The 55218-nt window shown below is 65.1% G+C and carries 55 protein-coding genes (2 of these 55 running past the window's edge); 28 read left to right on the forward strand and 27 right to left on the reverse strand.

The features are described from left to right. A protein-coding gene (carB, locus tag C8N34_RS02395; RefSeq protein WP_108127295.1) for a carbamoyl-phosphate synthase large subunit crosses the window boundary here: on the forward strand, positions 1 to 952 show its 3' end. It extends 2375 nt beyond the left edge of the window; 952 of the gene's 3327 nt are visible here — the last part of the coding sequence; its start codon lies beyond the left edge, outside the window; its stop codon occupies positions 950 to 952. 45 nt (positions 953 to 997) lie between these two features. On the opposite strand, the gene C8N34_RS02400 is transcribed toward carB, so the two are convergent. The 5 genes from C8N34_RS02400 to proS form a co-directional block, all read right to left on the reverse strand. After that, positions 998 to 1420, reverse strand: a complete 423-nt coding sequence (locus C8N34_RS02400; RefSeq protein ID WP_108127468.1) for a c-type cytochrome — start codon at positions 1418 to 1420, stop codon at positions 998 to 1000. Positions 1421 to 1490: 70 nt separating this feature from the next. After that, on the reverse strand, positions 1491 to 2165 hold the full coding sequence (locus C8N34_RS02405) for an ABC transporter ATP-binding protein (RefSeq protein ID WP_108127297.1): 675 nt from the start codon (positions 2163 to 2165) through the stop codon (positions 1491 to 1493). Then, a complete protein-coding gene (locus tag C8N34_RS02410; protein ID WP_108127299.1) occupies positions 2158 to 3444 on the reverse strand; it encodes a lipoprotein-releasing ABC transporter permease subunit in 1287 nt (428 codons plus the stop codon). The genes C8N34_RS02405 and C8N34_RS02410 overlap by 8 nt, the downstream gene beginning before the upstream one ends. Positions 3445 to 3574: 130 nt before the next feature. Further along, positions 3575 to 4498, reverse strand: a complete 924-nt coding sequence (locus C8N34_RS02415; RefSeq protein ID WP_108127301.1) for a hypothetical protein — start codon at positions 4496 to 4498, stop codon at positions 3575 to 3577. Positions 4499 to 4713: 215 nt separating this feature from the next. After that, a complete protein-coding gene (gene proS, locus C8N34_RS02420; RefSeq protein ID WP_108127303.1) occupies positions 4714 to 6051 on the reverse strand; it encodes a proline--tRNA ligase in 1338 nt (445 codons plus the stop codon). 163 nt (positions 6052 to 6214) lie between these two features. On the opposite strand from proS, the gene C8N34_RS02425 reads away from it, so the two are divergent. Beyond that, positions 6215 to 7027, forward strand: coding sequence for an NYN domain-containing protein (locus tag C8N34_RS02425; RefSeq protein ID WP_108127305.1), 813 nt, complete (start codon positions 6215 to 6217; stop codon positions 7025 to 7027). Between the two features lie 3 nt (positions 7028 to 7030). Here the strand turns inward: C8N34_RS02425 and C8N34_RS02430 are convergent, their stop codons facing one another. Continuing rightward, positions 7031 to 7327, reverse strand: a complete 297-nt coding sequence (locus C8N34_RS02430; RefSeq protein ID WP_054301144.1) for an alkylphosphonate utilization protein — start codon at positions 7325 to 7327, stop codon at positions 7031 to 7033. A gap of 142 nt (positions 7328 to 7469) precedes the next feature. Here C8N34_RS02430 and C8N34_RS02435 point away from each other — a divergent pair, with 142 nt between their 5' ends. From C8N34_RS02435 to C8N34_RS02475, 9 genes are all read left to right on the forward strand, one after another. Next, entirely contained in the window at positions 7470 to 8552 is a 1083-nt protein-coding gene (locus C8N34_RS02435; protein WP_108127307.1) for an AI-2E family transporter, read from the forward strand. Further along, positions 8549 to 9214 carry an AAA family ATPase gene (locus C8N34_RS02440; RefSeq protein ID WP_108127309.1) on the forward strand — a complete coding sequence of 222 codons (666 nt, stop codon included), beginning with the start codon at positions 8549 to 8551 and terminating at the stop codon, positions 9212 to 9214. The genes C8N34_RS02435 and C8N34_RS02440 overlap by 4 nt, the downstream gene beginning before the upstream one ends. A 54-nt stretch (positions 9215 to 9268) precedes the next feature. Continuing rightward, a complete protein-coding gene (locus C8N34_RS02445) occupies positions 9269 to 11455 on the forward strand; it encodes an RNA degradosome polyphosphate kinase (RefSeq protein WP_108127311.1) in 2187 nt (728 codons plus the stop codon). 72 nt (positions 11456 to 11527) lie between these two features. Beyond that, positions 11528 to 13075, forward strand: coding sequence for a Ppx/GppA family phosphatase (locus tag C8N34_RS02450; protein ID WP_229825265.1), 1548 nt, complete (start codon positions 11528 to 11530; stop codon positions 13073 to 13075). Positions 13076 to 13077: 2 nt separating this feature from the next. Beyond that, positions 13078 to 13689: a VOC family protein gene (locus C8N34_RS02455; protein ID WP_108127313.1), complete on the forward strand. Its 612-nt coding sequence runs from the start codon at positions 13078 to 13080 to the stop codon at positions 13687 to 13689. Beyond that, entirely contained in the window at positions 13686 to 14174 is a 489-nt protein-coding gene (locus C8N34_RS02460; protein ID WP_108127315.1) for a GNAT family N-acetyltransferase, read from the forward strand. Before C8N34_RS02455 ends, C8N34_RS02460 begins: the two co-directional genes overlap by 4 nt. A 31-nt stretch (positions 14175 to 14205) precedes the next feature. Further along, positions 14206 to 14901, forward strand: coding sequence for a molecular chaperone DjiA (locus tag C8N34_RS02465; protein ID WP_054301171.1), 696 nt, complete (start codon positions 14206 to 14208; stop codon positions 14899 to 14901). After that, positions 14898 to 15911 (forward strand): endonuclease/exonuclease/phosphatase family protein, encoded by a 1014-nt coding sequence (locus C8N34_RS02470; protein WP_108127317.1) that lies wholly within the window; start codon positions 14898 to 14900, stop codon positions 15909 to 15911. Before C8N34_RS02465 ends, C8N34_RS02470 begins: the two co-directional genes overlap by 4 nt. Before the next feature lie 30 nt (positions 15912 to 15941). Beyond that, positions 15942 to 16271, forward strand: a complete 330-nt coding sequence (locus C8N34_RS02475) for an AAA+ family ATPase (RefSeq protein ID WP_108127319.1) — start codon at positions 15942 to 15944, stop codon at positions 16269 to 16271. 98 nt (positions 16272 to 16369) lie between these two features. Here C8N34_RS02475 and scpA read toward each other — a convergent pair whose 3' ends face one another. The 9 genes from scpA to C8N34_RS02515 all read right to left on the reverse strand — a co-directional run bounded on the left by scpA (position 16370) and on the right by C8N34_RS02515 (position 26171). Continuing rightward, the gene (scpA, locus tag C8N34_RS02480; protein WP_054304504.1) at positions 16370 to 18499 is read right to left on the reverse strand and encodes a methylmalonyl-CoA mutase; all 2130 of its coding nucleotides are present in this window, start codon (positions 18497 to 18499) and stop codon (positions 16370 to 16372) included. Positions 18500 to 18598: 99 nt separating this feature from the next. Continuing rightward, on the reverse strand, positions 18599 to 19822 hold the full coding sequence (locus C8N34_RS02485; RefSeq protein WP_108127321.1) for a Y-family DNA polymerase: 1224 nt from the start codon (positions 19820 to 19822) through the stop codon (positions 18599 to 18601). Between the two features lie 98 nt (positions 19823 to 19920). After that, positions 19921 to 21924, reverse strand: a complete 2004-nt coding sequence (locus C8N34_RS02490; RefSeq protein WP_054304506.1) for an acetyl-CoA carboxylase biotin carboxylase subunit — start codon at positions 21922 to 21924, stop codon at positions 19921 to 19923. A 125-nt stretch (positions 21925 to 22049) separates the two neighbouring features. Beyond that, a complete protein-coding gene (locus C8N34_RS02495; RefSeq protein ID WP_054304507.1) occupies positions 22050 to 22307 on the reverse strand; it encodes a hypothetical protein in 258 nt (85 codons plus the stop codon). A gap of 337 nt (positions 22308 to 22644) precedes the next feature. After that, entirely contained in the window at positions 22645 to 23040 is a 396-nt protein-coding gene (locus C8N34_RS02500) for a hypothetical protein (RefSeq protein WP_054304508.1), read from the reverse strand. A gap of 63 nt (positions 23041 to 23103) precedes the next feature. After that, on the reverse strand, positions 23104 to 23244 hold the full coding sequence (locus C8N34_RS26150; protein ID WP_170120522.1) for a hypothetical protein: 141 nt from the start codon (positions 23242 to 23244) through the stop codon (positions 23104 to 23106). Positions 23245 to 23455: 211 nt separating this feature from the next. Continuing rightward, entirely contained in the window at positions 23456 to 23863 is a 408-nt protein-coding gene (locus tag C8N34_RS02505) for a DUF6497 family protein (RefSeq protein WP_242013753.1), read from the reverse strand. Beyond that, on the reverse strand, positions 23850 to 24620 hold the full coding sequence (locus C8N34_RS02510) for a class I SAM-dependent methyltransferase (protein ID WP_054304509.1): 771 nt from the start codon (positions 24618 to 24620) through the stop codon (positions 23850 to 23852). Before C8N34_RS02510 ends, C8N34_RS02505 begins: the two co-directional genes overlap by 14 nt. A gap of 18 nt (positions 24621 to 24638) precedes the next feature. After that, positions 24639 to 26171, reverse strand: a complete 1533-nt coding sequence (locus tag C8N34_RS02515) for an acyl-CoA carboxylase subunit beta (protein WP_108127323.1) — start codon at positions 26169 to 26171, stop codon at positions 24639 to 24641. Between the two features lie 233 nt (positions 26172 to 26404). Here C8N34_RS02515 and C8N34_RS02520 point away from each other — a divergent pair, with 233 nt between their 5' ends. From C8N34_RS02520 to C8N34_RS02530, 3 genes are all read left to right on the forward strand, one after another. Next, positions 26405 to 26755 carry a DMT family protein gene (locus tag C8N34_RS02520; RefSeq protein WP_108127325.1) on the forward strand — a complete coding sequence of 117 codons (351 nt, stop codon included), beginning with the start codon at positions 26405 to 26407 and terminating at the stop codon, positions 26753 to 26755. 71 nt (positions 26756 to 26826) lie between these two features. Continuing rightward, positions 26827 to 28044 carry a multidrug effflux MFS transporter gene (locus C8N34_RS02525; RefSeq protein WP_054304512.1) on the forward strand — a complete coding sequence of 406 codons (1218 nt, stop codon included), beginning with the start codon at positions 26827 to 26829 and terminating at the stop codon, positions 28042 to 28044. Between the two features lie 67 nt (positions 28045 to 28111). Further along, the gene (locus tag C8N34_RS02530; RefSeq protein WP_108127327.1) at positions 28112 to 29509 is read left to right on the forward strand and encodes a helix-turn-helix domain-containing protein; all 1398 of its coding nucleotides are present in this window, start codon (positions 28112 to 28114) and stop codon (positions 29507 to 29509) included. Positions 29510 to 29563: 54 nt separating this feature from the next. Here the strand turns inward: C8N34_RS02530 and C8N34_RS02535 are convergent, their stop codons facing one another. From C8N34_RS02535 to betI, 4 genes are all read right to left on the reverse strand, one after another. Next, the gene (locus C8N34_RS02535; protein WP_054304514.1) at positions 29564 to 29800 is read right to left on the reverse strand and encodes an HP1242/YdcH family protein; all 237 of its coding nucleotides are present in this window, start codon (positions 29798 to 29800) and stop codon (positions 29564 to 29566) included. 97 nt (positions 29801 to 29897) lie between these two features. Further along, on the reverse strand, positions 29898 to 31550 hold the full coding sequence (gene betA, locus C8N34_RS02540; RefSeq protein WP_108127329.1) for a choline dehydrogenase: 1653 nt from the start codon (positions 31548 to 31550) through the stop codon (positions 29898 to 29900). A gap of 7 nt (positions 31551 to 31557) precedes the next feature. Next, a complete protein-coding gene (gene betB, locus C8N34_RS02545; RefSeq protein WP_108127474.1) occupies positions 31558 to 33012 on the reverse strand; it encodes a betaine-aldehyde dehydrogenase in 1455 nt (484 codons plus the stop codon). A 15-nt stretch (positions 33013 to 33027) separates the two neighbouring features. After that, a complete protein-coding gene (gene betI / locus C8N34_RS02550) occupies positions 33028 to 33594 on the reverse strand; it encodes a choline-binding transcriptional repressor BetI (RefSeq protein WP_054304517.1) in 567 nt (188 codons plus the stop codon). A gap of 116 nt (positions 33595 to 33710) precedes the next feature. On the opposite strand from betI, the gene C8N34_RS02555 reads away from it, so the two are divergent. The 3 genes from C8N34_RS02555 to choV all read left to right on the forward strand — a co-directional run bounded on the left by C8N34_RS02555 (position 33711) and on the right by choV (position 36585). Continuing rightward, positions 33711 to 34646 carry a choline ABC transporter substrate-binding protein gene (locus C8N34_RS02555; protein WP_108127331.1) on the forward strand — a complete coding sequence of 312 codons (936 nt, stop codon included), beginning with the start codon at positions 33711 to 33713 and terminating at the stop codon, positions 34644 to 34646. An 80-nt stretch (positions 34647 to 34726) separates the two neighbouring features. After that, positions 34727 to 35563 carry a choline ABC transporter permease subunit gene (gene choW / locus C8N34_RS02560; RefSeq protein ID WP_054304519.1) on the forward strand — a complete coding sequence of 279 codons (837 nt, stop codon included), beginning with the start codon at positions 34727 to 34729 and terminating at the stop codon, positions 35561 to 35563. Continuing rightward, positions 35560 to 36585 (forward strand): choline ABC transporter ATP-binding protein, encoded by a 1026-nt coding sequence (gene choV, locus C8N34_RS02565; protein WP_108127333.1) that lies wholly within the window; start codon positions 35560 to 35562, stop codon positions 36583 to 36585. The genes choW and choV overlap by 4 nt, the downstream gene beginning before the upstream one ends. Before the next feature lie 48 nt (positions 36586 to 36633). Here the strand turns inward: choV and topA are convergent, their stop codons facing one another. Continuing rightward, positions 36634 to 39354 carry a type I DNA topoisomerase gene (topA, locus tag C8N34_RS02570; RefSeq protein WP_108127335.1) on the reverse strand — a complete coding sequence of 907 codons (2721 nt, stop codon included), beginning with the start codon at positions 39352 to 39354 and terminating at the stop codon, positions 36634 to 36636. Between the two features lie 161 nt (positions 39355 to 39515). On the opposite strand from topA, the gene C8N34_RS02575 reads away from it, so the two are divergent. Further along, positions 39516 to 39944: a hypothetical protein gene (locus C8N34_RS02575; RefSeq protein WP_170120524.1), complete on the forward strand. Its 429-nt coding sequence runs from the start codon at positions 39516 to 39518 to the stop codon at positions 39942 to 39944. 7 nt (positions 39945 to 39951) lie between these two features. Here the strand turns inward: C8N34_RS02575 and dprA are convergent, their stop codons facing one another. Further along, positions 39952 to 41103: a DNA-processing protein DprA gene (gene dprA, locus C8N34_RS02580; protein ID WP_108127339.1), complete on the reverse strand. Its 1152-nt coding sequence runs from the start codon at positions 41101 to 41103 to the stop codon at positions 39952 to 39954. A gap of 106 nt (positions 41104 to 41209) precedes the next feature. Between dprA and C8N34_RS02585 the strand changes: the two genes are divergently transcribed. After that, positions 41210 to 42232, forward strand: coding sequence for a GlxA family transcriptional regulator (locus C8N34_RS02585; RefSeq protein WP_054304524.1), 1023 nt, complete (start codon positions 41210 to 41212; stop codon positions 42230 to 42232). A 6-nt stretch (positions 42233 to 42238) separates the two neighbouring features. Here the strand turns inward: C8N34_RS02585 and C8N34_RS02590 are convergent, their stop codons facing one another. Then, the gene (locus tag C8N34_RS02590; RefSeq protein WP_108127341.1) at positions 42239 to 43216 is read right to left on the reverse strand and encodes a formylglycine-generating enzyme family protein; all 978 of its coding nucleotides are present in this window, start codon (positions 43214 to 43216) and stop codon (positions 42239 to 42241) included. A 147-nt stretch (positions 43217 to 43363) separates the two neighbouring features. Here C8N34_RS02590 and C8N34_RS02595 point away from each other — a divergent pair, with 147 nt between their 5' ends. From C8N34_RS02595 to C8N34_RS02610, 4 genes are all read left to right on the forward strand, one after another. Then, positions 43364 to 44641, forward strand: coding sequence for a 4-aminobutyrate--2-oxoglutarate transaminase (locus C8N34_RS02595; protein WP_054304526.1), 1278 nt, complete (start codon positions 43364 to 43366; stop codon positions 44639 to 44641). A gap of 143 nt (positions 44642 to 44784) precedes the next feature. Further along, a complete protein-coding gene (locus tag C8N34_RS02600; RefSeq protein ID WP_108127343.1) occupies positions 44785 to 45504 on the forward strand; it encodes an energy-coupling factor ABC transporter ATP-binding protein in 720 nt (239 codons plus the stop codon). Next, positions 45479 to 46075 (forward strand): CbiQ family ECF transporter T component, encoded by a 597-nt coding sequence (locus tag C8N34_RS02605; RefSeq protein WP_108127345.1) that lies wholly within the window; start codon positions 45479 to 45481, stop codon positions 46073 to 46075. Before C8N34_RS02600 ends, C8N34_RS02605 begins: the two co-directional genes overlap by 26 nt. 13 nt (positions 46076 to 46088) lie before the next feature. Then, on the forward strand, positions 46089 to 46631 hold the full coding sequence (locus C8N34_RS02610; protein ID WP_054304529.1) for a biotin transporter BioY: 543 nt from the start codon (positions 46089 to 46091) through the stop codon (positions 46629 to 46631). Between the two features lie 146 nt (positions 46632 to 46777). On the opposite strand, the gene C8N34_RS02615 is transcribed toward C8N34_RS02610, so the two are convergent. Genes C8N34_RS02615 through aroQ form a run of 3 tightly spaced genes read right to left on the reverse strand, consistent with a single transcriptional unit; the run spans position 46778 to position 49456 of the window. Continuing rightward, the gene (locus C8N34_RS02615; protein ID WP_108127347.1) at positions 46778 to 47863 is read right to left on the reverse strand and encodes a thiolase family protein; all 1086 of its coding nucleotides are present in this window, start codon (positions 47861 to 47863) and stop codon (positions 46778 to 46780) included. After that, the gene (locus tag C8N34_RS02620) at positions 47856 to 49010 is read right to left on the reverse strand and encodes an AMP-binding protein (RefSeq protein WP_108127349.1); all 1155 of its coding nucleotides are present in this window, start codon (positions 49008 to 49010) and stop codon (positions 47856 to 47858) included. The genes C8N34_RS02615 and C8N34_RS02620 overlap by 8 nt, the downstream gene beginning before the upstream one ends. A 5-nt stretch (positions 49011 to 49015) precedes the next feature. After that, positions 49016 to 49456 carry a type II 3-dehydroquinate dehydratase gene (aroQ, locus tag C8N34_RS02625; RefSeq protein WP_108127351.1) on the reverse strand — a complete coding sequence of 147 codons (441 nt, stop codon included), beginning with the start codon at positions 49454 to 49456 and terminating at the stop codon, positions 49016 to 49018. Positions 49457 to 49566: 110 nt separating this feature from the next. Here aroQ and C8N34_RS02630 point away from each other — a divergent pair, with 110 nt between their 5' ends. The 3 genes from C8N34_RS02630 to msrQ are packed head-to-tail and all read left to right on the forward strand — an operon-like array spanning position 49567 to position 52034. Next, the gene (locus tag C8N34_RS02630) at positions 49567 to 50451 is read left to right on the forward strand and encodes an asparaginase domain-containing protein (protein ID WP_108127353.1); all 885 of its coding nucleotides are present in this window, start codon (positions 49567 to 49569) and stop codon (positions 50449 to 50451) included. Between the two features lie 60 nt (positions 50452 to 50511). Further along, positions 50512 to 51420: a protein-methionine-sulfoxide reductase catalytic subunit MsrP gene (gene msrP, locus C8N34_RS02635; RefSeq protein WP_054304534.1), complete on the forward strand. Its 909-nt coding sequence runs from the start codon at positions 50512 to 50514 to the stop codon at positions 51418 to 51420. After that, positions 51420 to 52034, forward strand: coding sequence for a protein-methionine-sulfoxide reductase heme-binding subunit MsrQ (msrQ, locus tag C8N34_RS02640; protein ID WP_108127355.1), 615 nt, complete (start codon positions 51420 to 51422; stop codon positions 52032 to 52034). Before msrP ends, msrQ begins: the two co-directional genes overlap by 1 nt. Before the next feature lie 52 nt (positions 52035 to 52086). Here msrQ and metF read toward each other — a convergent pair whose 3' ends face one another. After that, positions 52087 to 52953 (reverse strand): methylenetetrahydrofolate reductase [NAD(P)H], encoded by an 867-nt coding sequence (gene metF, locus C8N34_RS02645; protein WP_054304630.1) that lies wholly within the window; start codon positions 52951 to 52953, stop codon positions 52087 to 52089. Positions 52954 to 53044: 91 nt separating this feature from the next. Here metF and C8N34_RS02650 point away from each other — a divergent pair, with 91 nt between their 5' ends. Both C8N34_RS02650 and C8N34_RS02655 read left to right on the forward strand, forming a co-directional pair. Further along, a complete protein-coding gene (locus tag C8N34_RS02650) occupies positions 53045 to 53947 on the forward strand; it encodes a LysR family transcriptional regulator (protein ID WP_054304536.1) in 903 nt (300 codons plus the stop codon). A 73-nt stretch (positions 53948 to 54020) separates the two neighbouring features. Then, positions 54021 to 54962 carry a calcium-binding protein gene (locus C8N34_RS02655; RefSeq protein WP_108127357.1) on the forward strand — a complete coding sequence of 314 codons (942 nt, stop codon included), beginning with the start codon at positions 54021 to 54023 and terminating at the stop codon, positions 54960 to 54962. 3 nt (positions 54963 to 54965) lie between these two features. Here the strand turns inward: C8N34_RS02655 and ppk2 are convergent, their stop codons facing one another. Then, a protein-coding gene (gene ppk2, locus C8N34_RS02660; RefSeq protein WP_054304538.1) for a polyphosphate kinase 2 crosses the window boundary here: on the reverse strand, positions 54966 to 55218 show its 3' end. 665 nt of this gene lie beyond the right edge of the window; 253 of the gene's 918 nt are visible here — the last part of the coding sequence; its start codon lies beyond the right edge, outside the window — the gene reads right to left on this strand; it ends in the stop codon at positions 54966 to 54968.

Here is a 55218-nt window from a genome sequence, read left to right on the forward strand (position 1 = left end):
TGTCGCGGGCATCATGGAACATATCGAGGAAGCGGGCGTCCATTCGGGCGACTCGGCTTGCTGCCTGCCGCCGCACAGCCTGTCCGACGACACGGTGGCCGAGCTGAAGCGCCAGACGGTGCTGATGGCCCGTGCGCTGCATGTCGTCGGCCTGATGAACGTGCAATTCGCCATCAAGGACGGCGTGATCTATGTGCTGGAAGTGAACCCGCGCGCCAGCCGCACCGTGCCCTTCGTCGCCAAGGCCACTGACAGTGCCATCGCCTCTATCGCCGCGCGGCTGATGGCAGGCGAGCCGCTGTCGAACTTCCCCGAACGCGCCCCTTATGACGCGGGCGTCGGCCCTGATTCGGTGCTGCCGCTGGCCGATCCGAACACGCTGGCCAACCCGATCACGCCATGGTTCAGCGTCAAGGAAGCCGTGCTGCCCTTCGCCCGCTTCCCCGGCGTCGACCCGCTTCTGGGGCCGGAAATGCGCTCCACCGGCGAGGTCATGGGCTGGGACCGCACCTTTGCGCTGGCCTTCCTCAAGGCCCAGATGGGTGCGGGGATGAACCTGCCGGAAAGCGGCCGGGTTTTCCTCAGCGTCAAGGATGCCGACAAGTCCGAAGCGCTGGCCGGAGCCGCGCACGACCTGATCGCCATGGGGTTCGAGATCGTGGCGACGCGCGGCACCGCAAGCTGGCTGTCGGCGCAGGGCGTGGCGGCGACTTTGGTCAACAAGGTCTACGAAGGCCGTCCGAACATCGTGGACAGCCTCAAGAACAATGAAATCACCGTGGTGATGAACACGACCGAAGGCGCGCAGGCCATCGCCGACAGCCGTGACATCCGCCGCGTCGCGCTGATGGACAAGATCCCCTATTTCACCACCGCCGCCGCATCCATCGCCGCCGTCGCCGCGATGAAGGCCCGCGCGGAAGGTTACGGGGTCCGCACGCTTCAGGGCTGATCCCCTGCCCCATGACGCAAACGGCGCCCCGAGGGGCGCCGTTTTTCATTTGGCCTGCATGTCGCGGACATATTCGCCCAGTTGTACAAGCCGCAGCGGCGTGGGCGTGGCAATACCGTCGCCGCTGTCGAACAGCACCATCTTCTCGCCTTCCAGCAGGGGTGCGAATTGCGGCATGACCACACCATCGGGTGTGCGGGCATAGCCCCAGATCTTGCTCATCACCCGCGCCATCGGGAACTTGCCGCGGTTCTTCGCGGAAATACGGGTCAGATCAGCCGGGCGCTTGTCCAGCGTATCGGCCATCGGCCCGTCGCCCTTGCCGGCATCGCCATGGCAAGCCGCGCAATAGGTGGCAAAATCCTCGGCCCCGGTCGGCACTTTCTTCGCCAGCGGCAGACAGGCCGCCAGAGCCAGCGGCAAGAGGGCACCCCCGAGGGCAAGGCGCAGCGGCGTAAGATGGAACATGGCAGTCTCCGAGGTATTTTCCCTCACGAAACCATGCCCGGTCACAGGGCGCAAGCGCCAGATCATGCGCTCAGGCGACGCGCCCCTGTTCCAGCCGGACAACGCGGTCCATCCGCGCGGCGAGTTCCATGTTATGCGTGGCAATCAGCGCCGACAGGCCCGTCGCCCGCACCACCGCCATCAGCGCGCCAAACACCTGATCCGAGGTGCCGGGGTCCAGGTTTCCGGTCGGCTCGTCCGCCAGCAAAAGCTTCGGCGCATTGGCCAGCGCGCGACAGAAGGCGACGCGCTGCTGCTCGCCGCCCGAAAGCTCGGCCGGGCGGTGGCCCGCGCGGTGATCGACGCCGACGCTGGCCAGCAGATCCATCGCGCGCGCCTGCGCCGCCCGCGCGGCCAAGCCGTTCGCCAGTTGCGGCAGCACCACATTTTCCAGCGCGGTAAATTCCGGCAGCAGATGGTGGAACTGATAGATGAACCCCACATCCGCCCGCCGCGCCGCCGTGCGGGCACGATCCGGCAGACCCGTCATCTCGCGCCCGGCGAGATCTACGCGGCCCTCGTCCGGCGTATCCAGAAGCCCCGCGATATGCAGCAGCGTCGATTTCCCCGCCCCCGAGGGCGCCACCAGCGCCACGACCTCGCCCCGCCCCACGCTGAGGCTCGCCCCGTTCAGCACCGTCACGGCCGAGGGTTTGCCCCGGTTGTAGGTCTTGGAAATGGCCTCCAGCCGCAGCACCTCATTCATAGCGCAGCGCCTCCACCGGGTTCATCCGAGCCGCCCGCCGCGCCGGAAAGATCGTGACGATGAACGACAACCCGAGGCTCAGCGCCACGGCCGAGGCCACATCGCCCGCCTGCAACCGCGCCGGCAGGTAATAGATGCCGCGCACCGCCGGATCCCAGACCCCGCCGCCCGAGACATAGTTCACAAAGGAAAAGATCGGGTCGATGTAGATGGCAAACAGACAGCCCAGAACCACCCCGGCCAGCGTCCCCACCAGCCCCGTCGAGGCGCCGCAGATGAAGAACACCCGCAGGATCGCGCCTTCCGTCAGCCCCATGGTGCGCAGAATGCCGATGTCGCGGCCCTTGTTCTTCACCAGCATGATCAGCCCCGAGATGATGTTCATCGCCGCGATCAGCACAAGGATCGACAGGATGATGAACATCACATTGTCCTCGATATCCAGCGCGCGCAGGAAGGATCCCGCACTGTCCCGCCAGGTCCAGAGCAGCGTGCGCTCGCCCCCCGCCTGCAACAGCGGCAGTTCATATTTCTCGATATGATCGGGGTCAGCCACCATGACCTCGATCTCATCCGCCCGCCCCTCGCGGTTGAAATATTCCTGCGCCTCGGTGAAGGGCAGGTAAACACGGGTCCGGTCGATATCATAGCGCCCGGCGGTGAAGATATAGACCACCTCATAGGCATTGACCCGCGGCGAAGTGCCGAAGGCGGTCTTCACCCCGTCGGGCGAGATCAGCCGCAGCCGGTCACCGATCCCCACCCCAAGTTCGCGCGCAAGGCCTGATCCGATGGCGATGCCCTCGTCGAAACGCGCGATGTCCCCCTCGTGTTCGGCCCCGTCACCGACACGCGGAATGCTGCGCAGGTCGTCCAGCCGGATGCCAAAGACCTCGGCCCCCATGTTCACGCCATTGGCGGTGGCCATGACCTGCCCCTTGACCAGCGGCGCCGCCCGCACCACCCCCGGCACGGCCGCCAGCCGTTCGGCCCGCGCGTCATAATCGCTGAACCCGCGCAGGGACCGGCCGTTGTCATCGACCTCAGCACTGGCATAAACCGTCACATGCGCATTGGCGCCAAGAATCGTATCAACGAATTCCGCCCGGAACCCGGCCCGCACCGCCAGTGTGGCGATCAGTGCGAAGACCGCCAGCGCAATGCCGATCAGGCTGATCCAGGTCATCACGCTGACGCCGCCCTCGCTGCGTCTTGCACGCAGATAGCGCCAGGCGATCATCCATTCGAACGGGGCAAAAGGCGGGGTGCGTGTGCTCATGATGCCGGGTTGTTCCGCCCTTTGCCACAAAGGTCAAGCGCCGCCTGCATCACTTCACCGTTGTCCTCTGCTTCTTGCGCAAATACTCGCGGGGGTCCGGGGGCGGCAGCCCCCGGGGGGACCATCCCGCTCAGCCCAGCCGCATCAGCTTGAAGACCGAAAGCTGGTTGCGCAGGACCCCGGCATGAACGCAAGCCCAGCCGTCATCCGAATAGTTGCGCATGTCGCGCTGGAAGGCATAGACCGCCTCAATGTAGTCCTTGCGCTTCGCATCATGCGGCGCCACCGCATTCGGCACCACCAGCACCGAACGCCGCGCGATCCGGGTGAACTCGCCCACCACCTTCATCCAGTCACGCGGATGGCAATAATGCTCGATCGCGTCGAAACAGATCACGCTGTCGAGGCTCTTGTCCGCAAAGGGATAGGGTCCGCTGCCCGCATCGAACAGCCGCACATCAAGACCAAGGCTTTCGGTGATCGGCCGATAGGGCCAGTCGCGCACCACGCCCGAGCCGTCATGCAGGCCATGGTCGTCCCGCGCGGAGGTCAGATCACTGCCGTTGAAATCCCGATACCGGCTGTCCAGCGCCGCCCCGCCGACGAAATTGGCAAAATCATTGCCGATGACCCGGTGCCCCTTCCGGCGCAGGATTTCCAGCGTCGCACCATGGGCGGTGGACATTTCCAGCACCTCACGCGGCGCGCAGCCCTCGGCCATCAGTTCGGGCATATGTTGCAGCAGCAGCGCCCAGCAACGCCGTATATTCTTGAAATGGATTACATATTTCCGCTGAATACAGCGGCTGACATGCTCCAGCCCCTCGGGCGTCAGGTCATAGGGCACCGCAAGATCGGCGGGGGGCAGATCACCGAAGGCGGCGATGATCTCGTCATTCGACGGATGCCGACGGGCCTCGCGGGTCAGGAACTGTTCAAAGAACGTGTCACGCAAGGCGGCCATCTTGCGCCGATATCCGTCGTGGCCCTTCCGGTGGTCCGCCGGCCGCGCCCGCTCGTTCTCGATCAATTCGGCATGGTTCAGTTTCAGCATCGCCCCTACCCGCACTGCTTCCCCGCCCCGGGGAGATTACCGTTTGTGTTCTGCCCGCTGTCTTGCCTGCAAACAAGCTGGAACGGTTGCTCCAAGGGGCGGAAAGTGCCCTGTGACCTGACAGCGCCCCCAAGACCCGCCCCCGCGCACGGGACCGGGCAAGAAAAACCGGCAGGAGGCCCTGCCGGTTCGTTGTCCTGCCATCTGCTGGTCGGTCAGATCCCGGCGTAGATCTGCGCGATACGGTCCACAGCGGCTTCGGCGCTCATTTCCTCGCTTTCGCCGGTGCGGCGCGAGGTCAGTTCGACCACGCCACTTGCCAGACCGCGCGGGCCGACGGTGATGCGCCACGGCAGGCCGATCAGATCCATCGTGGCGAATTTGGCCCCCGCGCGTTCGTCGCGGTCATCGTACAGCGGGTCGAGGCCCCTGGACTTGATCGCCTTGTAAAGCCCTTCGCAGGCTGCATCGGTGGCGCTGTCACCCTGTTTCAGGTTCACGATACCGCAGTGGAACGGGGTCACGCCTTCCGGCCAGATGATGCCCTTGTCATCGTGGCTGGCCTCGATGATCGCGCCCAGCAGGCGCGAGACACCGATCCCATGGCTGCCCATCTCGACCGGCACGCGGTTGCCGTCGGCGGTGACGACGGTGGCGCCCATCGGTTCGGAATATTTGGTGCCGAAGTAGAAGATCTGCCCGACCTCGATACCGCGCCCGACCTTGCGATGCGCCTCGGGAACAGCGTTGAACGCTGCCTCGTCATGGGTTTCATCCGTGCGCGCGTAAAGCGAGGTGAATTCCTCGCAGATACCCAGAACCTCGGCCCGGTTATCAAAATCGACCTCGCGGTCGCCCAGCTTCAGCGCGGTCACGCGGTCGTCGTAGAACACTTCCGACTCGCCGGTGGAGGCCAGAACGAGGAATTCATGGGTATTGTCGCCGCCGATCGGGCCGGAGGCGGCGCGCATCGGAATCGCGGTCAGGCCCATGCGTTCATATGTGCGCAGGTAGCTGACCATGTGGCGGTTGTAGGCGTGCAGCGCGTCCTCTTTGGTGAGGTCGAAGTTGTAGCCGTCCTTCATCAGGAACTCGCGGCCCCGCATCACACCGAAGCGCGGGCGCACCTCGTCACGGAACTTCCACTGGATGTGGTAAAGCGTCAGCGGTAGATCCTTGTAGCTGTTCACATGGCTGCGGAAGATGTCGGTGATCATCTCCTCGTTGGTCGGACCATAGAGCATGTCGCGTTCGTGGCGGTCCTTGATGCGAAGCATCTCGGCACCGTAATCGTCATAGCGGCCGCTTTCGCGCCACAGGTCGGCCGGTTGCAGCGTCGGCATCAGCAGCGGGATGTGCCCGGCGCGGATCTGTTCCTCATGCACGATCTGCTCGATGCGTTTCAGCACCTTGAAGCCCATCGGCAGCCAGGAATAAATCCCCGCCGCCTGTTGCTTGATCATGCCGGCACGCAGCATGTAGCGGTGTGAGACGATCTGCGCCTCGGCGGGGTTTTCCTTCAGGACGGGCAGGAAGTAGCGCGACAGACGCATGGGGTGGCCTCTTGGCAAAAGCTTTCGGCGGTTTTCCTAGCGGGTTCGCGGCCTGCGGGCAAGTTCCGCGCCACAGAAGCCCCGGGGTCAGGCCCCTTGCCCGCAGGATGTGGGCGTGCGACCAAGGCATATTGCAACCCTGAATTGCCAAGGCCCGTTTCAGATGACCTATTTTGATACAGCCCTGCTGGCCCTGTTGCTGCTGACCCTGCTGGGGCTCGGCGCCGCACTCTGGCCAGGCCGCCGCGCCGCGCCCCGACCGGACCCCAGGGCCCGCGCCGCGTTGCGCCAGAAGGCCGAGACGCTGGCCCTGCGTGGCCGCATCCTTGCCATCACGCCCGAGACCAGCCTGCCCGACTTGACCCTGACCCCGCTGGGCGAGGTCTGGCTCAGCCGTCCGAAGGGGGTTTCCGCCGAAGGGGCGCTGGCCGTGAAGGCGGCGGCGCGCTTTCCGCTGGCGCGCGCGCTGACCGGGTTGCGGCAGCGCCCGAAAGGCGGGCGCGTCGAATGGTCTGCTACCGCCTGTGCCGCCAGCCCGCGCCATGGCACCGAACAGCCCCGCACGCCACGCCCGCAGGCAACAGTGCTGGTCGACGGCTCCAACGTGGTGATGTGGGAAAAGAACTCGGGCCTGACGGACAAGGCGCAGCTTGCCACGCTGCAATCCGTGATCGACCTGCTGATGGCGGAAGGGCGCGCGGTCAAGGTCATCTTCGATGCCAATATCGCCTATACGCTGTTCGGGCGCGGCATGTCGGTGGAAGAGCTGACCCGCCGCATCGCCCGCCCCGCCGCCGACATCGAGATGACCGCCAAGGGCCAGATCGCCGACGCATGGCTGATCGACAGCGCCTTCACCACCGGCGCCACCATCGTCAGCAACGATCTTTACCGCGACCATCCCCGCGCGCGGTTTCTGTCCATGCGGCGCGGGTTTTCGCACGGCGGCGTGGCAGAGCTGTTGCCGCCGCGCTGATCCTCAGCCGCGCTTGCGCACGAATTCGGTGCGCAGCACCAGACCCTTGATCGTGTCGTGGCGGCAGTCAATTTCCTCGGGGTTGTCAGTCAGCCGGATCGAGCGGATGACGGTGCCCTGTTTCAGCGTGGTGCCGGCGCCCTTGACCTTGAGGTCTTTCACCAGAACCACCTGATCGCCGTCGGCCAGCACATTGCCCGCCGCATCCTTCACCACGACCGCCGCTTCGGCCCGCACCTCGGAGGCCGGACGCCATTCACCGCTGGCTTCATCATAGACATATTCGTCGTCGTCGCTCATTCCGCTCTCCTGCGCCGGACATGGGGCAGCCCTCGCATGAAATTGCCTGTCGTTACAAGGCCAAGGCAGGCTTTGCGCGGCCGCCCCTTGAAACCTGCGCCCCGATGCGCAATCTGAAGGAAAGGTAGTCTGGCGGGGTCCGATGTCGCTTCCGGTGCGCGAACAGGTGAAATACTGGGGCCTTGCCGCATTGCTGTTCGTAGCAGTGCTGTGGTTTCTGGGGGCGGTGATCCTGCCCTTCCTCGTTGGCGGGGCCATCGCCTATTTCATGGACCCTCTGGCCGACCGGCTGGAACGCGCGGGCCTCAGCCGGGCCGCCGCGACGGGTGTTATCTCCATAGCGGCCCTGCTGCTGACGGTGCTGCTGTTCCTTGCCGTGCTGCCCGTGCTGTTCAACCAGCTGACCGCGCTGGTGAACGAGGCGCCGGTGATGTTCCGGCGGCTGCAAGCTTTCATGCTGGAACGCTTTCCCGATCTTCAGGACCAAACCTCGACCATGCGTCAGACGCTGGAGAATATCGGCAAGCTGATCCAGTCGAAGGGGGGCGAGCTGGCGCAGTCGCTGATCGGTTCGGCCATGGGGGTCATCAACGCGGTGGTCTTCATCGTCGTCGTGCCGGTGGTCGCCTTTTACATGCTGCTGGACTGGGACCGCATGGTAGCCCGCGTCGATGAGATCCTGCCGCGCGATCATGCCCCGACCGTGCGCCATCTCGCACGCGAGATCGACCGGGTTCTGGCCGCCTTCGTGCGCGGGCAAATCTCGGTCTGCCTGATTCTCGGCACCTTCTACGCCGTGGCGCTGATGCTGGCGGGGCTGAATTACGGGATCGTCGTCGGTGCGATTGCCGGGGCCATAACCTTCATCCCTTACGTCGGCGCCATCATCGGCGGCGCACTGGCCATGGGTCTGGCCCTGTTCCAGTTCTGGGGCGACTGGCTGCAGATCGGCATCGTCGCCGGGATCTTCGCGCTGGGGCAGTTTCTGGAAGGCAATGTCATCACGCCGAAACTGGTGGGCAATTCGGTCGGGCTGCATCCGGTGTGGCTTCTGTTCGCGCTGTCGGCCTTCGGCTCGGTTTTCGGCTTCGTCGGGATGCTGGTGGCGGTGCCGGTGGCGGCGGCACTGGGGGTTCTGGCGCGCTTTGCCATAGACCAGTACAAGCAGAGCCGCCTTTACCTCGGCCTTGGCCCCACAGCACGACGCGACGACAATACCCCGTGACCGCCCAGCTTGCCTTCGATCTGCCCGCGCGCGCCTCGCTGCGCCGCGAGGATTTCTTTGCCTCGCCCGCCAATGCCATGGCGCTGGCGACGCTGGAAGCCGGGGGCTGGCCGCTGGACAAGCTTTTGCTGATCGGCCCTCCCGGATCGGGCAAGACCCATCTGGCGCATATCTGGGCGGCACGGGCAGGCGCGACACTGCTGGAGGCGGCCGCGCTGGGACAGACCGATGTGGACGCCCGCGCCACCGGCCCCGTGGTACTGGAGGATGCCGCAACAGTGGCAGGCGATGCGCGCGCCGAAACCGCGCTCTTTCACCTGCACAACCGGCTGGCCGAACGCCGCCTGCCCTTCCTGATGACCGCCGCAACCCCACCGCGCGACTGGGGCATCCGCCTGCCCGACCTGCTGAGCCGGATGCAGGGCACCGCCCTGACCCGGATCGAGCCACCCGATGATGCGCTGCTGTCTGCGGTGCTGGTCAAGCAGTTCAGCGACCGCCAGATCGCCGTGCCGCCCGCGCTGATCCCCTGGCTCGTCGCGCGCATGGGGCGCAGTCTGGCCGAAGCGCGCAACCTTGTGGCCGATCTGGACGCACTGGCACTGGCGCGCGGCGTGCCGATCAGCCGCACCCTTGCAGCCGAGGTGCTGGACAGCGCCTGAACCTGCACCGATATTGGGCGTAACCCCATGCCCGCCAAGACATAAAGCAAGCAGATGACACAGGCAGATTTTCTCAAGTCCCCTTTTGAAACCCCGGTCGAGCTTTGCGAGGCCGAAACCACTGGCCCGCGCCGTTTTTTCAATCGCGAACTCAGCTGGCTCGCCTTCAACTGGCGCGTGCTGGAGGAAGCGGCAAATCCGCTGGTGCCGCTGCTGGAACGGCTGCGCTTCCTGTCGATCTCGGCCACCAACCTTGATGAATTCTATACCGTCCGCGTGGCCGGTCTGCGCGCCATGGTGCGCAACGGCACCCCCACCCTGTCGGAAGACGGCCGCACCCCGACTGAACAGTTGCGGCTGATCAATGACGATGCGCGGCGTCTGATGAAGATGCAGCAGATCACCTACAAGAAACTGAAGCGCGAGATGGAAGCGGCGGGGATCGAGATTCTGACCCGCTCCAAACTGACGGCGCGCGATCACAAGCTGCTGGAGGATCATTTCCTCCACAAGGTATTTCCGGTGTTGTCGCCCTTGGCTATCGACCCGGCGCACCCCTTCCCCTTCATTCCGAACACCGGCTTCTGCCTTGCACTGCAACTGGAACGCGCGACCGACCGGCGGGCCTTGCAGGCGCTGCTGCCGATCCCGCAACAGGTGGCGCGTTTCGTTTCGCTGCCGGGGCGCGAGGGCGAAAGCCGATTCCTGCCGCTGGAGGAACTGCTGCTGCTGCATCTCGACATGCTGTTCCCCGGCTATGTCGACCGCGGCCATTGCGCCTTCCGGGTGCTGCGCGACAGTGATCTGGAGGTGGAGGACGAGGCCGAGGATCTGGTACGCAGCTTCGAGACCGCGCTGAAACGCCGCCGCCGGGGCGAGGTGATCCGCATGAAGATCAGTGCCGGAGCCCCCCCGGAACTGAAATCGCTGATCATGGACGAACTCCACGTCATTCCCGATGAGGTGGTGGAGGTGCGCGGCCTGCTGGGCGTGGCCGATCTGAAGGAACTGGTGCTGTCCTCGCGCCCCGACCTGCTGTGGCCCTCTTTCACGCCGCGCGTGCCGGAACGGGTGCAGGATCACGAGGGCGACATGTTTGCCGCGATCCGGCAGAAGGACATGCTGCTGCATCACCCTTACGAAACCTTCGACATGGTGATCCGTTTTCTGGAACAGGCGGCGCGGGATCCCAATGTTCTGGCGATCAAGCAGACGCTTTACCGCACCAGTTGGGACAGCCCGATCGTATCGGCCCTGTGCGAGGCGGCGGAGGCCGGGAAATCGGTCACCGCGCTGGTCGAGTTGAAAGCCCGCTTCGACGAGGCGGCGAACATCCGGCAGTCGCGCCGTCTGGAGCGCGCGGGCGCGCATGTGGTCTACGGATTCATGCATCTGAAAACCCATGCGAAAATCAGCACCGTCGTGCGGCGTGAGGGAGAAAATCTGGTGACCTATACCCATTACGGCACCGGCAATTATCACCCGATCACCGCCCGGATCTATACCGACCTTTCGTTCTTCACCTGTGATGCGGCCTTGGGGCGTGATGCAACCAAGGTGTTCAATTACCTGTCGGGCTATGTGCAGCCGCAGGGGCTGGAAAACATCGCCATCGCACCGATGACTCTGAAACCCCGCCTGCTGGAGATGATCCGCGCCGAGGCCGAACATGCCAGCGCAGGCCGACCGGCCGAAATCTGGATCAAGCTCAACAGCCTGATCGAACCCGAGGTCATCGACGCGCTTTATGCCGCAAGTCAGGCCGGGGTGCGGATCAGCCTCGTCGTGCGCGGCATCTGCGGCCTGCGCCCCGGCGTGAAGGGCCTGTCGGAAAACATCCGCGTCAAATCGGTGGTCGGCCGCTTCCTTGAACACAGCCGGATCGTCTGTTTCGGCAATGGCGGCAGCCTGCCCTCGAAACAGGCGCGGGTGTTCCTGTCCTCGGCCGACTGGATGGGCCGCAATCTCAGCCGTCGGGTCGAGACGCTGGTCGAGACCACGAACCCCACGGTGAAAAATCAGATCATGGGGCAGATCATGGCCGCCAATCTGGCGGATGAGGCGCAAAGCTGGGTGCTGCATGGCGATGGCCACTATAGCCGGCAATTGACTACGGCCGATGATAACCTGTTCAGTTGTCACAAATTCTTCATGGAAAACCCGTCTCTGTCCGGGCGGGGCACCGCCGGGGCCAAGGATGTGCCGCGGCTGGCCCGGCCCCGCGACGAAACGCCCGCCTGAGCGGCGTGGCAAGCCTTGACCTGACCGCCGCCTTGGCGGCAAGGTCTGGCGCAGACCGAGGAAGGGACGCCCATGGCAGCAGACGCCAAAACCGCCGACATGGCCGAAGACGGCCGACTGTTTGACCGCCCGCTGTTCAACGATCCATCGGCGCGGGCGGTCAGTCGGGTCGGGGTGGTCGATGTCGGATCGAACTCGGTCCGGATGGTGGTGTTTGACGGGGCCGCCCGCAGCCCCGCCTATTTCTACAATGAAAAGGTGATGGCGGGCCTGGGCAAGGCGCTGGCCGAAACCGGCAAGCTGAACCCCGAGGGCGCCAAGCGTGCCCTTGCCGCGCTGAAACGCTTTGCCCTTCTCGCCGAAGGCATGAAGATCGCCCCCCTGACCGTGGTGGCCACCGCCGCCATGCGCGAGGCCGAGGACGGTCCCGCCTTCCGCGAGTTGGTGGAGCGCGAGACCGGCCTGCATATCCATGTCATCGACGGGTCGGAAGAGGCGCGGCTGTCGGCGCAGGGCGTGCTTCTGGGCTGGCCCGGCGCCCAGGGGATCGTCTGCGACATCGGCGGCAACTCGATGGAACTGGCGCGGATCGGTGGCGGCACGGTCGGCAAACGCATGACCTCGCCCCTTGGCCCGTTCCGCCTGCAACAGGTGGAGGGCGGGCCGAAGAAGCGGCGCGAGCATATCCAGAAAGTCCTGCGCCGCATGCAGGGCGAGTTGGACAGCAAGAACGAACGCATCTATCTGGTCGGCGGATCATGGCGGGTCATCGCGCGGCTGGACATGGAACGCCGCAACTACCCGCTGACCGTGCTGCACGAATATCGCATGACCCCTGCCTCGGTCATCGACACGCTGGACTGGATCGCGGCGTCCGACCTCAATCTGCTGCGCGCCCATACTGGCACCAGCGCCGAGCGGATGGAACTGCTGCCGCTGGCCTGCGAGGTTCTGCGCGAACTGGTCACGGTGTTCCGGCCCTCGGAGATCGACATTTCCTCTTACGGCATCCGTGAGGGGCTGCTGTATGAACAGATGCCCGCGCGCCTGCGCGCCCGCGACCCGCTGATCGAGGCCGCCCGCGCCGCAGAGGCGACTCAGGCCCGCATCCCCGGCTTCGGCAAGAAGCTTTACAATTTCATCCTGCCGATCTTCCGCGAAGCCAGCGACGAACGGCAGCGCCTGATCAAGGCCGCCTGTCTGCTGCATGACACCACATGGCGCGCGCATCCTGACTACCGGGCGGAAGCCTGTTTCGACAATGCCACCCGCGCCAACCTGGGCGGGCTGGATCATCCGGGCCGGGTGTTTCTGGGGCTCGCGCTGCTCCACCGCTACAAGAACAGCCGTACCGGCAGCCGGATGGAGCCGCTGTTCCGCCTGCTGACCGACGAGGAGATCATCGAGGCCGAGGTTCTGGGCAAAGCGATGCGCTTTGGCGCCATGTTCTCGACCGACCGCCCGGAAGAAGCCGGCAGCCTGCACTGGTCGCCGCGCAAGAAGGTGCTGGAACTGAAGCTGACTGAACGCGGTGTCGGCCTGATGGGCGAGGTGGCGCAGGCGCGCTTCAACGCGCTGGTGGTGGCGCTGAAAGCCAAACCCAAGATCACGCTGGCGTAAACATGCTGACCTTCGATCACATCGCCCTCGCGGCAGAGACGCTGGAAGCGGGCGTGGCCCATGTCGAGGCTGCGCTGGGGGTGCCACTCGCCGGTGGGGGGCAGCATCCGCTGATGGCGACGCATAACCGGCTGCTCGGGCTGGGGGATCTGTATTTCGAGGCTATCGCCATCGACCCCGCTGCACCGGCGCCCGCCTTCCCGCGCTGGTTCGACCTCGACCGTTTCGCAGGCCGCCCGCGCCTGACCAACTGGATCTGCCGCACCGATGATCTGGAGGCTGCACTGGCCGCCTGCCCGCCCGGCACCGGCATGCCCGTCGCACTGGCGCGCGGCGATCTGCGCTGGCGCATGGCCGTGCCGGAAACCGGCATCCTGCCCTTCACCAATGCCTTTCCTGCGCTGATCGAATGGCAGGGCAGCCTGCATCCGGTGCAACGCCTGCCCGACAGCGGCCTTCGCTTGCGCCGGCTTGAAATCGCCAGCCCCGACGCACCGGCCCTGACAGCGACCCTGGCTCCGCTGATCAACGACCCGCGCGTAGTTATCGTGCCAGGCGAACCGGCGATGCGCGCCAGCTTCGACACCCCCTCTGGCCTGCGCGTGCTGGAATGATCCGTCCGACCTGCGCGGCCGATCTGGAGCCGATCCGCGCCTTCTGGAACCCGCTGATCCGCGACACGGCCGTCACCTTCTCTTCCGAGGAGAAGACCGAGACCGCGATGCGCGACTATCACGCCGCCCGCATCGCCGCCGGTCACGGCTTCTTTACCGCACTGGCCGAGGGCCGCCCCGTTGGCTTTGCCACCTACGGCCAGTTCCGGGGCGGCAACGGTTACGCCCGCAGCATGGAACATACCGTCATCCTGTCGGATACCGCACGCGGCCACGGTCTTGGTCGCGCCCTGATGCAGGAAGTGGAAGATCACGCCCGCGCCGCCGGTCATCATATCATGGTGGCAGGCGTTTCCAGCGGCAATCCGGCGGGGCGCGATTTCCACGCGGCACTCGGCTACCGCCTTGTCGGCACCGTGTCCGAGGCAGGCTGGAAATTCGGCCGCTACTGGGATCTGTGGCTCATGCAAAAAATCTTGACCTGACAGCTTGGGTTTTCACCGCTATCCTGCCGCCATGTCGATCTGGACCCGGATATACGAGGCAATAGCCGCACTGGCGCAGGGCGAGGGCCTTGGCACCGTCTTCGACCGCCTGCGCCACCCGCCCGAAGCCTGCCCCGAACGTACGGTGGCCTTCACCATCGCGGTGATCGCGCTTGGCGCCAAGATGGCCAAGGCCGATGGCGAGGTGACACGCAACGAGGTCGCGGCCTTCCGGCAGGTCTTTCACGTCCCGCCGGGGGAAGAGCCGCATGCCGCGCGGGTGTTCAACCTCGCCCGGCAGGATGTCGCCGGATATGACATCTACGCCCGCAAGATCGCCGCCATGTTCGAGGGTGATCGCAAGGTGCTGGTGGATCTGATGGAAGGGTTGTTCCACATCTCGGTCGCTGACGGCCACTATCACCCGCGCGAAGATGAATTTCTTGCCGATGTCGCCCGTATCTTCGGTCTGGGCGAGGCCTGTTTCCGCGCCATCCGCGCCCGCTATGTACCCGAGGCACCGCGCGACCCCTATGACGTACTGGGCCTGCCCGCCAATGCCACGCTGGACGAGGCGCGCAGCGCGTGGAAAACCGCCGTGCGCGACAGCCACCCCGACCGCCTGATGGCCCGTGGTGTTCCGGAAGAGGCGGTAAAGATGGCCGAACGCCGCCTGATTGCCGTCAACGCCGCATGGGAGGAAATCGCGGCGCGCGAGGCGGCATGAGCCATCCGCGCCGACCCTTCCGCCTGGCGACCTATAATGTCGAATGGTTCAATGCGCTGTTCGATGATACCGGCCGCCCGCTGGAAGACAGTGAACCCGCGCACCGCTATGGCGTGACGCGGGGCGACCAGCTGGCCGCGCTGGGGATCGTGTTCTCCGCACTGGATGCCGACGGCATCATGGTGATCGAGGCGCCCGATACCAACGGCCACCGCAGTTCCACCCGCGCGCTGGAACGCTTTGCCGCGCTCTACGGGCTGCGCGCCCGACGTGCCGTCACCGGCTTCAAATCCGAGACGGAACAGGAAATCAGCTTCCTCTTCGATCCCGACCGCCTGACCGCACGCCACGATCCGCAAGGCAACCCCACCTTCGATGGCACCTTTCGCCGTGATCTGGATGGCGACGGCGTGGCCGAACCGATCCGCCCCTCGAAGCCACCGCTGGAACTTGCCGTCACCGTCGGGCGGCACAGACTGCGGCTGATCGGCGTGCATGTGAAATCCAAGGCCCCGCATGGCGCCCGCCATCTGGACGAGGCGCGCCGCATCGCCATTGAAAACCGCCGCAAGCAATTGGCCGAATGTATCTGGCTGCGCGAAAGAGTCGACGAACATCTGGATCGCCACGACGATCTGATCGTGCTGGGCGATTTCAACGATGGCCCCGGTCTTGACGAATATGAAAAGCTCTTCGGCACCTCCGGCGTCGAGGTGGTGATGGGCGTGGGCTGCCCGCGCGACCGGCAAATGCGCGACCTGCATGCGCAGATGGCGGTGGAAAGCCGGCTGCATCCCACGACCGCGCGGTTCTACAGCACTGAACACGAACGCTATTTCGAGGCGCTGCTGGATTTCATCATGGTCTCGCCCGGCCTCACCGCACGCCAGCCCCACTGGCGAATCTGGCATCCGCTGAACGATCCGAAATGCTGGGCGGTGCCGGAATTGCGCGACGCGCTGCTGACCGCCTCCGATCATTTTCCGGTCACGCTCGACCTGCCTCTTTGAGCCTTGGCCGCACTGCCCTATATTCAGGGCATGACCCGTTGGCTCGCCCCCCTGTTCCTCGTCCTCGCGCTTGGCCCTGCCCAGGCCCAGGAGACGGAAGAAACCGACCCCGGCCTGATGAAGCGCGGGGCCGAGCTGTTTCTGCGTGGCCTGATGAACGAGATCGGACCCGAACTGAACCAGATGCAGGACAGCCTGCGCGACCTGCAACCCGAATTGCAGAAGCTGGTCGAGCTGATGGGCGATTTCCGCAATTACGAAATGCCGGAAAAGCTGCCGAACGGCGACATCCTCATCCGCCGCAAACCCGACCTGCCCAAGCCCCCGACCCTGCCCGAAGGCCCCGAAATCGAACTCTGAGCCTGAAACGGCCCCGATTTCATCTTGGCCCAAATATCCTCGGGGGGTGAATTGGCCGCAAGGCCAAGAGGGGGGCAGACAGCCCCCCTCCTCTCGTATCAGCCGCGCGCTTCGCCGATCAGCTTCAGGATATCGCGCGCCGCGTTGGGGATGTTGGTGCCAGGGCCAAAGATCGCCTTCACGCCGCTCTTGTACAGGAAATCATAGTCCTGCTGCGGAATGACGCCACCGCAGATCACGATGATGTCGCCCGCACCCTTGGCCTTCAGCGCCTCGACCAGCTTCGGTGCCAGCGTCTTGTGGCCCGCCGCCTGGCTGGAGATGCCGACGATATGCACGTCATTGTCCACGGCATCCTGCGCCGCCTCTTCCGGGGTCTGGAACAGCGGCCCCACATCAACGTCAAAGCCGATATCGGCAAAGGCGGTGGCAATGACCTTGGCGCCCCGGTCGTGACCGTCCTGCCCCATCTTCACCACCAGCATGCGCGGGCGGCGGCCCTCGGCCTCGGCGAAGGCGTCAACATCCTTCTGGATCTGGGCAAAGCCGTCGTCGCCCTCATAGGCGGCACCGTAGACCCCGGCGAGGGTTTTCACTTCCGCGCGGTGGCGGCCGAACACTTTTTCCATGGCGTCGCTGATCTCCCCTACCGATGCACGGGCGCGGGCGGCCTCGACCGCGGCTTCCAGAAGGTTGCCGCCCTCGGCGGCGCGGCGGCCAAGCTCGGCCAGCGCGGCCTGTGCCTTCGCCTCGTCCCGCGCAGCGCGGGTGGCTTTCAGCCGTGCGATCTGCGCCTCGCGCACCGCGATATTGTCGATGTCGAGAATGTCGATCGGCTCTTCCTTGTCCTTGCGGTACTTGTTGACGCCGACGATGACCTCTTCGCCCCGGTCGATCATGGCCTGACGCCGCGCCGCCGATTCCTCGATGCGCAGCTTGGGCATGCCCGAAGCCACGGCCTTGGTCATGCCGCCCATCGCCTCGACTTCCTCGATCAGCGCCCAGGCTTTTTCCGCCAGTTCCGCCGTCAGGCTTTCGACATAGTAAGATCCCGCCAGCGGATCGACGACATGGGTGATGCCGGTTTCCTCCTGCAGGATCAGCTGGGTATTCCGCGCGATGCGGGCAGAAAATTCGGTCGGCAGGGCAATCGCCTCGTCCAGCGCATTGGTATGGAGCGACTGTGTCCCCCCCAGCGCCGCCGCCATCGCCTCATAGGCGGTGCGGATGACGTTATTGTAGGGGTCTTGCTCCTGCAAGGACACGCCCGAGGTCTGACAATGGGTGCGCAGCATCAGGCTACCCGATTTCTTCGGCTCGAATTCCGCCATGATGCGGTGCCACAGCAGACGCGCGGCGCGCAGCTTCGCGGCCTCCATGAAGAAATTCATGCCGATGGCAAAGAAGAACGACAGCCGCCCGGCGAAATCATCGACATTCATGCCGCGCGCCAGCGCCGCGCGCACATATTCGCGCCCGTCGGCCAGCGTATAGGCCAGTTCCTGCACGAGGTTCGCGCCCGCCTCCTGCATGTGATAGCCGGAGATCGAGATGGAGTTGAACTTCGGCATCTCTTTCGACGTGTATTCGATGATGTCGGCGATGATCCGCATCGAGGGTTCGGGCGGATAGACATAGGTGTTCCGAACCATGAACTCTTTCAGGATATCGTTCTGGATCGTGCCCGACAGCAGGCTGCGGTCCACGCCCTGTTCCTCGCCCGTCACGATGAAATTGGCGAGGATCGGGATGACCGCGCCGTTCATCGTCATGGAAACGCTGATCTTTTCCAGCGGGATGCCATTGAACAGGATCTTCATGTCCTCGACCGAGTCGATGGCCACGCCCGCCTTGCCCACATCGCCCACCACGCGCGGGTGATCGCTGTCATAGCCGCGATGGGTGGCGAGGTCGAAGGCGACCGAGACGCCCTGCTGCCCGGCGGCCAGCGCCTTGCGGTAGAAGGCATTCGATTCCTCGGCGGTAGAGAAGCCCGCATATTGCCGGATCGTCCAGGGACGTCCCGCATACATCGTCGCCCGCACGCCGCGGGTGAAGGGGGCGCTGCCCGGCAGCGTGCCCATATGCGGCAGGTTTGCCGTGTCTTCCGCCGTGTAAAGCGGCTTGACGGTAATTCCTTCCAGCGTCTGCCAGTTCAGGCTGTCCGGGCTTTTGCCCTTGAGTTCCTTCTCGGCGACCTTGCGCCAGGTTTCGATCGGGTCAGTCATGGCTCTCGTCCTTGGCTTCTGCCGGATGGGCACCGGCACAGGGAGTTGCGGCGCGTGCGAACGCACCGATGCAAAATGGCTGCCGGTCAGGGCCAGCGCCTATTCCAGAAAATCCTCGGCGGTGGGGATGCGCCCGAAGGCGATCTTGGCGCCGGTATAGGGCACATGATGCGGCGGCAGCTGGCCATAGCGCACGGTATCCTGCCCGAAGCGCTGGTTCAGACGATCCACCACCGCGCAAAGCGCGCGCCGGTCCTGCGCCGGGGCGAACAGATCCGCCGAAACCCCGGCATCCGGCACCAGACCACCCAGCGTGACCGAAACCGACAGCGGCCGGTGTGGTGGCAGCGCCGTCCAGTAGCGGCCCAGCACCTCCAGCAGGAAAAAAGTATCCTGCGTCGCGCGGATGTCGCCGCCATGGCCGATATAGCCCGCCTCGGCGCATTTCACGCTCAGATGCAGGCTGCGGGCATGGAAGCCTTCGCGCCTCAGCCGCGCCGCAGCCTTCACCAGCAGGCGCCGCGCCACCAGACGCGCGCCCTCGGGCGTCTTGTTGCCCGCGGTCAGCACCTGGCCATGGCCGATCATGCCGCGATGGGTTTCCGGCCAGACCACGGTTTCGCCGCGCAATTCGCGCAGAAACCGTTCGCCCGCCACATTGCCCCAGATCGCCCGTGCGCGCTTCGGGTCCAGATGGTAAAGTGCAGGCACATCCGTGATCCCCGCCGCCTCCAGCCGCGCCTTCATCCGCCAGGACACGCCCGGCAGATCGTCCAGCGCCAGATGCGCCAGCCGGTCGGGCAGCACATGCGGCAACAGCCAGTGCAACCCGCCCGGCTTTTCCAGCCCGGCGGCCAGTTTCGCCAGCAATCGCGTCGGCGCCAACCCGACAGAGCAGCGCAGCGCCGGGCTGACCCGATCCAGCACCGCCTGTTGCAGATCGTGCCCGATCTGCATGGCCCGCGACAGTTCCTGCTGCGAGCCGGTCAGAAGGCACGAACATTCGTCGATCGACCAGACCCGATGGATCGGCAGCACAGTTTCCACGGCTTGCAGGATGGCATGGTGATAGCGCACGCAGACATCGTGCTTCACCGGGCGAAAGACGATGCCGGGGCAAAGCCTGCGCGCCTCGTCCTGCCGTGTGCCCATGCCGACGCCCCGGCGCTTGGCGTCGATGCTGGCCGCGATACAGGCCGCGCCCGGCGCATCCGTCGTCAGAACACCCACCGGGCGCCCCATCAGCGCCGGTTCCTCGGCCTGCGCGACCGAGGCGTAGAAACTGTTCATGTCGAAGAACAGGGTGGAAACGCGCAGCGTCATGGCAGGACGACCCGGACAGGAGTTGACGCCCCATTATAGAACAAAATGGGAACTCAATTCCAGCCCGAAGCCGGTATGCCATGACGCCGCGCGCCACCTTATTCGAACTCCATGATCACATCATCGACCTTGAGGCTGGCCCCGGCGGCGGCATTGATCTTCTTCACCACGCCCCGGCGCTCGGCCTTGAGGATGTTTTCCATCTTCATCGCCTCGACCGTCGCCAGCGCCTGCCCTTCCTGCACTTCCTGGCCTTCCTCGACGCTGATCTTCACCACCAGACCCGGCATCGGGCACAGCAGGAATTTCGAGGTATCCGGCGGCAGTTTTTCCGGCATCAGCAGGGCCAGATCGTGCTGGCGCGGGCTGCGCACATGGACTTTCAGATCGGCACCGCGCACCCGGATGCGGAAGCCCATCGGGATCTTGCCGACCTTCAGCACCAGCGGCGCGCCCTCGACCGTCAGGCGGGCCAGCGGCTGCCCCGGCGTCCAGTCGCTTTCGACGCGCATGGCATGGCCATCCTCGAAGGTCACGGTCGAACCGGCCTTATCAGCCGCGATCTGCACCGGGAAGGCCGTGCCTTGCAGGCTGACCACCCAGTCGTCGCCGACGCGGCGTTCGTGGTTGTCCATCGTGCCGGAAATCTTGGTGCGGCGAATCTCGGCCACGCGGTTCATCGCCGCCGTCGCCGCCACGACACGGCGCAGCATGGCCTCATCCAGCGTCACCCCGTTGAAACCTTCGGGATATTCCTCGGCGATGAAAGCGGTGGTGATATTGCCGCTGGTGAAGCGCGGGTGATCCATCACCGCCGAGCAGAACGGCAGGTTATGGCCGATGCCTTCCACCTCGAACGTGTCCAGTGCCAGCCGCATTTCCTCGATGGCGGCCTCGCGCGTTGGCCCCCAGGAACAGAGCTTGGCGATCATCGGGTCGTAATACATGCTGATCTCGCCGCCCTCAAAGACGCCGGTATCATTGCGCACGATGCCACCGCGCGCGGTTTCGCCCTCGACCGGCGGACGGTAGCGGGTCAGCCGCCCGATGGAGGGCAGGAAGTTGCGATAGGGGTCTTCAGCATAAAGGCGGCTTTCCATCGCCCAGCCGTTGATCTTCAGATCTTCCTGCCTGAACGGCAGCGGCTCGCCATTCGCGACGCGGATCATCTGTTCCACCAGATCAACGCCGGTGATCAGTTCCGTCACCGGATGTTCCACCTGAAGGCGGGTGTTCATCTCGAGGAAATAGAAGTTGCGGTTGCCGTCCACGATGAACTCGACGGTGCCCGCGCTGGTATAGCCCACGGCCTTCGCCAGCGCGACCGCCTGTTCGCCCATGGCCTTGCGGGTGGCCTCATCAAGGAAAGGCGACGGCGCTTCCTCAATCACCTTCTGGTTCCGCCGCTGGATCGAGCATTCGCGTTCGTGCAGGTAGACCGCATTGCCATGCTTGTCGGCCAGCACCTGAATTTCGATGTGGCGCGGCTGGGTCACGAATTTCTCGATGAAGATACGGTCGTCGCCAAAGCTGTTGGCCGCCTCATTCTTCGAGGACTCGAAGCCTTCGCGCGCTTCCTGATCATTCCACGCGATGCGCATGCCCTTGCCACCGCCGCCCGCGCTGGCCTTGATCATCACCGGATAGCCGATCTCGCTGGAAATCTTCACCGCCTCGTCGGGATCGGCGATCAGGCCCATGTACCCCGGAACGGTGTTCACGCCCGCCTCCATGGCGATCTTCTTCGAGGTGATCTTGTCGCCCATCGCCTCGATGGCCGGGCTCGGCGGGCCGACGAAGATCACGCCCTCGGCCTCCAGCGCCGCCGCGAAATCCATGCGTTCGGACAGGAAGCCATAGCCCGGATGCACCGCCTCGGCCCCGGTCTGGCGAATGGCGTCCATGATCTTGTCGATCACGATGTAAGACTGGTTGGCGGGCGGCGGGCCGATATGCACCGCCTCGTCGGCCATCTTGACATGCAGTGCGTTGCGGTCGGCGTCCGAATAGACGGCAACCGTCTTGATACCCATCTTGCGGGCGGTCTTGATCACGCGGCAGGCGATCTCGCCCCGGTTGGCGATCAGGATCTTCTTGAACATTCGGCTTCCTTCCCTCAACGGCACGCGGGCCAGCGTGCGCGGCAGCTCAAAAACGAAGGGCCAGCCGGGGGATACCCCGACTGGCCCTGGTGACAGGTTCAGACGCCGCGAAAGCGGCGGTCAGATCAGTAGCAGGCCGGCAGCCCGGCAACGCCGCAGGATGCGCCACCGGCCAGCGCGCCAAGCGCAGCCCCGGCAACCATGTTTTCATCGGTCGCATCGGCAATGGCGGCACCGACGACTGCGCCTGCGACGGCGCGGCCGCCCTGGGTTTGCAGCGGGTTGGACGGCTGACCGTAGTAGCCATTCGACGGCTGCGACTGCACGCAGCCCGCGACGACAAGAACCAGCGCGCCGCTGGCGAGAAGGGAAGTGATACGCATTTTGCTCGGCCTCCATGAGCGGTCTCGTTATGGAGTAAGTCTAGCGCAACCGTGAACGGCGACCAGTCGGGAAATGCGCGAACGGCCGCGCCGCAGGCAAAGCCTTGCCGATGTCTTGCGACAAAAAGAGACCGCCCGCCCCGCGCGGGAACGGACGGCCGAGATGGGGAAGGGTCACACTCCTGGCGCGAGGCCCGGATGCCGACATGGCCGGGGACAGCCACATCGGCAGGCAGAAGATGCGGCAGCCCATGGCCACAGGCAAAGGCAAAAGCGCCCTCCACCTCCGCTTGCGCGGAGATTTGCCGGAAAACCATGGGGTTGCGCGAAATCATGCTCAATCGTCCTCTTCGTCCCAGTCGTCGAGATCATAGGGCTCTGCCTCGGGGGCAAAGATCTCGGGGAACGAGGCCTGGGCACGCTGCACGTCGATCCGCAGCAAGGCGTCATAGGAGGAGGGGTCGAAGGGGTCTTCGGCAGGAACCACCTCGCGCCCGAACAGCCAGCTCAGGCGGCCAGCGTCCAGATTGCCACGTTCGAAGGGTTCTTCGCCGAAATAGGCCCAGAGGGCCGCCATGAAGGCGCTGTCCGCCGCCCGGTCAAGGTTCTTGCGGTCCTTGAACCGCTCGCGCCGGATGATTTTGGTCGCGCCTTCCTTCATGTTGGCGCGGCGGATTGTGAACTGGAAGTCCGTCCCGGTCATGCGACCGGGGAAACCACGATGTTTCAGCATGTTGCGCCTCCCAGACCGGAGGCGCCGAAGGGGGCGGACCGCAGCCCGCCCCGCGCCGGGGTCTTACTTGTACTTGCCGGTGTAGACCGGCTCGGTGGTGAGCTGAGGCTCAGCCGAATAGACGACTTCTTCTTGCTTGCCAGCGCAGGCCGCGACGAAGGCGACAGTGCAAAGCGCGAAGGCGATACGGGCAGTGCTCGACATTCTCTTCTCCATTCTTGCGGGACGACCGCGACAGAGAAATCCGCAGCGGCCCCCCGATACAGGGTTGGAAACGCTGATGCGCGTTTCCCCGCAATCATAACCCTTTCCCGCAAGACAGGACATCCGCGCCCGGCGAAAGCGGGCTGCTGTGTCCGGGCTACATCATTCCGGGCAGTGGATGAAGAACATACCGCAAGATGTTGTGGATACATCAGAACATCTCCCAGATGCAGGCCCCGTCGCGAATGGCGAAGGCTTCGAAGAATTGCGTGGCTTCCGGCGCACTTTCCCCGAAAGGCACAGCCGTATCCGACAGCGAGATGATGACCTGTTGCGGCACAGGCCCAAAATCGCTGATCCGCGGCAGGGCAAAACTTTCGCACAGCGCGTGGATATCAGCGGTCGCCGTATCGACATCGACACTGCCACCCATGCGCGCGATCTGCGGCGCCAGAAAGCGGAACCGCAGGGTCAGGCCGTCGGGCCCGGTCTCGTTCCAGATCACGTCCAGCAGCGTGACCGGCTGGCCGGAAGGCACGGCAACGGGGTTGGCATCCCCGACCAGGACCACCTCGCCCGGTTCCTGCATGGGGTCGGGGGTCTGGTCAGGCAGCGTCATGCCCCACCCCCTTGCGCATCATCACCCGCAGGTACTTCGGCTGCTCCGACAGCACCTCGACCGCGCCGCGCGACCGAAGCTTTGCAAGCTGCGTCTCGGCGCGACCGGCGCGCAGGTCGAACAGCGCCGCACCACCCGGGGCAAGCGCCTTGTCCAGGAAGGGCAGATAGGGGTCCAGCGGATAATGGAAGCCACAGGACAGGAAGGAGGCCGCACAATCGACCGGCCCCGCCTCTTCCGGCGCGCGGTCGCGCGGGTTCAGCAGCTCGATCCGCCCTGCCGCGATACCGTTTGCAAGCAGCATCGCCCGTGCAGTCGCAAGACTGGAATAGGCGGCCCCGTCCTTTGCAAAGCCGAAGTGCCGCCGCTCGTTGCTTTCCAGGTCGATCAGCAGCAGGTCACAGCCGGTCTCGCGCGCCAGAAACAGATCGAACAGCGCATAGCCGCAGCCGATATCGGCAAAGCGCTTCGGCGCCAGCTTTTGCAAAACCGGCGCAAGCAAAGTGTACTCTGCAAATATGACGCCCGCCGCCCGATAGGCGATCTCGATGCCCAGCTTCTCTACGGCTTCGGCAATGGGCGCCTCGTCCCCGGCGTTCCATGCCTTGATCACCTGGCCGGGCTGAGGCCAGTCAAACAGCACCTCAGACCGTTGCAGGATCAGGTTGAGCAGATCCTGCGGTCCGAATGCCGTCAGGTCCAGCGACCGGATTTCCGGTCGCTGAGCCTCGGCCCCTATGTCGATATCAAGCTGCATGGCACCCCCTGCTTGCGATTACAGGGGGATATTATCGTGCTTCTTCCACGGGTTTGCCAGCTTCTTGCCCCGCAGCGAGGCGAAGGCGCGGGCCACGCGGCGACGGGTCGAATGCGGCATGATCACCTCGTCGATGAAACCACGCTCGGCCGCGACGAAGGGATTGGCGAAACGGTCCTCGTAATCCCTGGTCCGCGCCGCGATCTTCTCCTTGTCGCCCAGCTCGCTGCGATACAGGATCTCGGTCGCGCCCTTGGCGCCCATCACCGCGATTTCCGCCGTGGGCCAGGCATAGTTGAAATCGCCGCGCAGGTGTTTCGAGGCCATCACGTCATACGCGCCGCCATAGGCCTTGCGGGTGATCACCGTGACCTTCGGCACCGTCGCCTCGCCATAGGCGAACAGCAGTTTCGCACCATGCTTGATGACGCCGCCATATTCCTGGCCCGTACCCGGCAGGAAGCCCGGCACGTCGACCAGCGTCAGGATGGGAATTTCAAAGGCGTCACAGAAGCGCACGAAACGCGCGGCCTTGCGGCTGGAATCGATATCCAGACAGCCTGCCAGCACCATGGGCTGATTGGCGACCACACCCACGGTCTGCCCTTCGATCCGCACGAAGCCGGTGATGATATTCGCCGCATAATCCTTCTGGATCTCGTAAAAATCGCCCTCGTCCGCGATTTTCTGGATCAGCTCTTTCATATCATAAGGCTGGTTCGGATTGTCAGGGATCAGCGTATCAAGGCTGTTTTCCACCCGCGACGGATCATCGAAGAACGGGCGCACCGGCGCCTTTTCCCGGTTATTGAGCGGCAGGAAATCGACCAGACGCCGCACCTCGGCCAGCGCCTCGACATCGTTTTCGAAAGCGCCATCGACCACGCCGGATTTCTTGGCATGGGTCGAGGCCCCGCCCAGTTCCTCGGCCGTAACCACCTCATTCGTCACGGTTTTCACCACATCGGGGCCGGTCACGAACATGTAGGACGTGTCCTTCACCATGAAGATGAAGTCGGTCATCGCAGGGCTGTAGACCGCGCCACCGGCGCAGGGGCCCATGATGACGCTGATCTGCGGCACCACGCCCGAGGCCATGATATTGCGCTGGAACACCTCGGCATAGCCGGCGAGCGAGGCAACGCCCTCCTGGATACGCGCGCCGCCGGAATCGTTGAGCCCGATCACCGGGGCACCATTCTGCACCGCCATATCCATGATCTTGCAGATCTTCTGCGCATGGGTTTCCGAAAGCGATCCGCCGAAAACCGTGAAATCCTGGCTGAAGACATAGACCTGACGGCCATTGACCGTACCCCAGCCCGTCACCACGCCATCGCCCGCCGGACGGTCGGCCTCCATGCCGAAATCGGTGCAGCGGTGGCGGACGAACATGTCGAATTCCTCGAACGAGCCTTCGTCCAGCAGCAGTTCAATCCGTTCGCGCGCAGTCAGCTTGCCCTTGGCATGCTGCGCCTCGACCCGGCGCACCCCACCCCCGGCACGCGCAGCGTCACGGCGGGTTTCAAGCTCTTGCAGGATGTCTTTCATGGCGGTCCTCTCCCCGGGAATCGGCTGCAACATAATCTTGCGTGACAGCCGCGTGAAACGAAATTGCGAAAATTTGCAAATTATTGGCAAGGCCATTTGTGCAAATTGCAAATTCCGTTCAGATCCCGCACACCCCCTTCGCAGCAAGTTGAGAACTCAGGCCGGCGTTAGCGATACCAACTCTGGCCCGGCCGCATTAGGATCGCGCGCAGATCAACCCGTCCGGAGCCATCATGCCCGCCCTGCCCGTTCCGCTTGTTACCATCGGATTGCTTGTCGCCTCCAATGTTTTCATGACCTTCGCCTGGTATGGCCACCTGAAATTCAAAGAGGCGGCGATCCCCATGGTGATCCTCACCTCCTGGGGAATCGCCCTGTTCGAATACATGCTGATGGTGCCAGCGAACCGCATCGGCTACGGCTATTTCTCCGCAGCCGAGCTGAAGACGATCCAGGAGGTCATTACCCTTGTGATCTTCGGCATCTTTTCGACGCTGTTCCTGAAAGAGCCGCTGAGCTGGAACCACTTTGTCGGCTTTTCGCTGATTGCGGGCGGCGCCTTCTTCATCTTCCACCGCTGGTAACCGGCCTGCCGCACAGCGGCCTGTGCATTCTTGCGATGGACAGAGCCGCCGCGCGCGCGTAGCCCTTGCATATGCAACTACCGCCCTCACGCTTTCTCGATCCGACGACCCCGCCGAAGATCGTCACGCTGACCCTGCTGGCCGGGGTCTCTGCGCTGACCATGAACATCTTCCTGCCCTCACTTCCGGGCATGGCAGAGTGGTTTGGCACGTCTTACGGGTTGATGCAGCTTTCCGTCGCGCTGTATCTGGCGCTTTCTGCCGTGCTGCAAATCGCCATCGGCCCGATTTCAGACCGTTATGGCCGCCGCCGCGTCGTGCTGGGGGCGCTTCTGCTGTTCCTTCTGGCCACGGTCGGCACCTTGCTTGCCCCTAATGCGACGGCCTTCCTGATCTTCCGCATGGCGCAGGCGGTTGTCGCCGCCGGCATGGTGCTGTCGCGGGCCATTGTGCGCGACATGGTCAGCGATGCCGAGGCAGCCTCGATGATCGGCTATGTGACGATGGGGATGAGCCTCGTGCCGATGATCGGCCCGGTGATTGGCGGTGTGCTGGATGAATATTTCGGCTGGCACGCCAATTTCGGCCTGCTGCTGGCGGCAGGCATCGCGGTTACCTTGCTGTGCTGGCGCGATCTGGGCGAAACCTCCACCCCTTCAGGTATGAGCTTTACCGAGCAGGCCCGGCAATATCCGCTCCTCCTGCGGTCGCAGAGGTTCTGGGGTTACTGCCTGTCCGCGGCTTTCGCCTCGGGCTGTTTCTTCGCCTATCTCGGCGGCGCCCCCTTCGTCGGTACCGAGGTTTTCGGCCTCTCCGCCTCGCGCGTGGGCATGTTGTTCGCCCTCACCGCGCTGGGATATGCGGGGGGCAACTTCTTTGCGGGCCGGTATTCGGTGCGCATCGGGATGAACCGCATGGTTCTGCTGGGAACGGTGGTGACCACGCTGTCCTCCGCCGTGCTGGCGCTCCTGTCGCTGCTGGATCTGACCACTGCCTTCCTTTTCTTCGGGCTGACCCTGTTCATGGGGCTTGGGAACGGCATCTGCCTGCCGAATGCCAATGCCGGCATCCTTTCAGTGCGCCCCGAGCTGGCAGGCACCGCGTCGGGGCTGGGCGGGGCCTTCATCATCGGCGGGGGCGCGGGGCTCGCGGCACTGGCCGGTATCCTGCTGCAACCCGGCTCCAGCGAACTGCCCCTTGTGCTGTTGATCCTTGCCTCCTCCGTTGCATCGGTGCTGTCGATTCTCTGGGTCATGCAGCGCGCCCGCGCCCTTGGTCTTTCGGGCTGACCGCTTGACGACAGGCTTTGCAAAGGCGAGTGTTTGCAATTAGCAACCCCGCCGCAACGGAGGCCCGATGTCGACCCAGAAGCTTTATGCCGGGGTAAAGCTGCGCGAACTGCGCGGCAGGCTCGGTGTCACCCAAAAGGTCTTTGCAGACAAACTGGGCGTATCCCTGCCCTATCTGAACCAGATGGAAAACAACCACCGGCCGGTTTCAGCTGCGGTCGTCTTGTCGCTGGTGCAGGAATTCGGCTTCGACGTCACCGAACTGACCACAGGTGATGCAGAGCGGATCGTGTCGGACATGCGCGAGGCACTGGCCGACCCGGTTTTCCAGAGCGGCGCGCCGCCGCTGGCCGATCTGCGGCTGGCCGCGTCCAACGCCCCGGCGCTGGCGCGGGCCTTTCTGGACCTGCATCGCGCCTATCGTCAGACCCACGAACGCCTCGCCTCGCTGGACGAGGCTCTGGGTCGTGAGGATGCGGCACTGCGCCCGTCACCATGGGAGGAAGTCCGTGATTTCTTTCACTATTGCGACAACTACCTCGATGCCATCGACCGCGCGGCAGAACATTACGCCATGCCTTCGGGGAGCCGGAAAGACCCGCTTTTCATCGCAACCGACACGCTGACCAAAGCGGGGGTGGAGCTGCATTTTTCCGACAGCACGGCGCTTCGGGTTTACGATCCGAACGGGCGGCGGCTGGAGATTTCGGGCCGTGCCTCCGGGCCGACCCAGCGGTTTCAGCTGCTTTACCAGGTGGCGCTGACCACCCAGAACGATCTGCTGGAAGCAACGCTGGATCTGGCCCGCTTTGCCACGCCGGAGGCGCGGGATATCGCCAAGATCGGTCTTGCCAACTACTTTGCCGGGGCCGCGCTGCTGCCCTACCGTGCCTTCCAGGCGGCCGCCATGGAAACCCGCCATGATCTTGAGCGCCTGTCAGACCTGTTCGGCGCCTCCATCGAACAGGTGGCGCATCGCCTGTCCACCCTGCAAAGGCCGGGTGCGAAAGGCATACCTTTCTTCTTTGTCCGGGTCGATCAGGCGGGCACGATCACCAAACGCCATTCGGCCACACGTCTGCAATTCGCCCGTTTCGGCGGGGCCTGCCCGCTGTGGAACGTGCATCGCGCCTTTGAAACACCCGGTCGGTTTCTGCGTCAGCTGGCGGAAACACCGGATGGCGTGCGCTATTTCTGCCTCTCGCGCGATGTCAGCAAGGCGGGGGGCAGTTTCCAGGCGCCGGTGCGCCGCTACGCGATTGGCCTTGGATGCGAGGTGCAGCACGCTGATGCTCTGGTCTATGCCGACGGGCTGGACCTCCGGGGCCGGTTCGAGCCGATCGGCATTTCCTGCCGGATCTGCGAGCGGCGCGACTGTCACCAGCGCTCCGTCCCGCCGCTGGAACGCCGGTTGAAGGTCGACCCCGACAAACGCGGAATCCTGCCCTACCAGATTGCTGAGTGATTATTGCAAAGCAAAGGCCCGGAATTTGCATATTCCGGGCCTTTTTTCCGGTCGTTACGCCGCGAGGCGCTGCCAGATCTGGTCTTTCAGCGCGGCACGCTTGCGGCGCAACTCGGCCTCATGTTCTTCCGACAGCGCCTCGACGCGGGTTTCCGCACGATGCACGGCGCGGTTGACCTCGTGATATTCGTCCACCAGCCGGGCGAAATGCGCATCGGTCTCCTTCAGAGCCGAAATCTTGCCCGCTTCAGCCGGAAACTCTTCGGCCAGTTCGTGGGGGGTGTTCGACATGCGTCTGTCTCTCCTTCAACGTTACACCCACATCCTAACCGCCGCTGAGGGGTACCACCTTGACCCGGATCAAATCGCGCAACTGGCAGGCATCTTTTCAGCGCTGCGCCTGCTGCCAGTCCGGGTTGATCCAGGGCGCAAGGTTCGACGGCGGCAACATTGCGCGGCCCAGAATATGATCCGCCGCCTTCTCGCCCGTCATGATCGACGGGCCGTTGAGATTGCCGTTGGTCACCCGCGGGAAGATCGAACTGTCGGCAACGCGCAGGCCGTCCACCCCGATCACCCGGCATTCCGGGTCCACCACGGCGCCGGGATCGCTGGCGGCCCCCATCCGCGCAGTCCCACAAGGATGATAAGCACTTTCAACATGTTCGCGGATGAAAGCGTTCAGTTCATCGTCCGACTGCACGCCCGCACCAGGCTGGATTTCCGATTTCAGATAGGGGGCGAAGGCCTGCTGACCGATGATCTCGCGCGTGAGCCGGATGCAGCGGCGGAAATCATCCCAATCCGACTCCTGGCTCATGTAGTTGAAACGGATGCGCGGCGCGACACGCGGATCGGAGGACCGCAGCGTGACATCCCCGCGCGAGGCAGAACGCATCGGGCCGACGTGGGTCTGGAAGCCATGGCCCTCGGCCGCGGCCTTGCCGTCGTAGCGCACCGCGATGGGCAGGAAGTGATACTGGATATCCGGGTAATCGACCCCGGCCTTCGAGCGGATGAAAGCGCAGCTTTCGAACTGGTTCGAGGCACCAAGCCCCCGTCCGGTCAGCAACCATTGCGCCCCGATCAGCGCCTTGCCCCAGAGGTTCCAGTATTTGTACAGGGTCACCGGCTGGCTGGCTGCAAACTGCAAATATAGCTCAAGGTGATCTTGCAAATTCGCGCCGACACCCGGCCGGTCTGCCCAGACATGGATACCATGCTCGCGCAAATGGGCCGCGGGGCCGACACCGGACAGCAGCAGCAGTTTCGGCGTATTGATCGACGAAGCCGCGAGGATGACCTCACGCGCCGCCGGTATCACCACGATCCCGCCCTTCTGTTCCACCTCGACCCCGATAGCCCGGCCATTCTCGATCACCACACGGCGGGCGAAGCCCTTTTCGACCTTTACCCGCCCGGTTTTCAGCGCAGGTTTCAGATAGGCGTTGGCGGCCGACCAGCGCCGCCCGCGCCAGATCGTCGCCTCCATGGCGCCGAAACCTTCCTGCTGGCGGCCATTGTAATCTTCGGTCACCGGATAACCTGCCTGTCGGCCGGCCTCGATGAAGGCGTTGAACAGGGGATTCGCACGCGGGCCTCGGGTGATGTGCAAAGGGCCATCGCTGCCGCGATAATCCGCCTCGCCGGTATCGCCGTGCCAGCTTTCCATCCGTTTGAAATAGGGCAGCACATCGGCATAGGACCAGCCCGCAGCACCCTGCTCCGCCCAGTGATCGAAGTCGCGCGCATGGCCGCGCACATAGACCATGCCGTTGATCGAGGACGAGCCGCCGATCACCTTGCCGCGCGGGGTGGCCAGCACCCGCCCCCCCAGATGCGGTTCGGGCTCGGTCTGGAACCCCCAGTCATAGAGGCCCATGTTCATCGGATAGCTGAGCGCGGCAGGCATCTGGATGAAGGGCCCGGCGTCGGTGCCGCCGAATTCGATCAGGGTGACACTGCGCCCGGCCTCGGCCAGACGATAGGCCATGGCGCAACCGGCGGAGCCCGCACCGACGATGACGTAATCGCTGCTCATCTTCGCCTCAATACGGAGCGTCGACGGGGCCCATGCCCACATAGACGGATTTCACCTGCGTGTAATGCTCGACCGCCGCCCGCGAATTTTCGCGCCCCACACCCGAAGATTTCACCCCACCAAAGGGGCCTTCCACGGGGGTCAGGTTATAGGCATTAATCCAGCAGGTTCCGGCCTGAAGCTGCGCGACCACGCGATGCCCGCGTGCCAGATCGGCGGTGAACACCCCGGCGGCGAGGCCAAATTCCGTGTCATTGGCGCGGGTTATCACCTCTTCTTCATTCTCGAAATCAAGAATGGCCATGACCGGGCCGAACACCTCTTCCCGTGCCAGCGTCATATCGTCGGTCACATCGGCAAAGGCAGTGGGCTGAACGTAGAAGCCGGTATTCAGCGCGGCACGGTCGCCACCGCAGATCAGCCGGGCACCTTCAGCCTTTGCAATTTGCATATAGCCCAGAACTTTTTGCAACTGCGCCTCCGACACCAGCGGGCCAAGCTGGGTTTCGGGGTCCAGCGGCTCACCAAGGCGGATCGCAGCGGTTCGCTCGGCCAGGCGGCTCAGGAAACGCTCCTTGATGCCCTTCTGCACGAAGACGCGGGTGCCGTTGGAACAGATCTGCCCGGTGGAATAGAAGTTCCCCAGCATCGCCGCGCCAATGGCGCTTTCGACATCGGCATCGTCAAAGACGATCAGCGGCGACTTGCCGCCCAGCTCCATCGTCACATGACGGATACCTTCAGCGGCAGCGGCATAAACCTTGCGCCCCGTCGGCACCGACCCCGTGAGCGAAACCTTCGCCACGCGCCGATCGGTGACCAGCGCACCGCCCACGGTTCCCCGCCCCTGCACCACATTGAACAGCCCGGCAGGCAGTCCGGCCTCCACCAGAATCTCGGCCAGTTTCAGCGCACCGAGCGGCGTCACCTCGGACGGTTTGAAGATCATCGCATTGCCAAGGCTCAGCGCGGGGGCGGCCTTCCAGCAGGCGATCTGGCTGGGGTAATTCCATGCACCGATGCCGACGCAGACGCCCAGCGGTTCGCGGATCGTGTAGACGAAATCGCCGCCCAGCGGCACGGTTTCGCCGGTCACCGTCGGCGCCAGCCCAGCGAAATATTCCAGCGCATCGGCGCCCGAAGGCCAGTCGGCCACCGTGGTTTCCTGCACAGGCTTGCCGGTATCCAGCGTCTCAAGCACCGAAAGTTCTTCATTGCGGGCGCGGATCAGATCCACGGCGCGGCGCAAGATGCGGGCGCGTTCGACCGGGCGCGTGGCCCCCCAGGCTTTCTGTGCCGCCGCTGCCCCGGATAGCGCCGCCTCGATCACCGCAGGCGTCGCCTCATGCAGCACGGCGATCATCTCGCCCGTGGCCGGATAGACAACCTCGATCGCCGCACCGGCGGTATCTTCGACATAGTCACCATTGACGAAATGGCTGGCCTTCGGCTGTGCCCGCATGGTCATCCCCTTTCTTTATTTACGTTTCCCGAGTTCCGAGGCCACGAATTCCATAACCGTGGCCACGGCCGAGGCCGAATCCGGCGGCCCCTCCTTCAAAGCTTCGCGCAGGTAGACGCCGTCGATCAGCGCCCCCAGCGCATCGGCCGCGCGATCCGCCCGCACGCCGACCAGCGGACGCAGACAACTGAGCAGATTCGACCGCAGCCGCCGCTGATAGACCGACAGCAGCCGCCGCGCCTCGGGCACGGTCTGCGCCAGAACATAGAAGTTCAGCCAGGCCCCCACCGCCTCGCGCCGGAAGTTACCGGGGCTGAAACTCGCACGCAGAATCGCCTGCAACCGCGCCTCCGGCCCGTCCACCGCCGCCAGCGCGCCGCGCACCTCGGCCCCGTAAAGCGACAGGATGTGTCGCATCGCGGCAAGGAAGATATCCTCCTTGGACCCAAAGTAATGATGCGCCAGCGCAGAGGACATGCCTGCCCGCTTGGCGATCTGGCTGACCGTCACATCCAGCGACCCGGCACGGCCCAGTTCCACGATGGTCGCTTTGACCAGCGCGGCCTTTCGGATAGGTTCCATCCCAAGCTTCGGCACGGCATTTCCCCAAAAAAGACTTGCCAAACCGAGCTAGCGTGTTTTTTATTGATCCGTCAATCAACAAAAAACACGGCCAACGCCAGACCCAGGGAGTCGACATGACCAAAGTGAAATCCGCCCTTCTGGCCACCACGGTGGCCTTTGCCTTTGCAGGCACCGCCCATGCCGAAGGCTGCGACAAGGTGATCTTCTCGGATGTCGGCTGGACCGACATCACCGCGACCACCGCCGCCACCAGTGTCGTGCTGGAGGCTTTGGGCTATGAAACCGAAACCAAGCTGCTGTCGGTGCCGGTGACCTACACCGGCCTTGCCGGTGGCGATGTGGATGTGTTCCTCGGCAACTGGATGCCGACGATGGAGGCCGACATCGCCCCCTACCGCGAGGCGGGCACCGTGGAGACCGTGCGCACCAACCTTGAGGGCGCCAAATACACGCTGGCCACCAACGAGGCCGGTGCCGCGCTAGGGATCAAGGATTTCGCCGATATCGTCGCGCAGAAAGATGCGCTGGAAGGCAAGATCTACGGGATCGAGCCGGGCAATGACGGCAACCGCCTGATCCTCGACATGATCGAGAAGGATGCCTTCGGCCTGAAGGGCTTCGAAGTCATCGAAAGCTCGGAGCAAGGGATGCTGGCCGAAGTCGCCCGCACCACGGGCGAGCAGAAGCCGATCATCTTCCTCGGCTGGGAACCCCACCCGATGAATGCCAATTTCAAGATGACCTATCTGACCGGCGGCGATGATTTCTTCGGCCCGAACCTTGGCGGCGCCACCGTGGCGACCAACGTCCGCAAGGGCTATATCGCGGAATGCCCGAATACCGGCAAGCTGCTGCAAAACCTCGTCTTCTCGCTGCCGATGGAGAACGAGATCATGGGTGCGATCCTGGATGATGGTGCCGATCCGAAGGCCGCCGCCTCGGCCTGGCTGAAGGCCAATCCCGATACGCTTGGCCCCTGGCTGGACGGCGTGACCACAAAGGACGGCGGCGACGCCATGGCCGCGGTGAAATCGGCGCTGGGTCTTTAAGGCTTCCCTGAACCGCCCTCCCCTGTCCGACCGGCGGGGGAGGGTTTTCGCATGCGCCCCGCAGGAAGGAAACGCGCCGGATGCTCGACTGGCTGACCGACAACAAGCTGCCGCTGGGCAAGCTGTCGAAAATTGCCTTCGAATGGATGAAAGTGAACCTGAAGCCCCTGTTCGACGTGATGGGGACGGTGATGGATCGGCTGATCGACGCGATCCTCTGGGTTCTGCAAAGCCCGCCGCCGCTGGTGGTGATCGCGGCGTTTCTTGCGCTGACATGGTATCTGCAAAGATCGTGGAAGGTGGTGCTGTTCGTGGCGCTGGCTTTCGCCTTCATCCTCAATCAAGGCTACTGGAAACCCACGACCGAAAGCCTGACACTGGTGCTGTCATCCTGTGTGGTCTGCATGGGGCTGGGGGTGCCCATCGGTATCTGGGCCGCGCACAGGCCCAAGGTCTATGCCGCACTGACCCCGGTGCTGGACCTGATGCAGACGCTGCCGACCTTCGTTTACCTGATCCCCGCCATCGTGTTCTTCGGCATCGGCATGGTGCCCGGCCTGATCGCCACGGTGATCTTCGTGCTGCCCGCGCCGATCCGCATGACGCAGCTGGGAATTTCCTCGACCCCCATGCCGCTGCTGGAGGCCGCAACCGCCTTTGGCGCCACCAAACGGCAGGTGCTGTGGAAGGTAGAACTGCCTTATGCCCTGCCGCAGATCATGGTCGGGCTGAACCAGACCATCATGCTGTCGTTGTCGATGGTGGTGATCGCCGCGCTGGTGGGGGCGAACGGGCTGGGCGTGCCGGTGGTGCGGGCGCTGAACTCGGTCAATACCGCGCTCGGGTTTGAAAGCGGCCTCGTCATCGTCGTCGTGGCCATCATGCTGGACCGCATGCTGAGGGTGACGCGCAAATGACCGCAGTTGAATTCGACCGGGTGTCCATCGTCTTCGGCGATGATCCGCAAAGCGCGCTGCCGCTGATGGACCAGGGCAAGAGCCGGGCCGAGGTGCAGCAGGCCACCGGGCAGGTGCTTGGCGTGCATGACTGTTCGCTGAGCGTGGCCGAAGGCGAGATCCTCGTGCTGATGGGCCTGTCCGGCTCGGGCAAATCCACGCTACTGCGCGGGGTGAATGCCCTGAACCCGGTGGTGCGTGGCGAGGTGCGGGTCTCGGATGGCGACCGCATGGTCAGTGTCACCAGGGCCGATGCCGATACGCTGCGCCGCCTGCGCCTGTCGCGCATCGCCATGGTGTTCCAGCAGTTCGGCCTCTTGCCATGGCGGTCGGTGCGGGAAAACGTGGGGCTGGGGCTGGAGCTTGCGGGCATCCCGGTCGAGGCCCGCCGTCAGCCGGTGGACGAACAGCTTGAACTGGTGAACCTGACGCAATGGGCCGACCGCAAGGTGGGCGAGTTGTCAGGCGGGATGCAGCAGCGCGTTGGTCTGGCCCGCGCCTTTGTCACCCGTGCGCCGATCCTGTTGATGGACGAGCCCTTCTCGGCGCTGGACCCGCTGATCCGCACCAAGTTGCAGGACGAATTGCTGGATCTGCAACAGCGGCTGAAGCGCACCATCGTCTTTGTCAGTCACGATCTGGATGAGGCGTTCAAGATCGGCAACCGCATCGCCCTGATGGAGGGCGGCCGCATCGTGCAATGCGGCACCGCGCGCGAGATCATCGCCAATCCGGTCAGCGAATATGTCGCTGATTTCGTGGCACATATGAACCCTCTGAGCGTGCTGACCGCGCGCGATGTGATGCGGGCGGGGCCTGCCTCTGCCAGTCATGCGGTGGAGGCGGAGACCCCGGTGAAAGCGGTGATGGAGATGATCCGTGACGGCGCCACCGCGATTGCTGTGACCGAGGGAGGGAGCACCATCGGCAGCATCGCCGCCGCCGATGTGATGGCGCGGCTGGTCAATCCGCGCGGCGCCTGAGCCGGAGCGTGAGGCAAAAGGGGGGCGTTCAGCCCCCCTTTTTCTGTTTCAGCTTTCGGCGTCGGCAGCCTTCTTGCCTGCGGCCTTCTTCGGCCTGGCTTCGGCTTTGGCCTTCGTCGCCTTGGGTTTTGCCTCTGCCTTCGGCTTTGCCGTCGCTTTGGGCTTGGCCGCCTTCTTGGCCCCGCCCTTCTTGCCCGCCTTTTCCGCGATCAGCGCCAGCGCCTCGTCAAAAGTAATGGCCTCCGGCTCCATGCCCTTGGGCAGGGTCGCATTGACCTTCTCCCATTTCACATAAGGACCGTAGCGCCCCGGCATCACAGCGATGACGCCGCCGTCCGGGTGCTCGCCCAACTCCTTCAGCGGCTGGGCCGGCGCGCTCGCCCCCCGCCCGCGGGAGGCTTTGAGCGCCAGCACTTCGACCGCACGGTTCATGCCGATGGTAAAGACCTCGTCCACCTCGGGCAGGTTGGCATAGGTGCTGTTATGCTTCACATAGGGGCCGAAGCGGCCGATCCCGGCCTCGACCAGCGCGCCATCCTCGGGGTGCGGGCCGATGGGACGCGGCAGGTTCAGAAGCATCAGCGCGCGTTCCAGATCAACGCTTTCCGGCGACCAGCCCTTGGGCAGGCTGGCGCGCGGCGGCTTGGGATTGGCCTCGTCCGCATCGCCCTTTTGCACATAGGGGCCAAAGCGCCCGGCGCGCAGGGTGATCGGCTGGCCGTCCTCGTCCTGCCCCAGCACCTTGCCGTCCGGGGTGATCGCACCCGAATCGTCGCCCACCGAAATCGGCCGCGTATAGCGGCATTCCGGGTAATTGCCGCAGCCGATGAAGGCCCCGCCAGACCGCGCCGTCTTCAGATGCAGCCGTCCCGAACCGCAGACCGGGCAGGATCGCGGGTCACCACCGTCGGCCCGCGCCGGGTAAAGATGCGGCGCGAGGAAATCATCGAGCCGCTCCAGCACCTCGCCGATACGCAGATCAGCGGTTTCCGCCACGGCGGCCGAGAAATCGCGCCAGAACCGCGCCAGCACTTCCTTGTAGTCGCGCTCGCCCGCCGACACATCGTCCAGCTCGCCCTCAAGCTCGGCGGTGAAATCATACTCAACATAGCGGCGGAAGAAGTTGGTCAGGAAGGCCGTAACCAACCGCCCCTTGTCTTCGGGGATCAGGCGGTTCTTGTCCTTCCGCACATATTCGCGGTCCTGGATGGTCGAGATGATCGAAGCATAGGTCGAGGGCCGGCCGATGCCGAGTTCCTCCATCCGCTTGACCAGTGTCGCCTCGGTGTAGCGCGCCGGCGGCTGGGTGAAGTGCTGCATGCCCTTCACCGCCTCTGTCTTGCCCAGCATCATGTTTTGCGCCCGACGGATGTCGCCGCCGACCGGCGCCGGTTCGCCTTCGGCAAAAACCGCCTTGGCGAAATCGGCGCGATAGGCACCGGCAGCGGGTTTCACCGTCTCGCCCTGCATGATCTGCGGCAGGCGGCCCTCGTCATCGCCATCCTCGTCACGGCCTTCGTCATAGACCTTGAGGAAACCGTCGAACATCACCACCTGCCCGTTGGCGCGCAGCGTGACCTGGCCGTCGGGGCTGGTCACATCCACCGCTGTCCGCTCCAGCCGTGCTGCCGCCATCTGGCTGGCGATCGTACGCTTCCAGATCAGGTCATAAAGTTTGCGCTGGTCCGCCTCGGTCAAACGCAGCTTTTCGGGCGCCGCCGACATATCGGTCGGGCGGATACATTCGTGGGCTTCCTGCGCGTTCTTGGCCTTGTTTTTATACATGCGCGGGCTGTCCGGCACATATTCGGCGCCGAAGCGATCCTTGATCTCGGCCCGCGCCGCCATCACCGCCTCGGGTGCCATGTCGATGCCGTCCGTCCGCATATAGGTGATATGCCCGGCTTCATAGAGCCGCTGCGCCGCCGACATCGTGGCCTTGGCGCCCATGCCGAACTTGCGGCTGGCCTCCTGTTGCAGGGTCGAGGTCATGAAGGGCGGAAAGGGATTGCGGCTGGCGGGTTTCGATTCCACCGCCGCCACGCGCAATTCGCGCGATTGCACCGCCTGCACCGCCAGTTCGGCCGCTTCGGCGGTCGGGATGTCGAACTTGTCGAGCTTCCTGCCGCCCAGCACGGTCAGCTTCGCCTCGAAGCTCTGGCCGCGCGGCGTGTCGAGCATGGCAACCACGCTCCAGTATTCGCGGGCGCGGAAGGCCTCGATCTCCATTTCCCGTTCGACAATCAGCCGCAGGCAGACCGACTGCACCCGCCCCGCCGATTTCGCACCCGGCAGCTTGCGCCACAACACCGGCGAGAGCGTGAAGCCCACCAGATAATCAAGCGCGCGTCGGGCCAGATAGGCATCGACCAGCGCGGCATCCACCTCGCGCGGGTTCTTCATCGCTTCGGTCACGGCGGCCTTGGTGATGGCGTTGAAGGTGACGCGGCTGACCTTCTTGCCCTTCTTCAGGCTGGAGGCCAGCGCCTCTTTCAGGTGCCACGAAATCGCCTCGCCCTCGCGGTCAGGGTCGGTGGCGAGGATCAGTTCGTCATCGGTTTTCAGCGCCTCGGCGATGGCCCGGACATGCTTCTTGCTGTCCGAGGCGACCTCCCATTTCATGTCGAAATCATGCTCGGGATCGACCGAACCATCCTTCGGCGGCAGGTCACGGACATGGCCATAGGAGGCCAGCACCGTATAGTCGGAGCCAAGATATTTGTTGATTGTCTTGGCCTTGGCCGGTGACTCGACGACGACGACTGCCATGAAAACCTCTTGCGCCCTGCCCATCGGGGGCGCCGAAACATGTGTATGACCGGGCACCCATGTCAAGGCAGGGCCGTGTCGTCAAGCCCGCAATCGGGTTTGACGGAAGCGTGAAGACCGCGCAATCTGCGCCGGATTTCCCTTTGATCCGGTTGATTTCGATGCGCCTTGCCCTGGTTCTGAGCCTCTGCCTCGCCCTGCCCCATCCCGCCGCCGCCTGGACCGAACCCGCCCGCGGCACCGCCGACCGACGCGCCATGATGGATGCGATGCGCCCCCTGGCCGAGATGAACCTCGGTGCGCCGGTGGAGTTCGTTGTCCACACGCTGCGCGTCGACGGCAGTGCGGGATTCGCCATGGTCAGTGCCCAGCGGCCGGGCGGCGGCGAGATCGACATGGCTCAGACCCCGATGGTACGGCAGCAGGGGCTGGACCCGGAATTCATGGATGGTGCCAACATGCAGGCGCTTCTGTGGAAATCCGGCCAAAGCTGGGCCGTGGCCCATTGGGCCATCGGGGCCACCGATGCCTGGTGGGCCGATCCGGCGCTGTGCCCGCAATGGGCCGCGGTCACGCCCGAGGTCTGCTGATCCCGCCTCACGCCCGGCAGATCAGACCGCCGGGCTGGCGCAGTACCCGCCCCTCCAGTTCCAGCGTCAGAAGCTGCGGTGCGACCTCATGCGCGGGCACCGCCAGATCGCGGATCAGCTGATCCTCGGCCACCGGGCTGGGCGACAGCCGGTCAAGGATCTTGCGATGCAGCGCCGCAATCTCGGCCAGCGGTCGGCGGGCGGGCACCGGGCCGGGAAGCACCCCGTCAGGCAACGCGGCATGGGCGCGCGCGGCGGGCGCGGGCACCTGGCCAAGTGCTTCGATCACATCCTCAGCCGAGCGCACCAAGGTTGCCCCTTCCCGGATCAGCTGGTTGCAACCCGCCGCGCGGGCGTCGAAGGGATGGCCCGGCACCGCCAGCACCTCGCGCCCCTGATCCGCCGCCTCCTTCGCGGTGATCAGTGAGCCGGAGCGCGCCGCCGCCTCCACCACCACCACCGCGCGGGCAAGGCCCGAGACGATGCGGTTGCGCAGCGGGAAATGCCGTGCCTGCGGTTCCGTGCCCATGGGCTGTTCCGACAGCAGAGCCCCTTCTGCCGCGATCCGGGCCGCAAGACCGCCGTTTTCCACCGGATAGATCACGTCAACCCCACCCGCCATCACCGCCACGGTGCCAGTGCCCAGCGCAGCGGAATGCGCCTCGCCATCAATGCCGCGCGCAAGGCCCGATACGACGACAAACCCCGCCTCGCCCAGTGCGCCGGCCAGCCGCCGCGCCATGCGGATACCGAGGCTGGAGGCATTGCGGGCCCCCACCAGCGCCACCATGGGCCGGGCCAGCAGCGCCGCATCGCCGCGCAGCCACAGAACCGGCGGCGCATCCGGCAGGCCCGCCAGATGTTCGGGGTATGCCGCCTCGCCCGGACAAACCATACGCGCCCCGGCTGCCCGTGCCGCCCGCATCTCATGCAAAGCCACCTCCACCGGGCAGGCCGCGTAATCATTCACCCCCGCCGCGCGCGCCACATCGGGCAGCGCCGCAAGCGCCGCCTGCGCGGTACCGTGTTCCGCCAGCAGCCGGTGAAACGTCACCGGCCCGACCCTGCGGGAGCGAATGAGGCGCAGCCAGGACAGCCGTTCCTGTTCCGTGAAGGGGTGGGTGGGGTGTGGGGTGTCACAGTCCGGTCCAGGCGCCATGATTCCGCTCCTCATTCGCAGGGCCAGACTGGCCCGGAAAGGGTTAACCGGCGGTAAACACCAACTGCCGCTTGCGACAATTCACAGGCCGCGCTACGGCAATCGGATGAGCACCGATCAGACCGAGGATTCGCAGCGATACGTGGCGCGCGGCGTGGCACATGTCACGCTGCCGAAAGTCATCGAGCCGGTGCATGTCACCTTCGTTCTGGCCCCGCGCTTCACCATGCTGGCCTTCACCTCGGCCATCGAGCCATTGCGGGTGGCGAATCAGCTCACCGGGCAGATCCTGTTCCGCTGGCAGACCTTCTCGGAAGACGGCCAGCCGGTGCGCTGCTCCAACGGCGTGCCGGTGATGCCCGACGGGCCGCTGAGCGCCGCCCAGCCGCAGGGCCATGTGCTGATCTGCGGTGGTGTGCAGCCCGAGGTCACGATGGGCGCGACGCTGGGTGACTGGGTGCGCAACCAGTGGCGGCGTGGCCGCACGGTGGGCGGGCTGTGCACCGGCGCCTATGCTCTGGCGCGGGCGGGTATCCTGAAGGGGCGGCGTTTCACTCTGCATTGGGAAAACCTGAGCGGCTTTTCCGAAACCTTCCCCGATCTGACCCCGGCGCGGCAGGTGTTCTGTCTTGACGACCGGATCGTGACCTGCGCGGGCGGCGTTGCTGCCGCCGACCTGATGCTGAAACTGATCCATGACCATTACGGTGCCGAACTGAGCCAGGAGGTCATGAACATGTGCCTGCTGACCCAGCGGCGCGACGAGGCGGACGAGCAGGTCACCTCGCTGGCGGCGCGGCTGGGCACGCGGAACGAAAAGCTCATCAAGGCCGTGGCCTTCCTTGAGGCGCGGATCGAGGAGGAATTTGATCTGGACGCCTGTGCCGATCACCTTGGCGTATCGCGGCGCCAGATCGAACGTCTGTTCAATCGTTATCTCGGCGTCACCCCGGTGCGCTACATGAATGACCTGCGGCTGCAACACGGCCGCGCCCTTCTGGCCGAAACCGACCTTAGCGTAACCGAAGTGGCCGTCGCCTGCGGCTACGCCTCCAGCAGCCATTTCTCGAAAAGTTTCCGCAAGAAATACGGCGTCTCGCCCTATCGCTTCTCACATTTCCGGGCCTGACGCCGGTCAGAACTGCCGGATGAGGCGGAAGCCGGCCATATACCTGCGATATGATTCGATGGCACCGCCACGCGCCGCGGGACGGGCGTAATCCATGCCATCCGTGAAGGCGCCGCCGCGTTCGACCCGATTGCATTCTTGCTGTGACAGCGCATTTGCCAAATAGGCACTGTCTCTGGCAAGGCCGAGGTGCCCGCCCTCAGTCCAGCAGGAGAGTGTCCTTTCACTGACATTGCCTGACATGTGGCGCAGGCCCCAGCCGTTTGCAGCATCCAGTGCATCCACTTCGACCGGCGTGTCCCGCCAGGCGAACATCGGAACAGCATTGCCACGCATCCTGTCCTCGCCCTCGCCATTGAAATTCGCCTGATCCGAGGTCAGCTCGTCCCCCTGGGCAAAGCGGGTTTCGGTGCCCGCACGGGCGGCATATTCCCATTCCGCTTCAGTCGGCAGACGATAAACCTTCGCCCCGACCAGCGTATTCAGCCACAGCACATACTCCTGCATGTCGAGGTAAGAGATATTGATGACCGGATGCTTCGGGCCAAGCGGGATGTCGCGGCTGAGTGTCGGGGTCACATGTTTCGGCACGCGGGTGCAGGCACCGGCGTCCACGCATGCCATCCATTCGGCATGGGTGACCTCGTTACGGCCCATGGCGAAGGGAATGTCCATCTCGACCCGATGGCGCGGATGTTCGCCGGGGATGAAGGGTTCCTTGCCGGGGGGAAGCAGGCGGAAGGTCGCATTCGGGCCGAACATGTCAATCGGGTTACGCGAATCGCCGGGCTTTGCCCCCATCATAAAACTGCCGGGCGGCATGACGATCATTTCGGGACAGGCATCACATTCGCGGAACACGTCCAGCGGCGCGAGGCTTCGACCATCGGTCAGAAGATAGCTTTGCTGCCCCTGCCCCGCAGCCGGCAGGCAAGACACCCAGAGACCCAGCGTGATGCACCACAATCCAGACCTGAAACCCATCAGCCCAACCCGTCATTCTGAAATCCGTTCGGGGCAGTATCCTTGTGCCTCCCCGGATCACAAGACCTGTCGAATCCCATTGCCTGCGGTGGGGATATTTGATCAAATGTGGCGCAACTCCCCTTAGGGCAGATGAGGACCAGAAAGATGAAGAATACCGAAGTGGCCAGCCGCCGGGACGAGGCGATTTCGCGCGGTGTGGGGATGCAGACGCAGATCTATGCTGACCGGGCGCTGAACGCCGAGGTCTGGGATGTCGAGGGCAATCGCTATATCGACTTCGCTGCGGGTATCGCGGTGGTGAATACCGGCCATTGCCACCCGAAGGTCATGGCGGCGGTGGCCGAACAGATGGGCCGCTTCACCCATACCTGCCATCAGGTCATGCCCTACGAGAACTACATCCGCCTCGCCGAGCGCCTGAATGAAAAGGTGCCGGGCGATTTCCGCAAGAAGACGATCTTCGTCACCACCGGCGCCGAAGCCTGCGAGAATGCGGTGAAGATCGCCCGCATCGCCACCGGCCGCGATGCGGTGATCGCCTTCGGCGGCGGCTTCCACGGCCGCACCTTCATGGGCATGGCGCTGACCGGCAAGGTGGAACCCTACAAGAAGGGCTTCGGCTCGATGATGCCGGGCGTATTCCATGTGCCCTTCCCGATGGATGTGCACGGGATTTCGGCCAGGGATGCGATGGCGGGGATCGAGAAGCTGTTCAAGGCCGATCTGGACCCGGCGCGCGTCGCCGCGATCATCTTTGAACCCGTGCAGGGCGAAGGCGGCTTCTACCCGGCGCCGACCGAGCTGGTGAAGGCGATCCGCGCTTTGTGCGACAAGCATGGCATCGTGATGATTGCCGACGAGGTGCAGACCGGCTTTGCCCGCACCGGCCACCTGTTCGCCATGGAGGCGCATGGCGTCGCCGCCGACCTGACCACCATGGCCAAGGGTCTGGCGGGTGGCCTGCCGCTGGCGGCAGTGACCGGCAAGGCAGAGCTGATGGATGCGGCCAATCCCGGCGGTCTGGGCGGCACCTATGCGGGCAACCCGCTGGGCATCGCCGCCTCGCATGCCGTGCTGGATGTGATCGAGGAGGAAGACCTTTGCGCCCGCGCCAACGAGCTGGGCTCGCGGCTGAAACAGAAGCTCGAATCGCTGCGCGCGACCACACCCGAGATCGTCGACATCCGCGGCCCCGGCTTCATGGTGGCGGTGGAGTTTGCCAATCCCTCGACCAAGGAACCCGATGCGGGCTTCACCGGCCGGGTGCGGGCCGAGGCGCAAAAGCGCGGGCTGATCCTGCTGACCTGCGGTGTTTACGGCAACGTCGTGCGGTTCCTTGCCCCGATCACCATTCCCGACGCGCATTTCGCCGAGGCGATGGAGATTCTGGAAGCCTCGGTCGCGGCGGCGCAACAGGGCTGAGCGGGGCTGGGGGCTCTGCCCCCGCGCCTTCGGCGCTCCCCGGGATATTTATGGACAGAAAATGAAGGGGGGCCTCATGCCCTCCTTTTGCTCTGCCCTCCTTTTTCGTTGTGCGCGGCCGGGGTGACAGCTATGCGGGCGGCATGGACGGGATAGAGTTTTCCGGGGTGCAATATGCGGTGCAGGGCAAGCCGGTCCTGCACGGCATCACGCTTTCGCTGCATGAGAGGCGCATCGGCATCGTCGGGCGCAACGGATCTGGCAAAACCACATTGCTGCGGCTGATGGCAGGGCTGTTGGCGCCGACGGGCGGCACGATCCGGGTGGCAGGCGTGGACCCGGCGGTGGATCGCAAGGCCATGTTGCGGGCCATCGGCATCCTGTTCCAGAACCCTGATCACCAGATCATCTTCCCCACGGTAGAGGAAGAACTGGCCTTCGGTCTGCGTCAGCTGGGGCTGCGGGCCGGGGAGGCCACGGCGCGGGTGCGGACCTGCCTCGCGGCAGAGGGCCGCGCGCATTGGGCGGCGGCGCCCGTCACAGCGCTGAGCCAAGGGCAGAAGCAATGGCTGTGTCTGATGGCGGTTTTGCTGATGGAGCCGGCGACACTGTTGCTGGACGAACCCTTCGCGGCACTGGATTTACCCACGCAGGCGCGGCTGTCGCGGAGGCTGGCATCCCTGCCGCAGCGGCTGGTGACCATCAGCCATGATCCGCAGGCGGTGGCGGGTTGCGACCGGGTGATCTGGCTTGAGGCCGGCCGCGTGGTGGGCGACGGCGCCGCTGCCTGGGTTCTGGAGGAATTCCGGGCCGAGATGGCGCGGCGGGGGGATAGCGATGCTGACACTGACCTCGGCGCATGAGACAGCAGCGCATCGCTGGCCTGCCGGGCCAAAGCTGGCCGCTGCCGCGCTGGGATCGGCGCTGATCTTTCCGGTGCAGGCACTGCCGGTAATCGGTGGCGCGCTGCTGGCGCTGGCGGCGCTGCATCTGGTGCTGGGGTGGGGCTTCACCCGCGAGGCAGCGGGGCGGCTGTGGATGCTCTGGCCGTTTCTGCTGGTGCTGACGCTCTGGCATCTGTGGACGGGCGAAATTCGCGCAGGCGCGGTCATTGCGGGCCGCATGGTCTTTGCCGTGGCGCTGGCCAATCTGGTGACGATGACCACCCGGCTGGATGCGATGCTGGCGGCGGTCGAGCGGGTTCTGACCCCCTTCGCGCGCTTCGGGCTGAACCCCCGCGTGCTGGCGCTGGCGGTCGCGCTGGTCATCCGCTTCACGCCGGTTCTGCTGGACAAGGCCGGGCAATTGCGGCAGGCATGGCGCGCGCGCAGTCCGAAACGCGCCGGGGTGGCCATCGTGCTGCCGCTGGTGCTGACCGCGCTGGATGACGCTGATCATGTGGCCGAGGCCCTGCGCGCGCGGGGCGGGCTTTGAGGAGATCCCCCCGATGGAACGCAACCTGACCCATATCGCGCTTTTCGCTGCTCTTATCGCTGTTCTGGGCCTCGTGCCCAAGATCGACCTCGCCTCGGGCGTGCCGATCACCGCGCAATCGCTGGGCATCATGCTCTGCGGCACGGTGCTGGGCGCGAAACGCGGCACGCTGGCGGTGCTGCTGTTCCTTGGCCTCACCGCGCTGGGTCTGCCGCTTCTGGCGGGCGGGCGTGGCGGGCTTGGCGTCTTTGTCTCGCCCACTGCCGGTTATCTGGTGGGCTTCCCGCTGGCAGCCTTTGTTGCCGGTCTGGTGGTCGAGAAATGGCGCGCGCCTGTGGGCATCGCCGCTTTCGGCGGCGCCTTCCTGGGGGGTCTGGTTGTACTGCATGCCTGCGGCATTGCCGGTATGGCCGTGGTTCTGGGCAAGACCTTGCCCGAGGCCGCCGGTCTGGCCCTGCCCTTCTTTGCCGGTGACCTGCTGAAGGCCGTCATCGCCGGGGCGATCACGCAAGGCCTCGCACGGGTGCGCCCGCAGGCCCTGCTGTCACGCGGCTGAACCATCTGCCAAGGGGGCGGCCTGCCCCCTTGGCTGCGGCCATTCACCCCCGGGAATATTTCCGCAAGGTAGAAGCCCATCCGGCTCTTTATCTTGGTCCAAATATCTCGGGGAAGGCCGCAGGCCGGGGCGGAGCCCCCTCAGACTCAGATCTGCAGAACCAGCGCCGAGCCGATACCCCCGGCCGCCGCGATGGCGGCAAGGCCGGAGCCATGTTGCAGCCCGTGAAACAGCCGGGCAACCAGAATGGCCCCCGAGGCCCCGATGGGGTGCCCTCGCGCCAGCGCCCCACCGCCCGGATTGACGCGTTTCTCTGGCAGGGCACAGGCGTCCATGCAGGCAAGGGCCTGCACGGCGTAGGCCTCCATCAGTTCAATCTGTTCCAGCGCATCGGGGGCAAGGCCGGTGCGGTCCAGCACCCGGCGGATGGCGGCGACCGGGGCAAGGCCCGGCTCTTCCGGTGCGGCACCCAGCGTCGCACAGGCGCGGATGCGCAGGCAGCGACGTGCCTTTGCCGCGATATCCGGCGCTACGACCAGCGCGAAAGCTGCGCCGTCGGCCTCCACCGCCGTGGTTGCGGCATTGACGCTGCCCGCCAGACGTGGTGCGCGGGCCGCCAGCGCCGTGGTCAGCGCGCGGGTGAAACCATCCCTGTCCCGCCCCGCGACCGGCACGATTTCCGGCTGCGCGCTGGCGCGGGCAAGGGCATGGCTGCGCACCGCCCAGGCCTGCTGGCGCGCGGCAGAAATCCCCAGCCGGTCGGCCAGTGCGGCGGCGGCATCGGTCATGTCCGGATCACGGTCGGGCCATGGGGTGAAAGGCGGGCGGTCATAAGGTTGCGGCGTCTGACCGGGCGCCTGTGCCAGCCGCAGGGGGCGGCGCGAATAGCTTTCCACCCCGCCCGCCAGCACCACCCTTGCCTGCCCGGACGCCACCAGCGCCGCCGCAATGCCAATGGCATCCAGCCCGCCCGCACACTGGCGGTCGACGCTCAGCCCCGCGACACGCTCTGGCAAACCCGCGGCCAGCGCCGCCAGCCGCGCCGGATTGCCGCCCGCCCCCAGCGCGTTCGACAGGATCAGCTCGTCCACCTGATCCAGCGCGATGCCTGCATCCTTCAGAACGGCGGCAATGACGGGCGCGGCCAGTTCGTGCAGGGCAAGACCGGCGAAGGCGCCGCCACGCGGCATCACCGGGCTGCGGCGGGCGGCGATCAGGCGGGGTTCAGTCATCGGGCAGATCCCACGCCAGCGCTGCGAGGTCAGTCTTGCCCGAGGGCAACTCGGGCCAACTGTCGCGCCAGATCACGCGGCGCGGCGCGGCCAGCGGGCCGAAAGCGGCGCGCAAGGCCTGAAGGATTGCAGGCTCTGCCGCCCGGTCTCCGACCACAACCGCCACCAGAACCTGCCCGCGCAAACCATCGGCCACCGGCAGAACAGCGGCGCGCGTCACGCCGGGCAGGCCCAGCAGCGCCAGTTCGATTTCCTCGGGGAACACGCTCTGATCGGCAATCTTCACCCGCCGCCCGGCCCTGCCACGCAGAAACAGCGCGCCATCGCGCAACTCGGCAAATTCATCCAGATGCAGCCAGCCGTCACGCCATTCGGCCCCGGCCCCGCCTCCGGCATAGCCCTCGGCCAGATAGGGCGATCTGACGGACAAGCCATCGGTGTCACAGCGCAATTCAACACCGGGATAGGGTCGTCCCACGCTGTCGGGCGGGGTCGTTTCATCCGCCATGGCGATGAAGCTCGCCTCCGCCGCGCCGTAAAACTCGGTTACCCGCGCCGGACCCAAAGCGGCCAACACCGCCCGCAGCCCCGGATCGAGCTTCGATCCGCCGACGACGATATGGCGCAGATCGGGCAGCGCGCCGCCCGCCTCGGTCAGCAGGCGCAGTTGCGCAGGCGTCGCGTAAAGCAGCGACACGCGCCGCGCTGCCAGCGCCGCGCGCTGCCGGTCGGGGCGCAGACCGTCCAGCAGATGCAGCTCCGCCCCAAGATGCAGCGCCTCCACCGCGCCATAAAGCGCCAGCGAATGCACCAGCCGCCCCAATACGGCGACCCGCGTGCCCGGCCCGATGCCGAACAGCCGGGCATTCACCGCGAAACTGGCGATCCAGGATGCCTGCGTGCGGCGGATGCGTTTCGGCGTGCCCGAGGTGCCGCCGGTCAGGGTTTCAAACACCGGGACCCTGCCCGGTTCGGGCGTCGGAGCCTCCGTCGCCCCGATGCGGAACGCCGGATGCCCGATGGCGGACTGCAAGGCGGCAAGTGCCGGGCGATCCGGCAGAACCGGAGCCCCTGGCAGCGCCCGGTCGCACACCGCGCCGCGCGCATCCACCGCCCGCGCTGCCGGATGCCAGCGAAAGCTTTCCACCCTGCCTAGCCCGCCCGCAGCAGCGACACCACGCGGCGCAGCGCCAGAAGGTAGCCTTCCGTCCCGCAGCCCGCGATCACCCCGTCTGCCCGCAGCGAGACATAGGAGTGATGGCGAAAGCTCTCGCGCTTGTGGACGTTCGAGATATGCACCTCGATCACCGGCCCGTTGAAGGCGTTCAGCGCATCCAGAATGGCGACCGAAGTATGCGTATAAGCAGCCGGGTTGATGACGATGGCCGAGGCGGCGTCGCGCGCGGCGTGGATCATCTCGACGATCGCGCCCTCGTGGTTCGATTGCGCGAAATGCAGCCCCACGCCCAGCTCGGCGGCCAGCGCGGCGCAGCGCGTCTCGACATCGGCGAGGGTTTCATGGCCGTAAACCTCGGGCTGGCGCTTGCCCAGCAGGTTGAGGTTCGGCCCGTTGAGGATATGGATCGGTTTCATGTCTGCCCGTTGCACTGGATCGCAGGCAGGATAGCAATGCCCGCCCCCCCTGGCCAGATGGCTTGCCCCGCGCAGGCAGGCATGGCAAGCGATGGAAAACGGGAGGGCGGATGAAGCTGCTACTGATCCATACCGGCGGCACCATCGGCATGGCGCCGGGGCCGGACGGGCTGCACCCCGCACCGGGGCTGGTCGAGGCGGCGCTGGCCGCGCGGCTGCCGAAGGGCACCGATCTGGTGGCCGAGGTCTTTGCCCCCCTGCGCGACAGCGCCGATGTCGGCCCGGCGGAATGGAACCGCATCCTGACGCTGATGGCGGATCATCCGGGCCGGGCGGTCCTGCTGACCCATGGCACCGATACGCTGGCCTTTACCGGCGCGGCGCTGGATCAGGCGCTGGCCGGGTCGGGGCGGCGGCTGGTGATCTGCGGCGCCATGGTGCCGCTGGGCATGGGAGGCGATGCCGAGGCCAATCTGGACCTTGCGGTGATCGCGCTGGCCGAACAAGGCGCCGGGGTGTTTCTCGCGCTTGGCGGCGCGCTGCTGCCCGCAGGCGGTCTTGCCAAGACCGACAGCCACGCGCCGGATGCCTTCACCGCCCTGCCCCAGCCCGCGCCCGTTCCGCGTGCGCCACATCCGGCGCCGTTTGACGAAAACAAGCGCCTTGCCATCCTCAGCCTGTCGCCCGGCATGCCTGCCACGATGCTGGAGGCGGCGCTGGAGGTACTGGATGCCGCTGTGCTGCGGGTCTTTGGTGCCGGAACCATGATGTCCGACCCCGCAATTGTGGCAGCACTGGCCCGTGCCACGGCGCGCGGCTGCCGTATCCGCGCGGTCAGCCAGTGCCTGCGCGGCGGGCTGGAACCGGGGGCCTATGCCGCCGGAGCCGCGCTCTGGTCCGCCGGGGTGGAAAACGGCGGTCTGGAAACGGCCGAGGCCGCCCTGGCGCGGCTGTGGCTGGATCTTTCGGACCGCGCCCCGCGCACGATCGCGTGAAGGGTGTAACTTTCGCCCTCTCCTGACCGTAGAATAGAAAAAGCGACAGGAGGCACCGCGATGGCGCAACGCTACAATTCCGGGCTCGGCTGGGCCGATGTCACCCCGAAGGCCGGCTGGCTGAACCGCAGGCAGCTGATGATGACCATGGGCGCGGCGCTGGCGGCCAGCCCCGCACTGGCCGCGACCGGCCCCTATTCCACCGACGAGGCGCCAAACAGCCTTGAGGACATCACGGGATACAACAATTTTTACGAATTCGGCTTCGACAAGACCGACCCGGCCGCCCATGCGGGCAAGCTGACCACCTCCCCCTGGGCGGTGGAGGTTGACGGGCTGGTGGATCGCCCCGGCAGCTACGACCTTGGCGATCTGCTGAAGGGCCTGCCGGTCGAGGAACGCATCTACCGCTTCCGCTGTGTCGAGGCGTGGTCGATGATCATCCCGTGGAACGGCGTGCAGCTTTCGCATGTGCTGGATCGTGTCGGCGTGCAACCCGGCGCGAAATTCGTGCAGTTCACCTCGCTGGCCCGGCCCGAGGAAATGCCGGGGGTCAAGGCCGGTCTGCTGGACTGGCCCTACCGCGAGGGGCTGCGTATGGACGAGGCGATGCACCCGCTGACCCTGCTGGCGACCGGGATCTATGGCGAGCCGATGCCGAACCAGAACGGCGCGCCGATCCGGCTGGTGGTGCCGTGGAAATACGGCTTCAAATCCGCGAAATCGCTGGTGAAGATCACACTGACCGACAGAATGCCTTACACGACCTGGAACGCGCTTCAGCCGAAGGAATACGGCTTCTATGCCAATGTGAACCCGGAGGTGGATCACCCGCGCTGGTCGCAGGCGTCCGAGCGCCGCATCGGTGCGGGCCTGTTCGCGTCTAGGGTCGATACGCAAAAGTTCAATGGTTACGGGGATCTGGTGGCCGATCTTTACAAGGGGCAGGATCTGGCGAGGGATTACTGATGCTGCGCGATACGATCCACCGCGCCTTGCGGCCGGTGCGCCCCTGGATGGTCTACACCCTGGGGGCGCTGCCCGCGTTGCTGCTGGTCGTTGATGTATTCACCGGAAATCTGGGCGTCGATCCGGTCAAGACCATCGAGCACCGCGTCGGCGAGGTTGCGCTGCAACTGATCGTGGCAGGGCTGTGCATCACACCGCTGCGCCGATTTGCCGGGCTGAACCTCATCCGATTCCGGCGCCAGATTGGCGTGCTGGCCTTCGTGTACGCGGCACTGCATCTGCTGGTCTGGATCACGCTGGACCTGCAATTCCGCTGGTCGGAAATAGGCGCAGATCTGGTGAAGCGGCCCTATATCATCGTCGGCTTTGCGGCTTTCCTGATGCTGCTGCCACTGGCCGTCACCTCGAACAATGCCGCGATCCGCCGGATGGGCGCCGCCGCCTGGCAGCGTCTGCACTGGCTGACCTACCCCGCCGCCATGTTGGCGGGGCTGCATTTCATCATGCTGGTCAAGGCCTGGCCCGCCGAGCCGCTGATCTATATGGGCGCCATCCTCGCCCTGCTGGGTTTGCGCCTGATCCCGCGCGCCGCCCCGCGCCGGGTGCCTGCATAAAAAAACGCCCGGGCCGCAAGGGACCGGGCGCAGGTTTGCCGGAAAGGGCCTGTCAGGCCACCTTTTCCAGCGCCACCTCGGGAGAGATCCCCAGCGCGTGACAGACATCACGCGTGAGATGCGGACGGTTCAGGGTGTAGAAGTGCAGGTCTTCCACCCCTTCCGAAATCAGTTCGTCGCACAGTTCGGTGCACAGCGCGACCGACAGCAACTCCTCGCGGCCATCGCGTTTTGCGGTGGCATAGGCATCATCGAGCCACTGCGGCACCTGTGCCCCGCAGCGCGACGCGAATTTCTTGACGCCCGCGAAATTCTCGATCGGCAGGATGCCCGGGATGATCGGGGCGGTGATGCCCTCCTTTGCGCAAAGATCGCGGAAGCGCAGGAAGGTTTCGGCCTCGAAGAAGAACTGGGTGATGGCCGAGGTTGCACCGGCATCCAGCTTGCGTTTCAGCCAGCGCACATCGGCCAGCGTATCGGCGGCATCGGGGTGCGGTTCGGGGTAGGCGCCGACGCGCAGGGTGAATTTGCCGGTGGCGGCCAGCGCCTCGATCAGTTCCACGCTGTTGGCAAAGCCTTCAGGATGCGGGGTGAAGCGGGTCGCGCCCTTCGGCGCATCGCCGCGCAGCGCCACGATTTCACGCACACCGGCGTCAGCATAGGCCGCCGCGATTTCCAGCGTCTCGGCCTTGGTCGCCTCCACACAGGTCAGATGCGCCGCGACGTTCAGGCCATAGTTGCGCCCGATGGTGGTGACCGCCTCATGCGTCAGCTTGCGGGTGGTGCCGCCCGCGCCGTAGGTGACCGAGGCAAATGTCGGACGCAGCGGCGCCAGCATCTGCACGGTTTCCCACAGTTTGAACGACGCATCCAGCGTCTGGGGCGGGAAGAACTCGAACGAGATGCGCGGGGTCGTCATGATCTGCTCCGTGTTTGCGGTGTGTCCCTTGTGCCGGAAAGCGGCCTGTGAGACAAATTCATAATTCTCAAGATCAACATGAGGCCGCTTCATGTATTTCGAGCTGCGCCACCTGCGCACCATCCGCGCCATCCATGATTGCGGCGGGCTGGCCCGCGCCGCCGACATGCTGAACATGACTCAATCCGCCCTGAGCCATCAGGTGAAGGGGCTGGAGGAGCAGGCGGGGGTCGAACTGTTCGTGCGCCGTTCAAAACCGCTGAAGCTTTCCGCCGCCGGGCAGCGCATGCTGCGGCTGGCCGACAAGGTGCTGCCCGAGGTTGAGGCGCTGGAGGACGAGTTTCGCGCCTTGCGTGCAGGCAAGACCGGGCGGCTGCATATCACGCTGGAATGTCACGCCTGTTTCGACTGGCTGTTCCCGGTGCTGGAGAAATTCCGCCACGCCTGGCCCGATGTGGATGTGGACATCCGCGCGGGCCTGGCCTTCGATGCCTTCCCCGCGCTCGACCGCGAGGAAGTCGATCTGGTCATCACCTCGAACCCGACCGACCTGCCGGGCGTGGTGTTCAACCCGCTGTTCGACTATCACCCCACGCTGGTTGCATCCTCCGCCAATCCGCTGGCGGGCAAGGCCGCGATCAGTGCCGAGGATCTGCGCGATCAGATGCTGATCACCTACCCCGTCAGCCGCGACAAGCTGGATGTGTTCACCGAATTGCTGACCCCCGCCAAGGTAGAGCCGCGCGGGCACCGGCAGGCCGAACTGACGGCGGTGATCCTGATGCTGGTCGGCTCGAATCGCGGGGTTTCCGTGCTGCCCGACTGGGTGCTGCGCGGGGTGCGTGACAATCCCGATTATGCGCTGCGCCCGCTGGCGGGGAACCCATCGAAACGGCTGTACGCTGCCACCCGCACCGAGGATGCGACCCAGCCCTACATGGCGCATTTCCTGCGTCTGGGGCGCACCGAGGCGGTGAAGCTGCAACGCGGCTGAACCCTGTTCCTTCGGGAACAGCCGCGCCCGGCGTGCCATGGCAGGGTGAGCGTATCAGAGAAGGAGATCCCCCATGGCCCGCACGATCCGTTTCACCAATGGCGACGACAGCTTCCGTCAGGGCTTTGCCCCCGAAAACACCCGGCTGACGCTGGTGATGGGCGGCGGCAAGGACAGCGTGCTTCTGGACCGCGACGATGATCTGGGCGGGCTGAACCGCGTGCTCGCCGGCGCAGGCGACGATTCTGTGATCAGCCGGATCGAACAGGGCAATGTGATCTCGCTCGGCGCGGGGAACGATATTTATGTCAGCACCGGCTTCGGCAGCTTCGCCACCGACCGCGGCGACCGTGTTTCGGGCGGCGCGGGCAGGGACACATTCGCCGTCTCGACCTTCCAGAGCACCTATCTGGGTGGCACCGGCAACGACATTTTCCACTCCGTCGGCTGGCAGAACACTTTCGTCGGCGGCAAGGGTCGTGACACCATCAGCTATGAGCCGCGCGCGGATGATTTCACCCAGGGCGGCAGCGGTGTGACTGTCGATCTGGGTGCAGGCCGTACCCAGACCGGCGCCAACCGTTTTGAAACCCTGCGCGGCATCGAGAACGCCATCGGCTCGGGCGCGGATGATGCGCTGTTCGGCACCAATGGCCGTAACGTGCTGACCGGCGGACTGGGCTTTGACCAGCTGACCGGACGCGGCGGTGCCGATACTTTTGTCTGGCGCAGCGCCGCCGAGGCGGCGATGGCCTCGGATGCCATCGACCTCGTGACGGATTTCAGCACCGCACAGCGTGACCTGATCGACCTGCGCGGCATCGACGCCGATGCCACCACCCGCGCCAATGACGCGTTCGACTTCATCGGCGCGCAGGGCTTCAGCGGCACGGCGGGCGAGCTGCGCTTTGCCGGTCAGATCCTTGAAGGCGACACCAACGGCGACGGTCTCGCCGATTTCCGTATCGGCCTGCTGAATGTCGACACGCTCGGCGCCAGCGACATCCTGCTGTAAGCGTCAGTATTTCGACGGCACATACAACTCGGGCGGCAGCACCGCCCGTTCATAGGACGGATTGAACACGCGATCCGGCAAATGGATTTCCTCGTGCGGGACAGGGCCATAGGGCACCATGCTCAGGAAATGGTCGATACAGTTCAGCCGCGCGCGCTTCTTGTCATTGCCCTCCACGATATACCATGGCGCTTCCGCGATATTGGTGCGGGCGAACATCTGTTCCTTGGCCTTGGTATAACGCTCCCACCGCACC

Origin of the sequence: Gemmobacter caeni, from assembly GCF_003054195.1 — a bacterium.
GTDB lineage: Bacteria > Pseudomonadota > Alphaproteobacteria > Rhodobacterales > Rhodobacteraceae > Gemmobacter > Gemmobacter caeni.

What these genes read in the sequence shown, in the direction of transcription:
- C8N34_RS02650 (WP_054304536.1), top strand. Translation starts at nt 53,045, where the DNA reads ATGTATTTCGAGCTGCGCCACCTGCGCACCATCCGCGCCATCCATGAT.
- C8N34_RS02405 (WP_108127297.1), bottom strand. Translation starts at nt 2,165, where the DNA reads ATGAATGAGGTGCTGCGGCTGGAGGCCATTTCCAAGACCTACAACCGG.
- choW (WP_054304519.1), top strand. Translation starts at nt 34,727, where the DNA reads ATGCTCGACTGGCTGACCGACAACAAGCTGCCGCTGGGCAAGCTGTCG.
- C8N34_RS02520 (WP_108127325.1), top strand. Translation starts at nt 26,405, where the DNA reads ATGCCCGCCCTGCCCGTTCCGCTTGTTACCATCGGATTGCTTGTCGCC.
- C8N34_RS02505 (WP_242013753.1), bottom strand. Translation starts at nt 23,863, where the DNA reads ATGACGCTGCCTGACCAGACCCCCGACCCCATGCAGGAACCGGGCGAG.
- C8N34_RS02435 (WP_108127307.1), top strand. Translation starts at nt 7,470, where the DNA reads ATGTCGCTTCCGGTGCGCGAACAGGTGAAATACTGGGGCCTTGCCGCA.
- C8N34_RS02475 (WP_108127319.1), top strand. Translation starts at nt 15,942, where the DNA reads ATGACCCGTTGGCTCGCCCCCCTGTTCCTCGTCCTCGCGCTTGGCCCT.
- C8N34_RS02470 (WP_108127317.1), top strand. Translation starts at nt 14,898, where the DNA reads ATGAGCCATCCGCGCCGACCCTTCCGCCTGGCGACCTATAATGTCGAA.
- topA (WP_108127335.1), bottom strand. Translation starts at nt 39,354, where the DNA reads ATGGCAGTCGTCGTCGTCGAGTCACCGGCCAAGGCCAAGACAATCAAC.
- C8N34_RS02535 (WP_054304514.1), bottom strand. Translation starts at nt 29,800, where the DNA reads ATGTCGAACACCCCCCACGAACTGGCCGAAGAGTTTCCGGCTGAAGCG.
- C8N34_RS02400 (WP_108127468.1), bottom strand. Translation starts at nt 1,420, where the DNA reads ATGTTCCATCTTACGCCGCTGCGCCTTGCCCTCGGGGGTGCCCTCTTG.
- C8N34_RS02610 (WP_054304529.1), top strand. Translation starts at nt 46,089, where the DNA reads ATGGAACGCAACCTGACCCATATCGCGCTTTTCGCTGCTCTTATCGCT.
- betI (WP_054304517.1), bottom strand. Translation starts at nt 33,594, where the DNA reads ATGGAACCTATCCGAAAGGCCGCGCTGGTCAAAGCGACCATCGTGGAA.
- C8N34_RS02430 (WP_054301144.1), bottom strand. Translation starts at nt 7,327, where the DNA reads ATGAGCGACGACGACGAATATGTCTATGATGAAGCCAGCGGTGAATGG.
- metF (WP_054304630.1), bottom strand. Translation starts at nt 52,953, where the DNA reads ATGACGACCCCGCGCATCTCGTTCGAGTTCTTCCCGCCCCAGACGCTG.
- C8N34_RS02445 (WP_108127311.1), top strand. Translation starts at nt 9,269, where the DNA reads ATGACACAGGCAGATTTTCTCAAGTCCCCTTTTGAAACCCCGGTCGAG.
- C8N34_RS02655 (WP_108127357.1), top strand. Translation starts at nt 54,021, where the DNA reads ATGGCCCGCACGATCCGTTTCACCAATGGCGACGACAGCTTCCGTCAG.
- C8N34_RS02415 (WP_108127301.1), bottom strand. Translation starts at nt 4,498, where the DNA reads ATGCTGAAACTGAACCATGCCGAATTGATCGAGAACGAGCGGGCGCGG.
- msrP (WP_054304534.1), top strand. Translation starts at nt 50,512, where the DNA reads ATGGCGCAACGCTACAATTCCGGGCTCGGCTGGGCCGATGTCACCCCG.
- C8N34_RS02485 (WP_108127321.1), bottom strand. Translation starts at nt 19,822, where the DNA reads ATGACGCTGCGCGTTTCCACCCTGTTCTTCGACATGAACAGTTTCTAC.
- scpA (WP_054304504.1), bottom strand. Translation starts at nt 18,499, where the DNA reads ATGACTGACCCGATCGAAACCTGGCGCAAGGTCGCCGAGAAGGAACTC.
- C8N34_RS26150 (WP_170120522.1), bottom strand. Translation starts at nt 23,244, where the DNA reads ATGTCGAGCACTGCCCGTATCGCCTTCGCGCTTTGCACTGTCGCCTTC.
- betB (WP_108127474.1), bottom strand. Translation starts at nt 33,012, where the DNA reads ATGCGGGCACAGCCGAAGGCCAGCCATTTCGTCAATGGTGACTATGTC.
- C8N34_RS02600 (WP_108127343.1), top strand. Translation starts at nt 44,785, where the DNA reads ATGGACGGGATAGAGTTTTCCGGGGTGCAATATGCGGTGCAGGGCAAG.
- C8N34_RS02575 (WP_170120524.1), top strand. Translation starts at nt 39,516, where the DNA reads ATGCGCCTTGCCCTGGTTCTGAGCCTCTGCCTCGCCCTGCCCCATCCC.
- C8N34_RS02530 (WP_108127327.1), top strand. Translation starts at nt 28,112, where the DNA reads ATGTCGACCCAGAAGCTTTATGCCGGGGTAAAGCTGCGCGAACTGCGC.
- C8N34_RS02510 (WP_054304509.1), bottom strand. Translation starts at nt 24,620, where the DNA reads ATGCAGCTTGATATCGACATAGGGGCCGAGGCTCAGCGACCGGAAATC.
- C8N34_RS02555 (WP_108127331.1), top strand. Translation starts at nt 33,711, where the DNA reads ATGACCAAAGTGAAATCCGCCCTTCTGGCCACCACGGTGGCCTTTGCC.
- proS (WP_108127303.1), bottom strand. Translation starts at nt 6,051, where the DNA reads ATGCGTCTGTCGCGCTACTTCCTGCCCGTCCTGAAGGAAAACCCCGCC.
- C8N34_RS02515 (WP_108127323.1), bottom strand. Translation starts at nt 26,171, where the DNA reads ATGAAAGACATCCTGCAAGAGCTTGAAACCCGCCGTGACGCTGCGCGT.
- C8N34_RS02585 (WP_054304524.1), top strand. Translation starts at nt 41,210, where the DNA reads ATGAGCACCGATCAGACCGAGGATTCGCAGCGATACGTGGCGCGCGGC.
- C8N34_RS02490 (WP_054304506.1), bottom strand. Translation starts at nt 21,924, where the DNA reads ATGTTCAAGAAGATCCTGATCGCCAACCGGGGCGAGATCGCCTGCCGC.
- betA (WP_108127329.1), bottom strand. Translation starts at nt 31,550, where the DNA reads ATGAGCAGCGATTACGTCATCGTCGGTGCGGGCTCCGCCGGTTGCGCC.
- C8N34_RS02595 (WP_054304526.1), top strand. Translation starts at nt 43,364, where the DNA reads ATGAAGAATACCGAAGTGGCCAGCCGCCGGGACGAGGCGATTTCGCGC.
- C8N34_RS02495 (WP_054304507.1), bottom strand. Translation starts at nt 22,307, where the DNA reads ATGCGTATCACTTCCCTTCTCGCCAGCGGCGCGCTGGTTCTTGTCGTC.
- choV (WP_108127333.1), top strand. Translation starts at nt 35,560, where the DNA reads ATGACCGCAGTTGAATTCGACCGGGTGTCCATCGTCTTCGGCGATGAT.
- C8N34_RS02410 (WP_108127299.1), bottom strand. Translation starts at nt 3,444, where the DNA reads ATGAGCACACGCACCCCGCCTTTTGCCCCGTTCGAATGGATGATCGCC.
- msrQ (WP_108127355.1), top strand. Translation starts at nt 51,420, where the DNA reads ATGCTGCGCGATACGATCCACCGCGCCTTGCGGCCGGTGCGCCCCTGG.
- C8N34_RS02590 (WP_108127341.1), bottom strand. Translation starts at nt 43,216, where the DNA reads ATGGGTTTCAGGTCTGGATTGTGGTGCATCACGCTGGGTCTCTGGGTG.
- C8N34_RS02425 (WP_108127305.1), top strand. Translation starts at nt 6,215, where the DNA reads ATGACCTATTTTGATACAGCCCTGCTGGCCCTGTTGCTGCTGACCCTG.
- C8N34_RS02500 (WP_054304508.1), bottom strand. Translation starts at nt 23,040, where the DNA reads ATGCTGAAACATCGTGGTTTCCCCGGTCGCATGACCGGGACGGACTTC.
- C8N34_RS02615 (WP_108127347.1), bottom strand. Translation starts at nt 47,863, where the DNA reads ATGACTGAACCCCGCCTGATCGCCGCCCGCCGCAGCCCGGTGATGCCG.
- aroQ (WP_108127351.1), bottom strand. Translation starts at nt 49,456, where the DNA reads ATGAAACCGATCCATATCCTCAACGGGCCGAACCTCAACCTGCTGGGC.
- C8N34_RS02525 (WP_054304512.1), top strand. Translation starts at nt 26,827, where the DNA reads ATGCAACTACCGCCCTCACGCTTTCTCGATCCGACGACCCCGCCGAAG.
- C8N34_RS02450 (WP_229825265.1), top strand. Translation starts at nt 11,528, where the DNA reads ATGGCAGCAGACGCCAAAACCGCCGACATGGCCGAAGACGGCCGACTG.
- dprA (WP_108127339.1), bottom strand. Translation starts at nt 41,103, where the DNA reads ATGGCGCCTGGACCGGACTGTGACACCCCACACCCCACCCACCCCTTC.
- C8N34_RS02460 (WP_108127315.1), top strand. Translation starts at nt 13,686, where the DNA reads ATGATCCGTCCGACCTGCGCGGCCGATCTGGAGCCGATCCGCGCCTTC.
- C8N34_RS02630 (WP_108127353.1), top strand. Translation starts at nt 49,567, where the DNA reads ATGAAGCTGCTACTGATCCATACCGGCGGCACCATCGGCATGGCGCCG.
- C8N34_RS02465 (WP_054301171.1), top strand. Translation starts at nt 14,206, where the DNA reads ATGTCGATCTGGACCCGGATATACGAGGCAATAGCCGCACTGGCGCAG.
- C8N34_RS02605 (WP_108127345.1), top strand. Translation starts at nt 45,479, where the DNA reads ATGCTGACACTGACCTCGGCGCATGAGACAGCAGCGCATCGCTGGCCT.
- C8N34_RS02455 (WP_108127313.1), top strand. Translation starts at nt 13,078, where the DNA reads ATGCTGACCTTCGATCACATCGCCCTCGCGGCAGAGACGCTGGAAGCG.